The 57,671-nt window shown below is 37.0% G+C and carries 49 protein-coding genes and 1 rRNA gene (1 of these 50 running past the window's edge); 33 read left to right on the top strand and 17 right to left on the bottom strand.

Annotated elements, in window-relative coordinates:
• Both M030_RS0107315 and M030_RS0107310 read right to left on the bottom strand, forming a co-directional pair.
• Positions 1–2,376 carry the 5' portion of a hypothetical protein gene (locus M030_RS0107315; RefSeq protein ID WP_027372903.1) on the bottom strand. It extends 276 nt beyond the left edge of the window, so 2,376 of the gene's 2,652 nt are visible here — the first part of the coding sequence; its start codon is at positions 2,374–2,376; the stop codon falls past the left edge of the window.
• A gap of 30 nt (positions 2,377–2,406) precedes the next feature.
• Positions 2,407–3,204, bottom strand: a complete 798-nt coding sequence (locus M030_RS0107310; RefSeq protein WP_027372902.1) for a DUF2797 domain-containing protein — start codon at positions 3,202–3,204, stop codon at positions 2,407–2,409.
• 90 nt (positions 3,205–3,294) lie between these two features.
• Here M030_RS0107310 and M030_RS0107305 point away from each other — a divergent pair, with 90 nt between their 5' ends.
• The 10 genes from M030_RS0107305 (at position 3,295) to msrA (ending at position 18,877) form a co-directional block, all read left to right on the top strand.
• Positions 3,295–4,323, top strand: a complete 1,029-nt coding sequence (locus tag M030_RS0107305; RefSeq protein ID WP_027372901.1) for a GDP-mannose 4,6-dehydratase — start codon at positions 3,295–3,297, stop codon at positions 4,321–4,323.
• Between the two features lie 135 nt (positions 4,324–4,458).
• Entirely contained in the window at positions 4,459–4,680 is a 222-nt protein-coding gene (locus tag M030_RS0107300) for a DUF2795 domain-containing protein (protein ID WP_002662059.1), read from the top strand.
• A gap of 125 nt (positions 4,681–4,805) precedes the next feature.
• Entirely contained in the window at positions 4,806–7,880 is a 3,075-nt protein-coding gene (gene secA / locus M030_RS0107295) for a preprotein translocase subunit SecA (RefSeq protein WP_027372900.1), read from the top strand.
• A 151-nt stretch (positions 7,881–8,031) separates the two neighbouring features.
• Positions 8,032–10,221, top strand: coding sequence for a TonB-dependent siderophore receptor (locus tag M030_RS0107290; protein ID WP_027372899.1), 2,190 nt, complete (start codon positions 8,032–8,034; stop codon positions 10,219–10,221).
• Positions 10,222–10,263: 42 nt separating this feature from the next.
• Positions 10,264–12,426: a TonB-dependent siderophore receptor gene (locus M030_RS23845; RefSeq protein ID WP_051584932.1), complete on the top strand. Its 2,163-nt coding sequence runs from the start codon at positions 10,264–10,266 to the stop codon at positions 12,424–12,426.
• A gap of 43 nt (positions 12,427–12,469) precedes the next feature.
• Positions 12,470–13,672 (top strand): PepSY-associated TM helix domain-containing protein, encoded by a 1,203-nt coding sequence (locus tag M030_RS0107280; RefSeq protein ID WP_027372898.1) that lies wholly within the window; start codon positions 12,470–12,472, stop codon positions 13,670–13,672.
• Positions 13,672–15,786, top strand: a complete 2,115-nt coding sequence (locus tag M030_RS0107275; protein ID WP_027372897.1) for a TonB-dependent receptor — start codon at positions 13,672–13,674, stop codon at positions 15,784–15,786. The genes M030_RS0107280 and M030_RS0107275 overlap by 1 nt, the downstream gene beginning before the upstream one ends.
• 50 nt (positions 15,787–15,836) lie before the next feature.
• On the top strand, positions 15,837–17,048 hold the full coding sequence (locus tag M030_RS0107270) for a PepSY-associated TM helix domain-containing protein (RefSeq protein WP_027372896.1): 1,212 nt from the start codon (positions 15,837–15,839) through the stop codon (positions 17,046–17,048).
• A 79-nt stretch (positions 17,049–17,127) separates the two neighbouring features.
• Positions 17,128–18,096, top strand: a complete 969-nt coding sequence (locus tag M030_RS0107265) for an ROK family protein (protein WP_027372895.1) — start codon at positions 17,128–17,130, stop codon at positions 18,094–18,096.
• A 226-nt stretch (positions 18,097–18,322) separates the two neighbouring features.
• Positions 18,323–18,877: a peptide-methionine (S)-S-oxide reductase MsrA gene (gene msrA, locus M030_RS0107260; RefSeq protein ID WP_027372894.1), complete on the top strand. Its 555-nt coding sequence runs from the start codon at positions 18,323–18,325 to the stop codon at positions 18,875–18,877.
• Between the two features lie 71 nt (positions 18,878–18,948).
• Here the strand turns inward: msrA and M030_RS0107255 are convergent, their stop codons facing one another.
• Positions 18,949–19,800: a hypothetical protein gene (locus M030_RS0107255; protein ID WP_027372893.1), complete on the bottom strand. Its 852-nt coding sequence runs from the start codon at positions 19,798–19,800 to the stop codon at positions 18,949–18,951.
• A gap of 381 nt (positions 19,801–20,181) precedes the next feature.
• Between M030_RS0107255 and M030_RS0107245 the strand changes: the two genes are divergently transcribed.
• The 6 genes from M030_RS0107245 to M030_RS0107220 all read left to right on the top strand — a co-directional run bounded on the left by M030_RS0107245 (position 20,182) and on the right by M030_RS0107220 (position 24,858).
• The gene (locus M030_RS0107245; protein ID WP_155857893.1) at positions 20,182–20,343 is read left to right on the top strand and encodes a hypothetical protein; all 162 of its coding nucleotides are present in this window, start codon (positions 20,182–20,184) and stop codon (positions 20,341–20,343) included.
• 44 nt (positions 20,344–20,387) lie between these two features.
• The gene (locus M030_RS0107240; RefSeq protein WP_027372891.1) at positions 20,388–22,046 is read left to right on the top strand and encodes a hypothetical protein; all 1,659 of its coding nucleotides are present in this window, start codon (positions 20,388–20,390) and stop codon (positions 22,044–22,046) included.
• A 4-nt stretch (positions 22,047–22,050) separates the two neighbouring features.
• A complete protein-coding gene (locus M030_RS0107235) occupies positions 22,051–22,716 on the top strand; it encodes a response regulator (RefSeq protein WP_027372890.1) in 666 nt (221 codons plus the stop codon).
• 116 nt (positions 22,717–22,832) lie between these two features.
• Positions 22,833–23,900 carry a type I restriction endonuclease gene (locus tag M030_RS0107230; RefSeq protein WP_027372889.1) on the top strand — a complete coding sequence of 356 codons (1,068 nt, stop codon included), beginning with the start codon at positions 22,833–22,835 and terminating at the stop codon, positions 23,898–23,900.
• A gap of 3 nt (positions 23,901–23,903) precedes the next feature.
• A complete protein-coding gene (locus M030_RS25865; protein ID WP_228375192.1) occupies positions 23,904–24,512 on the top strand; it encodes a TM2 domain-containing protein in 609 nt (202 codons plus the stop codon).
• Positions 24,513–24,555: 43 nt separating this feature from the next.
• Complete coding sequence (locus M030_RS0107220; RefSeq protein WP_027372887.1) at positions 24,556–24,858, top strand: hypothetical protein; 303 nt, start codon at positions 24,556–24,558, stop codon at positions 24,856–24,858.
• Positions 24,859–24,912: 54 nt separating this feature from the next.
• Here the strand turns inward: M030_RS0107220 and M030_RS0107215 are convergent, their stop codons facing one another.
• The 3 genes from M030_RS0107215 to M030_RS0107205 form a co-directional block, all read right to left on the bottom strand.
• The gene (locus tag M030_RS0107215; RefSeq protein ID WP_027372886.1) at positions 24,913–25,362 is read right to left on the bottom strand and encodes a GNAT family N-acetyltransferase; all 450 of its coding nucleotides are present in this window, start codon (positions 25,360–25,362) and stop codon (positions 24,913–24,915) included.
• Positions 25,355–25,978 (bottom strand): ribosome biogenesis GTP-binding protein YihA/YsxC, encoded by a 624-nt coding sequence (yihA, locus tag M030_RS0107210; protein WP_027372885.1) that lies wholly within the window; start codon positions 25,976–25,978, stop codon positions 25,355–25,357. The genes M030_RS0107215 and yihA overlap by 8 nt, the downstream gene beginning before the upstream one ends.
• Positions 25,979–26,041: 63 nt before the next feature.
• On the bottom strand, positions 26,042–26,803 hold the full coding sequence (locus M030_RS0107205) for an alpha/beta fold hydrolase (RefSeq protein ID WP_027372884.1): 762 nt from the start codon (positions 26,801–26,803) through the stop codon (positions 26,042–26,044).
• A gap of 272 nt (positions 26,804–27,075) precedes the next feature.
• On the opposite strand from M030_RS0107205, the gene mraZ reads away from it, so the two are divergent.
• From mraZ to M030_RS0107125, 16 genes are all read left to right on the top strand, one after another.
• Complete coding sequence (gene mraZ / locus M030_RS0107200) at positions 27,076–27,534, top strand: division/cell wall cluster transcriptional repressor MraZ (RefSeq protein WP_034722283.1); 459 nt, start codon at positions 27,076–27,078, stop codon at positions 27,532–27,534.
• A gap of 51 nt (positions 27,535–27,585) precedes the next feature.
• Complete coding sequence (gene rsmH, locus M030_RS0107195; protein WP_027372882.1) at positions 27,586–28,479, top strand: 16S rRNA (cytosine(1402)-N(4))-methyltransferase RsmH; 894 nt, start codon at positions 27,586–27,588, stop codon at positions 28,477–28,479.
• 84 nt (positions 28,480–28,563) lie between these two features.
• Positions 28,564–28,929 (top strand): FtsL-like putative cell division protein, encoded by a 366-nt coding sequence (locus tag M030_RS0107190; protein WP_027372881.1) that lies wholly within the window; start codon positions 28,564–28,566, stop codon positions 28,927–28,929.
• The gene (locus tag M030_RS0107185; protein WP_027372880.1) at positions 28,913–30,904 is read left to right on the top strand and encodes a penicillin-binding transpeptidase domain-containing protein; all 1,992 of its coding nucleotides are present in this window, start codon (positions 28,913–28,915) and stop codon (positions 30,902–30,904) included. Before M030_RS0107190 ends, M030_RS0107185 begins: the two co-directional genes overlap by 17 nt.
• Before the next feature lie 58 nt (positions 30,905–30,962).
• Entirely contained in the window at positions 30,963–32,423 is a 1,461-nt protein-coding gene (locus tag M030_RS0107180; protein ID WP_027372879.1) for a UDP-N-acetylmuramoyl-L-alanyl-D-glutamate--2,6-diaminopimelate ligase, read from the top strand.
• 33 nt (positions 32,424–32,456) lie between these two features.
• Positions 32,457–33,698 carry a phospho-N-acetylmuramoyl-pentapeptide-transferase gene (mraY, locus tag M030_RS0107175; RefSeq protein ID WP_027372878.1) on the top strand — a complete coding sequence of 414 codons (1,242 nt, stop codon included), beginning with the start codon at positions 32,457–32,459 and terminating at the stop codon, positions 33,696–33,698.
• Between the two features lie 84 nt (positions 33,699–33,782).
• A complete protein-coding gene (murD, locus tag M030_RS0107170) occupies positions 33,783–35,108 on the top strand; it encodes a UDP-N-acetylmuramoyl-L-alanine--D-glutamate ligase (protein ID WP_027372877.1) in 1,326 nt (441 codons plus the stop codon).
• Between the two features lie 67 nt (positions 35,109–35,175).
• Entirely contained in the window at positions 35,176–36,429 is a 1,254-nt protein-coding gene (locus M030_RS0107165; RefSeq protein ID WP_227533210.1) for an FtsW/RodA/SpoVE family cell cycle protein, read from the top strand.
• Between the two features lie 58 nt (positions 36,430–36,487).
• Positions 36,488–37,585, top strand: a complete 1,098-nt coding sequence (gene murG / locus M030_RS0107160) for an undecaprenyldiphospho-muramoylpentapeptide beta-N-acetylglucosaminyltransferase (protein WP_027372875.1) — start codon at positions 36,488–36,490, stop codon at positions 37,583–37,585.
• Positions 37,586–37,660: 75 nt separating this feature from the next.
• Positions 37,661–39,019: a UDP-N-acetylmuramate--L-alanine ligase gene (murC, locus tag M030_RS0107155; protein ID WP_027372874.1), complete on the top strand. Its 1,359-nt coding sequence runs from the start codon at positions 37,661–37,663 to the stop codon at positions 39,017–39,019.
• A gap of 218 nt (positions 39,020–39,237) precedes the next feature.
• The gene (locus tag M030_RS0107150) at positions 39,238–40,209 is read left to right on the top strand and encodes a cell division protein FtsQ/DivIB (RefSeq protein ID WP_027372873.1); all 972 of its coding nucleotides are present in this window, start codon (positions 39,238–39,240) and stop codon (positions 40,207–40,209) included.
• A gap of 86 nt (positions 40,210–40,295) precedes the next feature.
• The gene (gene ftsA / locus M030_RS0107145) at positions 40,296–41,678 is read left to right on the top strand and encodes a cell division protein FtsA (protein ID WP_027372872.1); all 1,383 of its coding nucleotides are present in this window, start codon (positions 40,296–40,298) and stop codon (positions 41,676–41,678) included.
• 91 nt (positions 41,679–41,769) lie between these two features.
• Complete coding sequence (gene ftsZ / locus M030_RS0107140; RefSeq protein ID WP_027372871.1) at positions 41,770–43,683, top strand: cell division protein FtsZ; 1,914 nt, start codon at positions 41,770–41,772, stop codon at positions 43,681–43,683.
• 94 nt (positions 43,684–43,777) lie between these two features.
• Positions 43,778–44,224: a GatB/YqeY domain-containing protein gene (locus M030_RS0107135; protein WP_027372870.1), complete on the top strand. Its 447-nt coding sequence runs from the start codon at positions 43,778–43,780 to the stop codon at positions 44,222–44,224.
• Positions 44,225–44,679: 455 nt separating this feature from the next.
• Positions 44,680–45,090: a BrxA/BrxB family bacilliredoxin gene (locus M030_RS0107130; protein ID WP_027372869.1), complete on the top strand. Its 411-nt coding sequence runs from the start codon at positions 44,680–44,682 to the stop codon at positions 45,088–45,090.
• A 104-nt stretch (positions 45,091–45,194) separates the two neighbouring features.
• Entirely contained in the window at positions 45,195–46,709 is a 1,515-nt protein-coding gene (locus M030_RS0107125) for a GH3 auxin-responsive promoter family protein (protein ID WP_027372868.1), read from the top strand.
• A 90-nt stretch (positions 46,710–46,799) separates the two neighbouring features.
• Here the strand turns inward: M030_RS0107125 and M030_RS0107120 are convergent, their stop codons facing one another.
• The 10 genes from M030_RS0107120 to M030_RS0107075 all read right to left on the bottom strand — a co-directional run bounded on the left by M030_RS0107120 (position 46,800) and on the right by M030_RS0107075 (position 56,288).
• A complete protein-coding gene (locus M030_RS0107120) occupies positions 46,800–47,246 on the bottom strand; it encodes a hypothetical protein (protein WP_027372867.1) in 447 nt (148 codons plus the stop codon).
• A 27-nt stretch (positions 47,247–47,273) separates the two neighbouring features.
• On the bottom strand, positions 47,274–47,633 hold the full coding sequence (locus M030_RS0107115) for a hypothetical protein (RefSeq protein WP_027372866.1): 360 nt from the start codon (positions 47,631–47,633) through the stop codon (positions 47,274–47,276).
• A 4-nt stretch (positions 47,634–47,637) separates the two neighbouring features.
• Positions 47,638–48,609: an endonuclease/exonuclease/phosphatase family protein gene (locus tag M030_RS0107110; RefSeq protein WP_027372865.1), complete on the bottom strand. Its 972-nt coding sequence runs from the start codon at positions 48,607–48,609 to the stop codon at positions 47,638–47,640.
• Between the two features lie 74 nt (positions 48,610–48,683).
• Positions 48,684–49,673, bottom strand: a complete 990-nt coding sequence (locus M030_RS0107105) for an endonuclease/exonuclease/phosphatase family protein (RefSeq protein ID WP_027372864.1) — start codon at positions 49,671–49,673, stop codon at positions 48,684–48,686.
• A gap of 9 nt (positions 49,674–49,682) precedes the next feature.
• A complete protein-coding gene (locus tag M030_RS0107100) occupies positions 49,683–50,411 on the bottom strand; it encodes a rhomboid family intramembrane serine protease (protein ID WP_027372863.1) in 729 nt (242 codons plus the stop codon).
• Between the two features lie 5 nt (positions 50,412–50,416).
• A complete protein-coding gene (mutL, locus tag M030_RS0107095) occupies positions 50,417–52,204 on the bottom strand; it encodes a DNA mismatch repair endonuclease MutL (RefSeq protein ID WP_027372862.1) in 1,788 nt (595 codons plus the stop codon).
• A 310-nt stretch (positions 52,205–52,514) separates the two neighbouring features.
• Positions 52,515–53,342, bottom strand: a complete 828-nt coding sequence (locus M030_RS0107090; RefSeq protein ID WP_027372861.1) for a YoaK family protein — start codon at positions 53,340–53,342, stop codon at positions 52,515–52,517.
• A 33-nt stretch (positions 53,343–53,375) separates the two neighbouring features.
• Entirely contained in the window at positions 53,376–53,870 is a 495-nt protein-coding gene (locus tag M030_RS0107085) for a hypothetical protein (RefSeq protein WP_027372860.1), read from the bottom strand.
• A gap of 300 nt (positions 53,871–54,170) precedes the next feature.
• Positions 54,171–55,574: a sensor histidine kinase gene (locus M030_RS0107080; RefSeq protein WP_027372859.1), complete on the bottom strand. Its 1,404-nt coding sequence runs from the start codon at positions 55,572–55,574 to the stop codon at positions 54,171–54,173.
• Positions 55,575–55,577: 3 nt separating this feature from the next.
• A complete protein-coding gene (locus M030_RS0107075) occupies positions 55,578–56,288 on the bottom strand; it encodes a response regulator transcription factor (protein ID WP_027372858.1) in 711 nt (236 codons plus the stop codon).
• 241 nt (positions 56,289–56,529) lie between these two features.
• Here M030_RS0107075 and M030_RS0107070 point away from each other — a divergent pair, with 241 nt between their 5' ends.
• Positions 56,530–57,099 (top strand): helix-turn-helix domain-containing protein, encoded by a 570-nt coding sequence (locus M030_RS0107070; RefSeq protein ID WP_027372857.1) that lies wholly within the window; start codon positions 56,530–56,532, stop codon positions 57,097–57,099.
• A 442-nt stretch (positions 57,100–57,541) separates the two neighbouring features.
• On the opposite strand, the gene rrf is transcribed toward M030_RS0107070, so the two are convergent.
• A 5S ribosomal RNA gene (rrf, locus tag M030_RS0107065) occupies positions 57,542–57,649 on the bottom strand.
• Between the last annotated feature and the right edge of the window lie 22 nt (positions 57,650–57,671).

Raw genomic sequence — 57,671 nt, 5'->3', positions numbered from 1 at the left:
CTCCACGGTAACCGATTCCGGGAAACGCCCCGAATCTGATTTCAGGAAAATATTGGCAACGGCGGTCAAAAATCCTTTCTTCTCATGATTTTCTTTATTTAAAACCGCAATTTTTAAATCTTTATGCTTCAAATTAAATGTTCCATTCAATCCTGCAGGATTTCCTTTAAAATTGAAAAGCATCTCCTGAATGGTTCCCGCTGTAGCAGTAACATGAAGATAAGGCCTGATAAACGGATTGATGCCACTGGCAGGAAGATTCTGTGTTTTTCCGGAAATACTAAAAGCATCCCTATGATCTGCCACATCAAAATTCCAGTTCACGGATAATGGAGCCAAATTCATAAATGAGCAGTTGATTTTAATATCAACCTTTGTTGGTTTTCCTTTTTCTTTCGCAGAATTCAGATTTTGTACATTCATATTGAAATTACTGAATATCAGCTTCCCGGGACCCATACTTTCCGGGGTATCTTCTTCGTAAACCAACACCGAATTTTTAATATCCATATTCGATACAGTCATCGGAATTTTAATGGACCGCAGCATCTTTGAGTACAAAGCTTTTATTTTTGGATCATCTTTAGGGATTTTACTTCTGAAAATATTGGCGTCCGCAGATTGGATGGTGACATGGGATGCATTCACAGACTTATTTTTAGAAAAAAGATCCCACACTCCCTCCGCTGTTATCTGACCAGCCTTCAGATCATACAGATCCCTTTCAACAGGTATCATTTTGATAAACTGAGCTCTCGAAACGAGAGGTTTCATGGCAAAATTATTAATCTGAATTTTATTTTTATTCAGCTTTAAAAGACCAAGGCTAAGATTATAAAATTGAGTCTTATAGGCAAAGTTTCTGGTGGTCAGGAAATAATCCTTCACCTCAAAGGATAATCCCTGGTTATGAGGATCAGGCGCCAGTTTAATGTCATTTACAGTGGCATTCAGGTCACGAAAAGATAAAGGCTGCTTTCCTTTATCATAGGTAATATTGGCATTTTTCAAAGAAACTTTCCGGATAATCATTGAATGGATGAATCCCGGAACCTTTTTTTTAGTGGATTTATGATCCCCGGCTTTTACCGTTCCATTAATATTTTCAACAAGAACATCCTTGACGTCCAGCACAAGTTTTTTATCGACAAAAGCAAGTTTATTGATATGAAAAGCAATATGACTGGTTTTCATATCCATTATGGTTTTTCCTTCAGAAATAACACCGGGTGAGAATGAAATATCGTTGATCTCTCCGCTGGCAGGCTGTAAGGCAATACTTCTTATATGTACATTCTGATGGTCAGAATACTCGATATTCTTCCCTGAAAAAGTAAAATCTTTATATCCGACCGGAATCATCTGCTCCGAAGTTTCTTTATTAAACAATAAAGTATTGATATTCAAATTCAGATTTCCGGCAGACAAAAGTTTGTTCCCATCCGGTTTATTAATCTGAATGACCGCATTATTAAGTTTAATTTTTTCTAAATTAACTTCAAAGTTGGATTTTTTATCGCTTTTTTTAGCCTTTACTCCTGTCTTATAAACGGTAAGGACAGGATTTTGAAAATCAGCGTTAGCCAGAGAAACTTTATTTTTATGAAGAACCACATCTTTGAAATCCATTTTGGGAATGGTGAATTCAAATAATTGAGTTTTCTTCGGATAATATTTTTTAAACTGAGCAAAGGACAAAAGCGGAATCAACCTGAACTGATTCACAGACATTTGCCCGTTGGCTGTATTCATTGAGTTAATCGTAATGGCATACACATTGTCCGGACGAAAAAAGAAGTGTTGCCCTTTGATGCTGTAGCGATCAAAAACCACCGGCAGTTTGTCTTCAACAGATTCTTCCGTCATTTGCAGATTTTCTACAAATAAATCCAGTTGTCTTACGGATAAAAACTTTTGTTTGGTATGCCTGAAAATCGTAACAGATCCATCATTAATCCTTATATTATCAAATAAAACAGGATTTCTTTTCCTACCTGTTTTCTGGTCAATCGGTTTGGCCAGAATTACATTAAGGTTAGGTTTTGACAACAGCAGATCTGAAGAACTTATCGTCTTGTTAAAGATCGCGTCATAAATACCAAATCGACTTATTTTTAAGGTATCAATAGTTCCTTGCAGGCCAATAACATTGGTATTTTGCGGATCCTTATTATTCACAGAAATGCCTGTAGCAAGGATATTTCCTGTGCCAAGATCCACATCCAGTGTTTTATAAGAAACCTTATAATCGGTTTTGTTTTTGATGTAATCAGGAAGTTGGGTTTTAAGCCAGATATTCAGTCCGAAATTTACAACCAGAACAAGCCCAGCCATAACGCCGAAACCAATTAACAGTCTTTTTACCCATTTTTTCATATTGTGATTTGGTTTACTACAGGTGAAGGATTAATTTTTTATTCCCAATTCAATTACATATCCCTCATGCCCTCTGACATTAATAAAATTTCCTCCTTCAAATCCCAGGTACTGCCCTTTAATCCCCGTAAGTCTTCCTGTAAACTCCGGCTTTTTATCTAAAGTAAATGATGAAACTTTTTCCGGTTTTTCAAAAGGATAATCAAACATCCATAGTTCTTCTCCTTCACTGTAGAACTTTTGAAAGTCTTCCGGAAAGTATTCTTTAATTTTCTGTCTGAAATCAGCAAGATCAATTTCTCCTTCAAAATCATCCTGAAGCATTTTTCTCCAATTGGTTTTGTCGGGAAGATGATCTTTTAAGGCAACTTCTATCATTCCGGCTTCGTAACGATTTTCTGTTCTGGCAATAGGCAAGGCAAACGTAGCGCCCTGATCGATCCATCTTGTGGGAATCTGGGTATTTCTTGTAACGCCCACTTTCACATCTCCTGTATAGGCAAGATAAACCGTGTGAGGCTGAAGCTGAATTTCTTTTTCTACTTCAAGGTCACGTTCCGCTACTCCCAGATGCGCTGTAGAGAGTTCAGGACGAATAATTGTATCACTTGCATAAGGACTTTCAAAAAAACAATTCTTACAAAAACCCATTCTGTAAACAGGCTTATCTTCCCCACAGTTTACACATTGAAACCCTACATGTTTTATGCTTAATTCCTTTCCAAACAGCTCATTCAAATGGATCAGGTCCCCTGAAAGATTGAGATAGTATTGAACCGGTTTTGCATCATAACTTGTCATTTTTAAAATTTGCCCTTGAAACTGCATATTATATTTATATTACTTTTTTAAGTAAATTTAATGATTATATTTTTCAAATAGTAAAATTTATATTTTTGTATTCATAAAAAACCACAGATGATTTATCTTGTAACAGGCGGCAGCGGTTTTATCGGTTCCCATTTGATTGAACAATTATTAAGAAATGGACATTCTGTCATAAACATTGACAATTTTGATAATTTCTACGGGTATCAGATAAAAATTAAAAATACTTTAGAGTCAATTGATAAAAATTCGGATTTTGAGTTTTCTGATAAAGTGGCTGATATCCAGCGTTTAATTTCCCTCACTCAATCTGCTCAATATTCTCTTTATTATCAGGATATCAGGGATAAAAAAGGACTTGAGAACATTTTTAAGCACCACTCCATTGATATGATCATCCACCTTGCTGCATTGGCAGGTGTACGTCCGTCTATTGAAAGACCCCTGGAATACGAAGAAGTAAATGTTCGTGGTACGATGAATCTTTGGGAACTGTGCAAAGAATATGGTATTAAAAAATTCATTTGTGCCTCTTCGTCAAGCGTTTACGGAAATAATGAAAAAACTCCTTTTGCAGAGACTGACAATGTAGACAATCCTATTTCGCCTTATGCCGCTACTAAAAAATGTGGAGAAATTTTAGGACACGTCTACCATCAACTCTATGGTATTGATATGATTCAGCTTAGATTTTTTACCGTTTACGGACCCAGACAGCGCCCGGACCTTGCCATACACAAGTTTACGAAACTGATCTCAGACCGACAGGAAATTCCTTTTTATGGTGACGGAAATACTGCCAGAGATTACACTTATATTGATGACATCATTGACGGAATTCTAAAATCTGTTACCTATCTGGAGAATCACACTCAGGTCTATGAAATCCTTAATTTAGGAGAAAATGAGGTCGTTACTTTATCTGAGATGGTCGCCACCATCGAAAATGCATTACAAATAACTGCCACCAAAAAAATTCTGCCAATGCAACCGGGTGATGTCACAAAAACCAATGCCGATATCACAAAAGCAAAGACATTAATAGGGTACAAACCAGACACAGACTTCCAAAATGGCATAAAAAAATTTGTGGAATGGTTTTTGAGAAAACGACAATAAGTAAATACTGACAGCGCTGCCATGCAGTTGATGACAGACATTTACAAGAAAAAATTATAAAAAGAATTGAAAATCAAGTATAAAAAAGTTTATTATACAACCTATTTTTATACTTTTGCAAAAAATTAGAAAATTATGTACTGGACATTAGAATTAGCATCCTATCTAAGTGACGCACCTTGGCCAATGACAAAAGCAGAGCTTATTGACTACGCAATCAGAACTGGTGCACCTATGGAAGTAGTAGAAAACCTTCAGGCAATTGAAGATGAAGGAGAGATTTATGAATCGATTGAGGAAGTTTGGAGTGACTACCCGACAGACGAAGATTTCCTTTGGAACGAGGACGAATATTAATAAAGCGATAAGCTTTAGGCCGCACGCTTAGAGCTTTTTTGCCCTTTTTATATATTAACTTACACGATAAGCGTGTCATTTAAAACGCTTAAAGCATCTTGCATTAAGCATAAAGCAAAAAATTTATGAGTTTTTTAAACAAAGTTCTTAAAGGGTTTTTGGGAGACAAAAAAGCGCAGGACCTAAAAGAAGTAAAAAAAGTTGTAACAAAAATCAAAGCTGTAGAACCAAACATCCAACAATTGTCGGATGATGGTTTGAGACAAAAAACTGCTGAGTTTAAAGAGAATATAAAATCTGCAACCAGCAAGATCACAGCTCAAATAGAACAGATTAAAGAGCAGATAAAAAATTCAACAAACGTTGACGAGAAAGAGGCTCTTTTCTCAAAAATTGAGTCTTTAAAGAAGGAATCATACGAAATTGAAGAAAAAGTGCTCCTTCAGGTTCTTCCGGAAGCCTTTGCATTGATCAAGGAAACCGCAAGAAGATGGGCACAGAATGGAGAAATCCGTGTAACAGCAAGTGACTGGGATAGAGAACTGGCTGCTGCCGGGAAAGATTTCGTTGAAATTCAGGGAGACCAAGCTGTTTGGAAAAACTCATGGGATGCTGCCGGAACTCCAGTAGTTTGGGATATGGTCCACTATGATGTTCAGTTTATCGGAGGTATTATTCTTCACAGCGGTAAAATTGCCGAAATGGCAACGGGTGAAGGTAAAACTTTGGTAGGAACATTACCTATTTACTTAAATTCACTTCCGGAAAGAGGAGTTCACGTTGTAACCGTGAATGACTATCTTGCTAAAAGAGACTCGGCTTGGATGGGACCATTGTATCAGTTCCACGGGATGTCAATCGATTGTATTGATAACCACCAGCCTAACTCAGACGGAAGAAGAAAAGCATACAACTCAGATATTACCTACGGAACAAACAACGAATTCGGTTTCGATTATCTGAGAGACAACATGGTCACTTCACCTTCAGAACTGGTACAAAGAGAATTGAACTTTGCGATCGTGGATGAGGTAGACTCCGTATTGGTAGATGATGCAAGAACACCATTGATTATTTCCGGTCCGGTTCCTCAGGGAGACAGACAGGAGTTTGATGTTCTGAAGCCGTCTATCGACAGGATTGTCGATGTTCAGAAAAAGACAGTTTCTGCCATCTTCAATGAAGCTAAAAAATTAATTGCTGCCGGAAATACTAAAGAAGGCGGTTTCAAATTACTTCAGGCCTACAGAGGTCTTCCTAAAAACAGACAATTAATCAAATTCTTATCGGAAAGCGGAAACAGAGCATTGCTTCAGAAAGTTGAAGCGCAATATATGCAGGACAACAACCGTGATATGCCGATCGTAGATAAAGATCTTTATTTCGTTATCGAGGAGAAAAACAACCAGGTTGACCTTACCGATAAAGGAGTTGAATATATGTCTCAGGGTAACTCTGACCCGAACTTCTTCGTTCTTCCGGATATCGGAACTGAAATCGCTGAAGTAGAGGCTAAAAACCTTTCTAAAGAAGAAGAATTCGAAGCAAAAGAAAGACTTTTCAGTGATTTTGCTGAAAAATCAGAACGTGTTCATACGATGAGCCAGCTATTGAAAGCCTACACATTATTTGAAAAAGATGATGAATATGTAGTAATTGATGGTGAAGTAAAAATCGTTGATGAGCAGACAGGTCGTATCATGGAGGGACGTCGTTATTCTGACGGTCTTCACCAGGCGATCGAAGCGAAAGAAAATGTGAAAATTGAGGCCGCTACCCAGACTTTTGCAACAATTACGCTTCAGAATTACTTCCGTATGTACAACAAGCTTGCGGGAATGACCGGTACTGCTGAGACAGAGGCTGGTGAACTTTGGGAGATCTACAAATTAGATGTTGTAGTGATTCCGACCAACCGTCCTATCTTAAGACATGACAAACAAGATTTGGTTTATAAGACCAACAGAGAAAAATATAACGCCGTAATTGAAGAGGTTGAAAAATTAACTGCCGCAGGAAGACCTGTATTGGTAGGAACAACGTCAGTTGAAATTTCTCAGTTGCTTTCAAAGGCGCTTCAATTAAGAAAAATTCCACACCAGGTACTGAACGCGAAACTTCACAAAAAAGAAGCGGAAATCGTGGCTGGTGCAGGACAGCCGGGAGTTGTAACAATTGCAACGAACATGGCTGGTCGTGGTACCGACATTAAGCTTTCAAAAGAAGTAAAAGATGCAGGAGGTCTAGCCATCATCGGTACTGAAAGACACGACTCAAGACGTGTTGACAGACAGTTAAGAGGTAGAGCCGGTCGTCAGGGAGATCCGGGAAGTTCTCAGTTCTATGTATCTCTTGAAGATAACCTGATGCGTTTGTTCGGTTCGGAAAGAATCGCTAAAATGATGGACAGAATGGGTCACAAAGAAGGTGAGGTTATTCAGCACTCTATGATCAGCAAATCTATTGAAAGAGCTCAGAAAAAAGTAGAAGAGAACAACTTCGGAACAAGAAAGAGACTTCTTGAATATGATGACGTAATGAACAAACAGCGTGACGTTATCTATAAGAGAAGAAAGAACGCCCTTTTCGGAGATCACCTGAAATATGACATCACAAATATGATTTTTGATGTGGCTAATTCTATCGTTGCGAAAGGAAAGGCAAGCGGAAATTATAAAGATTTTGAATACGAAATCATTAAAACATTTACAATGGAATCTCCGGTTTCTCAAAATGATTTTAATAATAAAAACATTCAGGATTTAACGAATATCTTATTCAAAGCTGCTCAGGAAGATTATCAGATGAAACTGAACTTACTGAAAGAGAAATCATTCCCAATCATTGAGAATGTCTATCAGAATCAGGGTTCAATGTTCAAAATGATCCAGGTTCCTTTCACCGACGGACACAAGACCATGACCATCGTAGCTGACCTTAAAGAAGCTTATGAAACTCAGTGTGAAAGCCTGGTAAATGACTTTGAAAAGAATATCACGCTATCGATTATCGATGAGAACTGGAAACTTCATCTTCGTGAAATGGATGACTTAAGAAGATCATCTCAGGGTGCAGTGTACGAGCAGAAAGATCCGTTGGTAATTTACAAACAGGAATCTTTCCACTTATTCAGTGAAATGATCGATAAATTGAATAAAGAAATTATTTCTTTCTTATACAAAGGAGAAATTCCTGCATAAGAAATAATTAACAATATGATACGAAAACCGTTCTGGCATTAGCCGGAACGGTTTTTTATTATGTATTGTATCATAATTTTATGATAAATGTCAATATTATTATTTATTTAGAATATTTAAAAATAATATATTTGCATAAAATTTGACTTTCATGAAAAATGTACTGATCTGTGCCTCAATGTTAGGTTCTATGGTAACTTTTGCCCAGAAAAATGATTCAGCCAACACCAAAAGCATTGATGAAGTAGTACTGATTAATACCTATATCAAAAAAGATAGTGAATATTCAAACAAGATGCCACTAAAGGCTATTGAAAATCCGCAAGTATATTCAAGTATTGATAAAGTCATTTTAGAAAATCAGGGACTTTATACCGTAGATGATGCTCTAAAAAACATCCCGGGATTACAACCGATGTGGACTTCAAATGGAAGAGCAGGTGATGGAGGAGCCTATGTAAGTTTAAGAGGTTTTGTATCAGCAAATTCTTTGCGAAACGGAGTACTGGGCGCTGTAACTGGAACTATTGATGCCATAAACCTTGAAAAAGTAGAGGTGCTGAAAGGTCCGTCAGGAACATTATTCGGAAGTTTATTGTCAAGTTACGGAGGAGTAATCAATAGAGTTACTAAAAAACCTTACGAAAAATTTGGAGGAAATATCAGCCTTGCCGGTGGCAGCTATAATACATACAGAGCCACAGTGGATATCAACACTCCCCTTACCCAGGACAAAAAGCTCTTATTCCGTTTAAACTCAGCTTATACGAATGAAGGTACTTTCCAATCAGAAGGATTCAGAAGAAATCTTGCCATTGCTCCAAGCTTAAGTTATAAACCTAATGACAGATTAAATATTAATCTGGATATGGAATTATTTCAGATGAAGAATATGACTGACCAGACCTTTTTCTTCTACTCAGGTAAATACCTCCAAAAAGTAAATAGCATCAAAGATCTTAACCTCGATTATAGAAATTCATATCTGGGAAAAGACCTTACCAATACAGGAAGAAGTATTAACTTCTTTGGACAGGTAAATTATAAAATTTCAAATTCAATAACTTCAAATACGAATTTCAGTACATCGTCCAGTTATTCTAACGGATTTATGCCTTATTTATATTTTATGGGCGATAGTGCAGACAATATGTATAGAAGTGACCAATCTACGAGAGATAGTAGAAAAAGATCTCTCAATTTTCAACAAAACTTTAATGGCGATTTCAAAATCGGAAATTTAAGAAACAGAGTTGTTTTAGGTTTCGATTATTTGAGGGTAAATAACAATCAGAACTTCTACGATGTGAATGGCTTTGATAAGGATGAAAAAGGAAACTCAATCCCTGTTCCTTTACATCAGCCTGGTTTTGATTATACAAATTTTAATGGGACAAGTCTTCAGTCTCAATACAATGCTTTAGCCGGAAAGGAATCTCCCTATTTAATAAAAGGAATTCAGGAAAACTACGCTGTATACCTTTCAAACGTGCTCAATATTACCGACAATCTTAATGTACTCATGGCCTTAAGAGTGGATAATTTCACCAATAAACCGGAGAGTTCAGGGGAAAATAAAAAACTTGACCAGACATTTTTTTCTCCAAAACTAGGTATTGTTTATGAGCTTATAAAGGATAAAGTTTCAGTTTTTGGAAATTATCAAAACAGTTTTAAGAACCTTAATTATTATCTGAACGCTTCAGGAGCCACTGTAACGCCTGTTCCGGAACAGGCCAACCAAATGGAAGGAGGAATCAAAACCAACCTATTTAATGGTAAAGTATCTTCTACATTCAGCTATTACAATATCAAAGTAAAAGATGTTTTAAGAAATGCGATTGGCGCTGCAGATCCACGAGCGCAGGTACAGGACGGAACTATTATAAGCCGTGGTGTCGAGTTGGAAATCAATGCTTACTTACTAAAAGGCTTCACAGCAATTGCCGGATTCAGCTACAATGATTCAAAATACACTCAATCTGATGAGTCTGTGCTCAATAGAAGACCGAACACTGCAGGTTCACCCTACCTTGCAAATCTGTATGCCAGCTATCAGTTTTTAGACGGCAAACTGAAAGGTTTAGGATTCGGAATTGGAGGAAATTATGCCAGTGAAAATAAGATTGTCAATAACTTCAATACAGCAGACCAAACAAACGAAGTATTTACTTTGCCTTCTTACGTTGTCCTTAATGCCAGTGCTTATTATGATGCTAAAAAATTCAGAATTGGGGTAAAAGTAGACAACTTTACCAATCAACATTACTGGATCGGATATACCACAGCCAATCCACAAAGGTTAATTAACGCCGTAGGAACTTTCACTTATAAATTCTAAACTGTTACAATAAAATAAATTACTTCTCACCCTTATAAAACAATGAAAAAACTGACGATTGGAGCAGCAGTATTAACTTCGATGTTAACGCTCGCACAGGAAAAAGACACCATTAAATCTAATAATATTGAAGAAGTTGTTGTCAACGGAAGATATTATAAAAAATATGTTGAAAAAGAGGGTTCATCATCTCTTCGACTGGATGAGGCACTGATCAAAATACCTCAGAACATTTCGATCATTACCAATAAGGCTCTGGAAGACCAGCAGGTTACTACTTTAAGTGACGGCGTTCTTAGAAACGTAGCAGGAGCACAAAGGCTTGAACACTGGGGTGACATGTATACGAGAGTAAATATGAGAGGATCCAGAGCAGCCGCTTTTATGAATGGAGTTAATGTAACCTCTAACTGGGGACCCTTAAGCGAAGATATGAGTTACGTAGATCATATCGAATTTATCAAAGGACCATCCGGATTTTTAATGTCAAATGGAGAACCTAGCGGAATCTATAATATTGTTACAAAAAAACCTACCGGAAAGGCACTAAACGGAACAGCAAGAGTAACTCTTGGAAGTTTCAATATGTATAGAGGAGAAACCGATATTGATACCAAAATTACAGACAAGGTTGCTTTCAGATTAAATATGATGGCTCAGAACAAAAAAAGCTTCAGGGATTATGAGTTTAACGACCGGTATATAATCAACCCATCATTAAAAGTAAATCTTACTGACAAAACCACTGTAATAGCTGAATACATCTATCAAAAAGCTAAAATGTCTGAAGTAGGATCTGCTTATGTTTATAGTTTCGAAGGTTATGGTAAAAAACCTGTTGAATATACCGTGTCTGATCCCGGAATTGATCCTACAAGAATTACAAATCATACAGTTAATTTAAATTTACAACATAAATTTAATGATAACTGGAAATTGACAACCCAACTTTCATACGTAAATGAATACACGATGGGAAGTGATATCTGGCCAGGTAAATTTATTTCTGATACAAAGTTCATAAGAACTCTTAATTTCTGGGAAGCAAGTAACGTAATGAAATTTGGACAAGTATTCCTGAATGGATACCTGAAAACAGGCCCGGTTTCACATAAAATATTGACAGGTCTTGATCTCGGTTCTAAAAAATATCTGGCTGATTGGTCTAAAAGCGGTCCTCTGGATACCGAAGAAAAACCTTTTGACCTGAATGCAGGAACTTATACTCCACCAAGTGCAGGTTATCCTAAATTTGACAATCAAGGAAAATCATTGTTAGAAAGAGCAACTCCTTATGGTACTATTGAGCAGGAATATACCGGATTATATTTACAGGATGAATTAGGCTTTCTCGATGATGCACTTAGATTAACTGTAGCTGCACGTTATACTAATGTAAAAGAAAACAGCTACGGAACGAAAACAGAAGCCAACAGAATTACTCCTCGTATCGGTTTAAGCTATTCAATTGATACCAACACTTCTGCTTATGCATTATATGATCAAGCATTTACCCCACAGTCAGGACTATTCAGAGATGGAACTACAGCAAAACCAATTACAGGAAATAGCATGGAGATTGGATTCAAAAGAGATTGGTTTAATGGAAAATGGAATACAACATTATCCCTTTATAATATCAATAAGAACAATGCTATTTCTGGTGACCCTACAGATATTACAGGTGTTTTTTCTATTCTTTTGGGTAAAACACGTGTTCAGGGATTGGAGTTTGATTTGAAAGGAGAAATTACAAAGGGGTTTAATGCCATTCTTAACTATGCATTTACCGAGAATAAGTTCACAGAAACAACAGCCAAAGCAACGAAAGGAGATCTTGTTCCAGGATATGCAAAACACACAATTAATGGTTGGTTAAACTATACATTTACTCAGGGAGATCTTGAAGGTTTTGGATTAAGTTTTGGAGGTACTTTTCTAGGAGGAAGAAGTACATGGAACTGGGGAAGCACAAATGCTCCTTTACAAATGAATGATTATCTGAAGTTTGATGCCGGACTATCATGGGAAAATCCTCAATTCAGAGTAGGCTTAAATGTTTTCAATGTTTTCAACAGATATCTGTATAGTGGAAGCAGTATTAACTTTACAATGGCTGACGCTAACAACACTCAAAGAGGAGGATACTATTATCAGGCAGAAGCACCACGAAACTTTAGAATTTCATTAGCATACAAATTTTAATACTATATAAAGGTTAACCCCCAATTGGGGTTAACTTTTTGCTATGAGAAAAAAGCATCACCATAAAAAGAAAGTTTCTGCGACAAAGAAATGGTCTGCCAAACTGCATTTGTGGTTTGGTTTATCGGTTGGTATCATTATTTTCATTATCTCTCTTTCAGGGACTTTGTACATTTTTAAGGATGAAGTACAAAATAGTCTTCGGAGGGAAGTAATCTATGTAAAGCAAAATGAGGTCAACTCAAAACCTTTATCGATCAATCTTCTTCGTGAGAAAGTAAGTCTGGAACTTAATGAACAATATCCGATAAGCTCAGTTGAGATCTCTCTGGATAAAAATAAATCTTACCGTTTCCTTTACTATGAAAAAAGCAAAAAAGGATGGAATTACTTCCAGCAGGTTCTCATCAACAAGCAGGTGTATGTCAATCAGTATACCGGAGAAATTCTTGCCGTTTACAATGAAAAATATGATGTATTTAATATCCTTAAATATATCCACTGGGGACTTTTATTCAATTCTGAGTGGGGACCGTACATCACAGGAATTCCTACCGTATTGTTTATCATCATGCTGATTACAGGAATCATTTTATGGTGGCCTAAAAACAAAAACGCCCGCAAAGGAAGATTCTGGTTCAACTGGGAAAATGTAAAAAACTGGAAGCGTAAAAACTATGACCTTCACAATATCTTAGGATTTTATGCCTCTTTTATTGCGTTAATCATGTGTGTTACTGGAATTTACTTCGCTTATCCCTATGTAAAGAACACTTTTAACCTCGCACTTTCAGGTTCCTGGGAACTTCCAAAAGATAAGGAAATCAAATCTCCTGACTCATTGATCGTAAAAAATGATGCTGTTTTTGATATGGCTGCACTTCAGGCACAAAAATTATATTCTGGGTCATCGAGTTTCAGAATAACTTTAAACGGCAAAAATAAAAAAGGAAAGGAGCTCAAAAACCTTCCCGTTACCGTGTATGGAAAGGATGGAAGGTTTAGTGAAAGAAACCTGCTTACCTTCGATAAATATTCGGGAAAACTACTCAACAATAAACCTCATCACAAACTCAATACTGCAGAGAAGTACTCAAATGCCAATTACGACATCCATACCGGATCTTATTTCGGACTGTTTGGAAAAATCATTTGGTTTATCGCAGGCCTCATCTGCACCTCACTCCCCGTTACCGGATTTCTGGTCTGGTGGGGGAAAAGAAAAAAACAAGGAAAGAAAATATAATGAAAAAAGCGATTTTATCAGCTGCCTGTTTAGGAACAACAATGGCTTTTGCGCAAGTCAAGGATTCTTTACAGACAAACAATGTGGATGAGGTGGTGATGACTGCATCCAGAAAAAAAGAGAACATTAAAGAAGTTCCCAGCTCCATCACCGTGGTTGGAGAAAAGCAGATTCAGTCTCAGCTGACGGTCAATTCAGATATTACAAGCATCCTGCAGTATACCGTTCCCAGTTTAGGAACGAATTCCGGGCAAACTTCAAATACCGGACAGACCTTAAGAGGTCGCCAGGTACTGGTCTTGATTGACGGGATTCCGCAGTCTACGCCACTAAGAAACGGAGCCAGAGATTTAAGATCCATTGACCCTTCTGCAATTGAAAGAGTTGAAGTGATTAAAGGAGCTTCTTCTATCTACGGAAACGGAGCAGATGGTGGAATTATCAATTACATTACAAAAAGAAATAAAACAGACAGGAAGATTTCCGGAATATCACAGATCGGCTTTACAGGACAGCCTTACGGAGGTACTCTCGGAATAAGAGCCAGCCAGCTTCTCTCCGGAAAAGTCAACAAATTTGACTATACCCTTTCATTGGCCTATGAACGAACAGGGTATATGAAAGATGCCGACGGTGTTTATCTGAGTCCTACTTACAGCACTGCTAAAATGGACAATTACAACGGCCTTTTGAAATTGGGATATACCATTAATGATAACCAGAGAATTGAAGCTTCCTATATCGGCTATTCTTCAAGATCTGATCTTAATTTAGGTCTAAGTACCGGAAAATACGGAAGCAAGCCTACAATTGGTGAAGGGTTGGGAAAAGGACTGGAAACAACACCACAGGGAACCCCGAAAAACCATAATATCAGACTGAGCTATGACAATAAAAACCTGTTTGCAGGAACGTCATTGAATATTAATCTTTATTATCAGGATTTTAAAACCGTTTACGGATACAGCGACACGTTTTTCAATGGTGGCCAATCGAATGTGATCTCTAAAAAAGCCGGCGCGAGATTCAATTTTGACACCCAGCTATGGAATTCTGCCAACTCTCAGGGAGAGATTATCTACGGTGCCGATATTCTGAATGATGAAACCGTACAAAAACTGGAAGACGGAAGATTCTGGACCCCTAATATGAGCATGACGAATATTGCTCCGTTCCTGTTAGCTAAAATTGATCTGTTCAAAAAACTAACGATTAAAGCAGGAGTTCGTTATGAAAACATTAAAGTTAATGTAGATGACTTCAACACCCTTTCTGTCCTTAAAACTGATGGAACTTTTACCAAAAGTATTCCTGTAGCAGGAGGAAAACTTAACTACAATGCTTTGGTAGGAAACATCGGATTGCGTTACAATATTGAGCCTTCTATCAATCTTTTTGCAAGCTTCTCACAGGCCTATTCTATCAATGAACTCGGAAGAATTTTAAGAACCTCAACTTCGGAAACGATAAAAAACCTTGAAACCAAACCTATCATTGTCAATAATTACGAATTGGGAGCAACAGGACAGCTTTCCAGCTGGCTTACTTATGAGTTGACTTCTTATGTAAGTACATCAAAATTAGGAGCTTCATTTGTACAAAGCCCGGACAGAGCCCTGATGATCCAGAGATCTCCGGAAATAGTATACGGTGTGGAAGGTTTCCTACACTTTAGTCCTGTAAAATGGGTCCAGTTCGGAGGAAGCTACAGCTGGATGGAAGGAATTACATCTGTAAAAGATGACGGAGACTATTCCACGAAGATTAATAACAGCAGGATTTCTGCGCCAAAAGTGCTGGCTTATGTTCAGGCAAAGCCCATTCCGGCTTTATCTGTAGGAGTAGATATGCTTCATTCATTCACTCAAAACAGGTTTGATCCAAACTCCAAAACAGGGCTATATGCCTATGGTGAAGGATATGTCCCTGAATATACCGTCTTCAATTTCAAATCAAGTTACGAAGTAACTACCAACTGGAGATTGTCTCTGGGAGTTGAGAATGTATTCAATAAAAAATACCAGCCTGCTATTGCATGGTGGACTGCCAGAGACAATGAATTCGTCAATTCATTGGGTATGAGAGGAACCTTTATGATTGAATATAAATTTTAATTAATCTAAATAAAAAGTAAAGTTTATCTTTGCAGTACTTTACGACTGACATGAGGAAAAAGCATCATCATAAAAATAAGCCGGGATTTTTTAAGAAATGGTCTGCCAAACTACATTTATGGTTTGGGTTGGGAATCGGTTTTTTAATCTTTATCATTTCCATTACCGGTGCGCTGTATGTCTTTAAAGATGAGGTAGAAAACTTTACCCGCAAAGATGTCATTTACCACAACGAGCAAAATATTGAACAAAAGCAGATCCTTCCTATCCGTGTGATGGAAAAAGCTGTTGCAGAGCAGGTCAAAGAAAAATATCCTATTCACTGGGTCAATATTCCTATTGACAAGAAAATGTCGTATATGTTCTTCTGGTATGAGCATAATACCAAAGGATGGAACTACTTTGAGGAGTTTCCGGTCTATAAACAAGCTTATGTAAACCCCTATACAGGAAAAGTACTGAGAGTCTACGATGAGAAAAACGGATTCTTTAATATCGTAAAAATGATCCACTGGAGCTTCCTTCTGAAGCAGGACTGGGGAACTTATGTGGTAGGAATTCCTGTTATTATTTTCATCATTATGCTGATCAGCGGAATTATCTTATGGTGGCCTAAAAATAAGGCAGCAAGGAAACAGCGTTTTGCCTTCAAATGGAAAAATATCAAAAGCTGGAAAAGAAAAAACTACGATCTTCATAATGTATTAGGCTTTTACGCCTCTGTTTTCGCTTTAATCTTCTCTATCACCGGGCTGTTTTATGCTTTCTTTGTAGTACAGGCAATGATCTACGTGATTTTTTCGGGTGGAGAAACAAAATACCCGGATTTCTCTCACATTAAGACCAAAGCTCCTATCGAACTGAGAACAGAAGGGACGTTAGACAAAATTATTAATACGGTAAAAGAAAAATATCCGGATTCATACGGCTTTGCAATAGATCTTGGACATGAGCATATGGATGATCACGAACATCCGAACTTTGAGGTCTATGTAAAACATTTGTCTTACTCTTATCATAAAAGCAGCAGCCTTATTTTTGATGAAAATTCAGGTGAGCTTCTCCACACTCACGATCCTAAAGACAAAAACTTTGGTGAAAAAGTAGTAAATGCCAATTATGATATTCACGTGGGAGCTATTTTAGGCCTTCCGACAAAGATCATTGCTTTTATTGTGAGTCTTATCTGCGCTTCACTTCCGGTAACAGGATTTATGATTTGGTGGGGCAGAAAAAAGAAAAAAGTGATAAAAACTGCTTAAAATATTAAATTATATTGGGTTGAGCATCTATTAATACAATCTTTTTTATAATTTTAGAGCCTAGAATTTAATCATAGAAATGTCGTTAATAGATTTATCAAAACAAGTTGCCCTGGGAGTTGACATCGGTGGTACCAATACCAAATTCGGAATCGTAAACCATCGCGGAGAAGTTCTGGATAAGGGAAACCTGAAAACCGATGCATACGAAAAAATTGAAGATTTCATCGATGCTTTATATGAACATGTGTCTCCTTTAATGGAAAAACACGGTACTGAAAAACACTTCGACGGAATCGGAGTAGGTGCTCCCAATGCCAACTATTACAAGGGAACAATAGAGCTGGCTCCTAATCTGCCCTGGAAAGGTGTTATTCCTTTTGCAGAGCTGATGAAAGCTAAATTCAATTTACCTTGTACGGTAACCAATGATGCCAACGCGGCTGCTCTAGGAGAAATGCTTTTCGGTGCAGCAAGAGGAATGAAAGATTTTATCATGATTACCTTGGGAACAGGCGTGGGAAGCGGAATTATTGCCAATGGAAACTTAATCTACGGACATGACGGTTTTGCAGGAGAACTGGGACACACGATTGTAAAGCCCGGTGGAAGAAAACACTGGAGTACCGGCTCTGAAGGGAGTCTTGAAGCGTACGCCTCTGCAACAGGAATTACAATTACGGCAAAAAAAATGAGAGCCGAGTTCCCGGAATCTATGCTGAATCAGTATCCTGAAGACGCCATAAATTCTAAAACGGTCTATGAATGCGCTATGAAAGAAGATCCTATCGCCATTGAAGTCTTCAGATATACCGGACAAAAACTTGGAGAGGCATTAGCGAATTTTGTCATGTTCTCTTCACCGGAAGCAATCCTTTTATTCGGAGGAGTGATCAAAGCCGGAGACTTTATTTTAAAGCCTGCAAAACTTCATATGGAAAGAAATCTACTTCCTATATTCAGAAACAAAGTAAAACTGGTATTCAGTGAGCTTAACGAAGCCGATGCTGCTATTTTAGGAGCAAGTGCCTTAGTTTGGGAAAAATAACTGAATATCTCTGTAAATAATATGAAGCATCCTTTGAGGGTGCTTTTTTATTTCCCGCAGATTCGCAGAATTTCTACTGAGAAATCATTCGTCCCATCTATCAGAGCAATTGAAGCTAAGCTTTTAAAATTATGCTGAAATGAAAACTTTTTTCATATTTTTGATAGGCTTTTCCGAAACATCTTTAGGTGGAAGAAAAGATCATTAAATAGAATAATTACTAAAAATGGATAACAATAATTTAGAGCAAATCACTTTCGGAGGCGGTTGTTTCTGGTGCGTAGAAAGCTGTTTCAATATGTTGAAAGGTGTACAATCAGCCATCTCGGGATATTCCGGAGGGCATAAGGATAATCCCACCTATCAGGAAGTATGCACCGGTGAAACCGGCCATGCAGAAGTAGTACAGATCACTTATGATCCGGCAGTTATTTCTTATGAACAGCTGATGGATGTGTTTTTCTTTCTTCACGATCCTACTCAGCTCAACAGACAGGGGAATGATATCGGAACCCAATACCGTTCCGTTATTTATTATAAAGACGATGCAGAAAAGGTAAAGGCCGAAGAAGCGATTAAAGTCTCTCAGGAATCAGGAAGATGGCCAGGAACTTATGTGACAGAATTAACAAAGTTCGACAAATTCTGGCCTGCAGAACAATATCATCAGGGATACTATAATGAAAATCCTACACAACCTTATTGCAGCGCTGTCGTGGGACCAAAAATTCAGAAATTCAAAAAGCATTACGGAGAAATGGGAATGCTGAATGCAGAATAATACGGAGCGGAGAGAAATCTTCGCTTTTTTTATGGGCTGAAGGTTTGAAAAAAAAGTAATGAGCGAAAACATCATTCAAGCTCTATCGTGTCTTTCTGTTTGCCAGCATATTTAAAGATAATAAGAGAGGTTGATTTTCTCAATTCTCTTCCATTATCAGGATCTATTCCATCGTCTGTAAAAAATTCTACTTCATTATTATACTTTGAATACCATGTTTTTCCCACTGCATTTAAATCAGTCAAGGTATCTTTTCTCATAATCTTTTTAAAATATTGAAATTTATGTTCATTCATGGCTACAATATCAATCCCCGGATTAATGTAGCTACTATCTGTAGCAATATATCTCTCGCCATTCCAATACATATATTTCTTTTCAATATGAGGTTTCACCTCAGACATAAAGCTTAAAGCAGAATACTGATTATGATTAACCTTTTTATTATTGGAAAAAAGAACATTCCCTGTGACAAGGCATATAAGAAAAGTAATTTCCATAATACCCAAGCCATTTTGTTTAATAAATTCGGGCATTTTAAAATGTTGTTCATTCGTAATATTAATAATCAACTTTGAAAACTTTTCTGATATAGACTCCTCATCTTCATCAACAGTTATTTTAACCGTTGTTTTATTACTATCATCTTCCTTCTTGACAAAAGTTCGTGAAAATTCGGCAAAGTCTTTATAACCAAGATAACGACTCATTACATTCAGCCTATCAGGTTGAATATTAATATCCCCTTGATCTTTAATAAAAGCGTCATAATATCTCCCAAAACTCTTATCGTTGATATCAAAGCCTAAATCTTCTTTAAAATAAAGCCATAAATAAGACGAAAGGCCATTCTTAGTATCCCTTTGAGAATCCTCCCTTGCCTTATTGAACACCTCATGAATTAGTAGTTTTTTCTTGGACATATATCGTTTTTTGAGTATTTACAAAATAGATGATTCTCACTCATACCACATTACGGATTACCGTAATACAATCCCTGTCCATTTTCTGTCTATCGATGTCTATCCTTTGTCTAACTAATGCGTCACATCTTGTCGCATCTTTGTCATAAGAAAATCAGTGATAAACAAAACATTACAAAAACAAATTTACAAAACTGATTTTATAATCACCTGATAAAACGGAGGAAAACTCCGGGTTGGGAAGCAGATGTTTCTCCTCCGTTTTTGAAGGTTCACTTCCCAAAAATTTAGAAGCGCTTCAAATTTTTTACTCGTGTAGCTCTACCTGTGATCGGTTTCACTGGCAACTACAGAAATGCTCAAATTTTAAATTGTAAGGAAATGATCCAGTTTATATTAATGCTATTAGGTTTAGCATTCCCAAATAATAACGCGAATACAACAACAGATAACAATCCGGCTCCGGTAACAGTACATGCATCTGTTGAATTAGGAGAAGATACTGGAGGTGAGACCGCACCCACTCTTCCACCTAAAAAGTAAAGACAAACCACTCTTCATGAGTGGTTTTTTTATATTTTAGTACCATGATGAAATATTTACCTTTTTTGTTGTTATTCCTTTTTTCATGTCAGAAAAAAATTGTCGAAGATCAAAGTAGTATTGAGGGAAATAACCTCTATGATCAAGGCATTGGATTATTGCTTAAAGATGATGTTACAGCGTACTCAAAGTTTCAACAAGCAATAAATTATTTTGCTAAGCAAAAAGACTCATCTAATATATCGAAAAGCTTAATTTGCCAAGCCATTGCACAAAAAAGCAGCGGAGATATATTAGGTGCAGAAGCAACATTAGTGGAGGCATTAAAAATGATGAAAGAAAATGATGAAAGTTTTTTTTCCGTTTATGATACGATGGCCAATCTAAAATTAGATCAAAAAGAATATAATGATGCTATCAATTGGTATAATAAAGCACTCTCTGAAAAAATTCCAACCGAAGAAAGCAGGATTAATATTTTATGCAACAAATCAGTCGCTGAATTTAAAACAGGAAAACACTACGAAGCCTTAAAAATATTATATTCTATCAATCTATCAAAAATTAATAATCAGAATTTGGTTAACAGAATTAAAGACCTTATTGAATATGTAAAATGGTTGGACAACAAAACCTATCCAGCAACAGAAAAAATAGAACTTATATTAAAAGATAAATTAAAAAATGAGGATTTTTGGGGAGCTAATTCTTGCTACTCTCATTTAGCAGAAATAAATCAAAATCTAGAGCCAACGAAGTCTCTGCACTATGCACAGCAAATGTATGATAATGCTATTAAAATAAAAAGTCCGGATGATAGGCTACAAGCTATAGAGCGAATAATTCTAGTGGATGATCCGTCCCATTCCAAACAAAACTTTAAAGAATATAAAATTCTTTCAGATAGCATTGAAGCCAGCAGAAATAATTATCGAAAACGTTTTGCTTTCATTAAATACGACAGTGAAAAGAAAGAAACAGAAAACCAAAGATTAAAAGCAAAAGATGCAGAGAACAAAATTGAAATCTTACAGAGAAATATCGGAATAACTACCCTACTCGTTCTGTTAACAGTGGGATATTTCTGGTATAGAAGGAGAAAAAAACGTCTTCAACAGGAAAAAGAACTCGAGGTAAAGAACACTGAACTCAAATATTCTAAAAAAGTACATGACAAAGTGGCCAATAAAGTCTACCATGTCATGTCCGAAGTAGAAAATATTCCTGTTATTGACAAAAACGAATTGCTGGATAAGTTGGAAAGTATTTATCATATTTCCCGTGATATTTCCTATGATGACAAAGATCTGGTTCTGGAAAAAGATTTTTCAAAGCAACTATCAAAAATGTTGAAATCGTATTCTTCGGATACCATTAAAGTTCCTATTATTGGCAATGAAGAGGATATTTGGAGTGGAGTCTCAGATACTGCTAAAAGCGAAATCTTCTATATTATGCAGGAATTGATGACCAATATGAGAAAACACAGTAAAGCAGATCGTGTGATGATTGATTTTGAAAGAGAAAATAACCTTATTATCATTTTATATTCAGATAACGGAGTGGGAATTCAAGAACACATTCCCAGAAATGGCTTGAAAAATACGGAATCCCGTATAAATTCTATAAACGGAACAATTAATTTTGAAACGCAAACAGAAAAGGGATTAAAAATAAACCTTTCATTTCCAGTCAAAAAATAAAATTATGTTTAAAAAAGTACTAATAGCCGAAGATTTTGAAAGTTTTAATATTTCCGTCCAAAAAGCCGTTGAAGAACTGAAAATTGAAACTGTAGATAATGTACATTATTGTGATGATGCATGGATGAAGGTAAAAAAAAGTATACGGGAGAAAAGCCCTTATGATTTATTAATTACTGATTTATCCTTTGATACAGACCATAGAGAGCAAACTTTAAAAAACGGGAAAGAACTTGTGGATGCCATTAAAGAAGAGGCACCCCCTATTAAAATCATTGTTTTTTCTATTGAAAACAGGCCGGAAATAGTCGAAAATCTTTTTACGACCCATCATATCAATGGATTTGTTTCCAAGGGACGGGAAGATATCAAAGAATTGAAACGGGCCATAAAAGCCGTTCACAATAATGAAAAATACATTTCTTCGAATGTAAAAGACTCTATCAAGAATAAGAATTCCTACGATTTTACAAAGTTTGATAAAATCCTCGTCAAACTCCTTTCTGAAGGAATGATTCAAAAAAATATACCCGATTATTTAAAAGAAAATAATATCAGACCATCCAGTCTAAGCAGTGTTGAAAAATCACTCAACAACCTTAAAGAATCCCTGGGAGTACTTAATAATGAGCAACTCATCGCACTTTGCAAAGATTGGGGTATTATCTAACCCAGCTATCAAAATACAAACCTTTCACTTTCTGAAAGGTTTTTTTGTTTTTACGGTTAACCGTAAGGATTGGCTGTTGAAGAGTTATATTTTTGGATCATAAATAAAACAAAACAATGGACCTTAAAATCAAACTTGAGCAATTACAGCAAAAAGTATCAGGATTAAAAGATCAGATCAGTACTGAAGAAGCAACGAAAAATGCTTTTGTAATGCCCTTTATACAAATTCTGGGTTATGACATCTTTAATCCTACAGAAGTAGTTCCTGAACATGTTTGTGATATCGGAACAAAGAAAGGAGAAAAAGTAGATTACGTAATCAAAAATAATGACGAGCCCATTTTCATAATTGAATGCAAACACTGGAAAGAAAATGCAGATGCTCATAACTCTCAACTTCATAGGTATTATCATGTATCAAAGACAAGGTTTGGTGTTCTCACAAATGGGATCATATATAACTTTTATACAGACCTTGAAAAGCCAAATATTATGGATGAAAAACCATTTTTCACTATCAATATCGAGGACTTAAAAGATAGCTCAATTAAAATATTGGAAAGTTTTACCAAAAAAGATTATAATCTGGAAAGTATATTAGATTCTGCCGAAGCCCTAAAATATATTAAGGCAATAAGAAAAGAATTTGAAAAAGAAATCGAAACCCCATCTGATGAAATGGTAAAGCTTCTGGTCAGCAGATTCTTTGAAAAGCCTATTACCGCAAACAGAATGATTTCTTTTAAAGAATATACCAAAAAGGCATTAACAACATCCATCAACGAATCTATTAGTTTCAGACTCAAATCAGCATTAAATATTAATGAGCAAATTGAAAAACAAGATGATGAGGTAAAATCTGCTCAGCCAATAGATGAAAATAATGAATCTAAAATTGTCACAACGGAAGAAGAGCTGGAAGGATTCCAGATTGTAAAAGCGATCATGCGCGAAAAAATTCCTGCAACCCGAATTGCATATAGAGATACCCTATCCTATTTTGGAATTCTCCTAGATGACAACAACAGAAAACCATTGTGTAGACTCCACTTCAATACGGCAAATAAATATATTGAAACATTTCACAATGGTAAAGATTCGGGTGAGAAAGTATTGCTCAATAATCTGGAGGAGATCTATACATTTAGAGAAGAACTTCACAGAACACTAGAAAATTATTAAACAATGGCTGTATTTGCAATTCCTAATCCAAAAAAAACTTTGCATGTAGATTTTTCTCTTGACAGAATTAAAGAATGTGCAAAAAATATAACCCTGATTAATTCAAAATATCGTTTATTCTCTAGTAATGAGATTTTTAATCAATTTACCTATGAGTCCTTTGAATTTTTGAGTTTAGGAGTTTATATTGATATTAATTTAAATTCTGTCTCAGATAATAAAACTGAAATCAGTATTGAAATCAGACGAAAAATAGGAACCTTTAATGAATCTCATGAAGTTAACCATGCCAATGATCACATTGTAAATATTGTACATTATCTTTCCCAATTAACCTTTATGTCACCTGAACAAATCAGTCTACTAAAAGCAAAAGAACAGAAAGCGGTTCCGGTCATAATTAAAAGCAAGAAAGATAAGAATACAGCCACTATATTAGCTTTTTTCCTTGGCGGGATAGGTATACACAGATTCTACCTGGGACAAACCGTAATGGGAATTGCTTACATATTATTTTGCTGGACTTTTATTCCTGCATGCATTGCCTTTATAGATTTCTTTGTATTCATCTTTACTTCACAAGATAAGTTTGATTTAAAATATAATCGCTAAAACCACCATGAAACCATTATATAAATAATAAAAAACTACTACTATGAAAAAACTACTTTTCACCAGCCTTTTAGGCCTTGGATTATTGTTACCGGCTAATTTTTCTGCCACCACAAACACCGTTACCTCCGCTAAGGAATTAACCGCTAAAAAACCAAAAAAGAGCAAAAGCAACAAAAAAAGTAAATATACAACCTCAAGATCATCACGATCTTACTCAAAAAACAGTGGAGGATGTACCTACAATGGAAATCAACTCTATGTAGGATCAAGAGGCGGATGCTATTACTACTCGGGGAGCAGTAAACAATATGTAGACAGATCTTATTGCTCCGGATGCAATTAAAATACAGGACTAATAACCATGAAAAAAGGTATCCTTGCGGGGATACCTTTTATTTTATTTCCTGATCATTTCCGTATGCGGAATATCATCTTCCAGGTATTTGTTTCCCGTGTCTACAAAACCGAAATCACTGTAAAATTTCAACAGATAATCCTGTGCTGAAATTTTAATTTCAGAAGTATGAAAACGATTTTCTATAGTTTCCACGGCATAATTGATTAATAGTTTTCCCAAGCTCTTTCCTCTGGCCTGCGCTGTAGTCAACACTCTGCCGAATGAAGTTTCATCATATTTTATCCCTTTGTCAAAAACCCTGCAATAAGCAAGCACCTGCCCATCCTCCTCGGCCCAGATATGAACCGCTTTCTGATCATAATCATCCAGATCGGGATAAGGACAGTTCTGCTCAATGACAAAGACATCTATACGCGCTTTCAATACTGCATAAAGCTCCGGAACGGTAAATTCGTCAAATGTTTTAATTTTCCAGATCATATTACTCATCGAAACTTACATTATTGTTCTTTAAGAAATCATTGGTCTTTTCTATAAACTTCAAAATCTCGTCTCCTCCTTCTTTCTTTTCAGCTGAAGTAACATATAACTCGGGAAGGTCTTCCCAGGTTTTATGAAGCTCGGTTTTATAATCTTCAACATTTTTAATGACAGCATTAGGCTTGAGCTTGTCAGATTTCGTAAAGACGATTGAAAAAGGAACACCACTTTCACCACACCATTGGATGAATTCCAGGTCAATTTTCTGAGGATTATGTCTGGAATCTACCAATACAAACAAATTGACAAGGTTCCTTCTGTTCAGAATATAATTGGTGATCAGCTTTTCAAAATCTTTTCGCTGAACTTTTGAAACCTTTGCATATCCGTACCCCGGCAAATCGGTAAGATACCAGTTTTCATTTACCAAAAAATGATTGATCAGCTGTGTCTTTCCGGGTGTTTGCGAAGTTTTAGCTAAATCTTTATGATTCATCATCGCATTGATCAATGACGATTTTCCTACATTAGATCTTCCGATAAAAGCATACTCAGGAATATTAGGTTCAGGACACTCCTGCCATTTTCCACTACTCTTTACAAACTCTGCTGTCTTAATAACCATTTTTGAATGTATTTTAGAAAAATAAACCACTAAGAAAAGCTCTTAATGGTTATAATATTTATTTTAAACTTTATCTTTTATCCAGTTGAACAGGATCTCATTGAATTCATCTGGTTTTTCCATCATCGCTGCGTGGCCACAATGGTCTATCCAGAATAAATCCGAATTCGGAATAAATTTATGCATATCTTCCGCAACTTCCGGAGGAGTTACATTATCCTGTTTTCCCCAGATTAAACAAGTTGGGGTTGTAATCTTAGGAAGATCATTCAACATATTGTGTTTGATGGCACTTCTGGCCAGCATCACCGTTTTTATTCCTTTCATACGGTCATTTACCACTCCGAAAACTTCATCTACAAGATCTTCTGTAGCTACCTTAGGATCATAAAACACTTCTTCCGTCTTCTTTCTGATGTAAGATCTGTCGTTCTTTCTCGGAAAACTATCCCCGAAAGTTCTTTCGTATAATCCTGAGCTTCCCGTTAAAACAAGAGTTTTTACAAGATCCGGTCTTGCCAAGGTTAATATAAGCCCTATATGCCCTCCCATTGAGTTTCCTACAATAGAAACAGGTCCGGAAATATGACTTTCTATAAACTTGATAATATATTTTGCTAAAGTGGTAAGATTCGTATTGAGTACCGGCAGATCGTAAATAGGCAGCTGAGGAACATATACCTTATATCCTCTTTCCGAAAAAAAATCTACCATTTTATCGAAATTACTCAAACCACCCATTAACCCGTGCAACAGCACTAATGGATGTCCTTCTCCCGCTTCTACATAGGAATATTTCTTTTCTTTTTTTGTACTAAATATCATAAGTCGCCTTAATAAAGCCCTGCAAAAATACAAATTAAACCTCAAAAATATTTTGATTATCCTAATTTAAGATAAAAATAATACAATATTCTCCTTTTTAACTTTTTTTTTGAAAACCTCTTTACTATGGCTTAAATAACACTTTTAGCAACTGACAACATATCAGTATTTTACGTTCTTGAAATTAAATCTTTGATAAAACTTATTAACATTGAGTCAAAAAGTGGGAAAAAGTGGGAAATTTTGGAAATTATTATATAAATTTGTCCCAAATGAAAAATTTCATTGGGACATATGAGTGTAAAATTGACGACAAAGGCCGCTTAAAAGTTCCTTCATCTTTAATCAAACAGATGGAAAACTTCGACGATAAGGCGTTTGTAGTCAAAAGATCTGTGTTCCAACCTTGTCTGGAAGTTTATCCTATGAATGCATGGGACAAACTGATGGGCAAAATTAATAAACTGAACAGGTTCATAAAAAAGAATGCTGATTTCATACGAATGTTTACCGCAGGAGTAAAAACAGTAGAATTGGACAATGCCGGAAGACTGCAGATTTCCAAAGACCTGACGCTTTTTGCAAATCTTCAGAAAGATATTGTGATCACCAGCGCAGGAGAACTCTTTGAAATTTGGGATAAAGAAGCCTACGAAAAGGTAATTGCCACCAATGAAACCGATTTTGCAAGCCTTGCTGAAGATGTGATGGGCTCTTTTGATGAAGATTAACTGTTTATAGCTATTAATAAAATATTTATTTAATAAAAAACACAACTAAGCATGTACCATAACCCCGTTTTGTTGAAACAGAGTGTTGATGATTTGGTGACGAATCCTGACGGAATATACGTGGATTGCACCTTTGGTGGCGGTGGTCACTCAAGGGAAATTCTGAGCAGACTTTCCGAAAAAGGGAAATTGTTCAGTTTTGACCAGGACCTGGATGCGCTTAAAAATACAATTGATGACCCGAGATTTACACTAGTTAACCAGAATTTCAGATTTCTTGAAAATGCGTTGTTAATGTACGGGATTTCTCAGGTTGATGGGATTTTGGCAGACTTAGGAGTGTCTTCACACCAGTTTGATGAAGCAGACAGAGGTTTTTCTACCAGAAGCAATGCTCCGTTAGACATGAGAATGAATGTGATGCAGGGACTTGATGCCAAAAGAGTCATCAATGATTATGAAGAGGAGCAGCTTGCAGATATTTTTTATTATTACGGTGAATTAAGAGAGGCAAGAAAGCTGGCAAGGGAAATTGTTCATCAAAGAAAGACCAAAAGTATAGAAACGACAGAGGATTTGAAAAAGCTGTTCAGCTACATTCCTCCTCATAAAGTCAATAAATTCTATGCTCAGCTGTTTCAGGCCATTAGAATAGAAGTAAACCAGGAACTTGAAGTATTAAAAGAAATGCTCGTTCAGGCGTACAACATTTTAAAACAGGAAGGAAGATTAGTCGTTATTTCTTACCACTCTTTAGAAGACCGTTTGGTAAAGAGATTCCTGAAAAACGGAATGTTTGAAGGAGAACCGGAAAGAGATATCTACGGAAACTATAAAAAAGCATTTGACCTGCTGAAGAGCAAAGCGATCGTTCCTGATGACAAGGAAATCGAAGAAAACTCTAGAGCAAGAAGTGCAAAAATGAGAACAGGAATTAAAATATAAAGGTGAATCACCGAATGGTCAATCTTAAATTTTGAAACTAAGACCGACAAGGAAATTCACCGCGAAGCAAATTGACATTATAAATTGGCAAAAAGAACAACAAATCGCCCACAGAAGAGACTCACTTTTATAGACATTATAAAAGGGAATTTCCTCAACCGCGATGAGATCAAAATACATTACAAGTATTTCCTCCTGTTGTTTATCCTGATGATGGCTATGATTTACAGTAACCATCTCGTCAACAAGAAAATTAAAATTGTCAATGCTCTAAAAGAAGAAACTGAAGAATATAAATCGAGAAACGCTTACGCACAAAGTAAGCTGATCAAAGTAAAAATGGAATCAGAGTTGGGGAAAGAAGTAGCACGGGACTCATTAATGACCCTTGAAAACCATCCTCATAAATTGCTAATAAAACTGGACAGTACAGATGCAAAAGCAAAATGAATACGACAATAAACGTAAAAAAACGTTAAGATGGGGCTACCTCTTCGCAGTGGTGGCTTTGTGCGTGTTTGTAATGTTCTTGGCAAGGATCGTAATCCTTCAAAATACTAATGTTCAGGAAATTAAAGACGATTACATTAATAAAAACTATCGTGAAGCCACTCTGAAAGCTGCCCGCGGAAACCTCTTCGCTTCCGACGGATCTATTCTCGCAACTACTGTAATGCGCTATGACATCTATCTTGACTTTAAAACAATGAAAGATACGGTCTATAGCAACAATATCGGAGCGTTGACGGATTCTTTAAGTAAAATGTTCGGAAAGTCAAGAGGAGAATTCAGACAAAAATTTGACGAACAAAAAAAGAAGAAAAACCAGTATTATACTTTGGTAAAAGGGCTTGATTTTGACGAATATGACAGAATCAGACAATTCCCGATCTTTAAAAGAGGTAAAAATAAAGGAGGTTTCATCGTTGACAGAAACTATAAAAGAGAATTGGCAACTTCAGAAATCGGAGCCGGAACTATCGGTATGGATAACGGTGAGCTAAAATCCGGACTTGAAGGGGCTTTCTCAAAGTACCTGACAGGAACCGACGGTAAGAGACTGGAACAAAGAATCAATTCTTCACAATGGAAACCGATTGACTTCTGGAAGGTTCAGGAACCCATTGACGGAGAAGATGTTTATACTACTTTAGACCTTAGAATTCAGGACATTGCGCACTCCGCACTGGAGAAGCAATTGATCCATTATGAGGCAAAACACGGCACCGTGATCGTGATGGAAGTTGAAACCGGAAAAGTTCGTGCATTGGTAAACCTGAGAAGAACAGAATCAGGAGATTACGAAGATTCTTACAACTATGCACTGAAAGATAATATCGAACCCGGATCTACCTTTAAAACCATTTCTCTTTTAGCAGCAATGGATGACGGATTCATCGATGAAAATACAACGGTAAACGTTGGAAACGGTGTCTGGACCTACGCAAAACAAAGAATATCAGATGGTCACGGCGGAGGAACTTATGACATCAGTGACGTATTAGCAAAATCCAGTAATGTTGGAACGGCAAAACTGATCACAAAATATTATGCCGAAAAACCCCAGATCTTCCTTGATCACCTGAAACGTTGGAAGCTTTTTGATAAAATGGACATCGAACTTCCGGGAATCACAAAACCGAAGATCCTAACACCACAAAACAAAAGATGGAACGCTGCCACACTGGCTTCTATTTCATTCGGATACTCATCCAATGTCAATCTGCTTCAGCTGGCCACCTTCTATAACGGGGTAGCCAATGGTGGTAAAATGCTTAAGCCCCTGTTCATCGATAAGATCATGAAAGACGGAAAAGTAATGTACAATTCCAAACCGGAAGTAATGGTTAATAAAATGGCTTCAGAAAAGGCCATAAAAATGATGACCAATGCCCTGACAAAGGCTGTTGAAAAAGGAACCGGACGAAGTATTTTCACGCCCAATCTTAAAATGGCAGGAAAAACAGGGACTGCAAGATTTGAATACTGGCTTCCCGGCCCGATGAAATACCGCGCATCATTTGCAGGCTTTTATCCGGCAGATGCCCCAAAATATACCTGCTATGTCATGGTAAGTGAGCCTAATACAGCTATAGGATTCTACGGAGGTCCGGTTGCTGCACCGGTGTTTAAGGAAATTGCAGGAAAAACATTCCTGAAAACACCTCAGAATATCGAAAAAGAAATGCTGGTAGACAAGAAAGTAAACCTGAGCAAAATGGTGGAGCCGAATGTCAAAGTAGCAGTCAATGATAAGCAAATGCCTAATGTTGTAGGATTAATCGGTAAAAATGTAATCCCACAATTAGAAAACTTAGGATACCGTGTCGACTACAAAGGTGTTGGAAGAATTAAAGAACAATTCCCTTTAGAAGGGACGACGATCAGTAAGAACCAGAGAATTTATTTGTCTCTGCAAAATTAGAAAACAGAGTCCAAAGGGACGATTTAACAAAAAATAGGATAGAGTCCTGTTGATAAAAATGACAGTAACAGAATTAGTAAACAGAATTCCGGTAGTAGAAATTCACGGTGATAGCAACCGTGAGGTATCTGAACTGGTGATCGACAGCAGAAAGGTTACAGCGAACTCTCTTTACATTGCAATGAGAGGTACAGTGGTGGACGCACATTCGTTCATTGCTTCCGCTATTGAAAAAGGAGCAACAACGATCGTTTGCGAACAACTACCTGAAGGACCGGATGAAAATATCACTTATGTGGTGGTAAAAGATTCTTCAAAGACTTTAGGACACCTTGCATCCAATTTCTTTGGAAACCCGTCTCAAAAGCTGAAACTGATCGGCGTTACCGGAACCAATGGTAAAACCTCAGTTTCTACCCTTCTTTTTGATGTGTTCAGAAATTTAGGATATGATTCTGCTTTACTATCCACTGTTGAGATCAGAATTGGTGCAGAAGTCATTCCGGCAACCCATACCACTCCGGATGTGATTACCATCAATAGGATTTTAGCAGAAGCTGTTGAAAAAGGATGTGAGTATGCTTTCATGGAAGTAAGTTCCCACGGAATTGCCCAAAACAGAATTGAAGGATTACACTTCAAAGTGGCAGGATTTACAAACCTTACCCATGATCATTTAGATTATCATAAAACGTTTGAAGAATACCTGAAAACAAAGAAAAGATTCTTCGACGGACTTGAAGATACCGCTATTGCCATCACCAATGCAGATGACAAAAACGGAAAGGTAATGCTTCAGAACACAAAGGCAAAAAAGAAGTCCTATGCGCTGAAAACAATGGCAGATTACCACGGAAAATTGCTGGAGGTTGATTTCAACGGGATGCTGTTGAACTTCAACGGAAAAGAATTCTGGACGACACTGACCGGTAAATTCAATGTGTACAATTTATTACTTGTATTCGGAATTGCAGAAGAACTCGGTTTTGAACAGGATGAAATCCTGCAGGCCATCAGCAAATTAAAAAGAGTTTCCGGAAGATTTGAAACGTTCAAATCCGATGGAGGAATATTCTTTATCGTAGATTATGCCCACACTCCGGATGCCCTGGAGAATATTCTGGACAGCATCAATGATATCAGAACTAAGAATGAAAGATTAATCACTGTTTTCGGTTGCGGAGGCGACAGAGACCACTCCAAAAGACCTGAAATGGGAAATATTGCCACCAAAAAATCAACACTGGCAATCATCACTTCAGACAACCCGAGAACAGAAGATCCTGCACAGATCATCAAGGAAATTGAAGCAGGCGTTGAACCTCAGAACTTCAGCAAATACACTTCAATTCCGGACAGAAAAGAAGCCATCAAAATGGCTATAAAGTTTGCAGAACCTAAAGATATTGTTTTGGTAGCCGGAAAAGGACACGAAAACTATCAGGAGATAAATGGTGTCAAACATCATTTTGATGACAAAGAAGTAATCAATGAGCTTTGGAAATTAATGAGTAAATAATATTGAAAGATTAATTTAAATTAAAAAAGAAACATGCTATACTATCTATACGAATATTTAACCAACCATGGAATCCATGTTCCGGGATTAGGAATGTTGAAATACATTTCCTTCCGTGCCGGGATGGCGGTATTGCTCTCTCTGATCATTGCTCTTGTCTACGGAAAAAGAGTCATCAACTATCTGAGATCAAAACAAATGGGAGAACTGGTGCGTGACCTTGGTCTGGACGGGCAAAAACAGAAAGAAGGAACCCCTACCATGGGAGGACTGATCATCATTTTGGCCACCATTATTCCTGTACTGTTATTTACAAGAATCACCAATGTTTATATTGTATTATTGCTGGTTTCAATGTTGTGGATGGGGGCTATTGGTTTCGTAGATGATTATTTGAAGAAAATCAAAAAAAACAAAGATGGTCTTAGTGGCAAATTTAAAGTAGTAGGCCAGGTCGGATTAGGGTTAATTGTCGGAGTTACAATGTATTTCCACCCCGATATTACCGTTAAAAGAAAATATGCCGATGCAAAAGTGGTGAACAGAAACAACGTAGAGCAGAACTTTATGCCTACCGAAAAAATCACCGTTTCTACCGTGCCTTTTGCAAAAAACAACGAGTTCGACTACAGCGGAATTTTGTTTTGGATGAATGATAAAGATGCCCACGAATGGGCATGGGTTGTCTTTATCCCTATCGTTATATTCATCGTAACGGCTGTTTCAAACGGTGCCAACATCACCGATGGGATTGATGGTCTCGCAGCAGGTACAAGCGCCATTATTCTACTTACACTAGCTCTTTTCGCCTATCTTTCAGGGAACATCATCTTTGCAGACTACCTCAATATCATGTTCCTTCCCAATATGGGAGAAACGACCATTTTTGCCGTAGCAATGGTAGGTGCTGTGATCGGATTCTTTTGGTACAATACCTATCCGGCCCAGGTTTTCATGGGAGACACAGGAAGTTTGATGCTGGGAGGAGTAATTGCTGTTTTAGCCATTATTTTAAGAAAAGAATTACTGATCCCTGTATTATGCGGAATCTTCTTAATTGAAAACCTTTCCGTAATGCTTCAGGTCATCGTTTTCAAATACAGAAAAAGAAAATATGGGTTAGAATATGCCCAAAACAATAGATTGTTTAAAATGTCACCGGTACACCACCACTATCAGAAGGTAGGATTCCACGAAAGTAAAATCGTGAACAGGATGATCATCATCGGTGTTGTATTGGCTATCATATGTTTAATCACATTAAAAATGAGATAGATGTACGGCCACGTAGAAAGTCTTGATTAGAAATCCAAATTACACAAGTACTTTTTACCAGTTACATCTTATAAAGAAAAGAATATGAAAATAGTTGTTTTAGGAGGAGGAGAAAGCGGATGCGGAGCTGCATATTTGGCAAAAAAGAAAGGCCTGGAAGTATTTCTTTCAGACAAGGGAGCCATTAAAGATAATTACAAGCAGTTTCTTACCGAAAATGAGATTGAATTTGAAGAAGGAAACCACGATGAAGAAAGAATCTTAAATGCAGATTGGATTGTAAAGAGCCCGGGAATTCCGAAAAAGGCAGAGATGATCACTAAAATTCACGAGAAAGGAATAAGATTATCTTCAGAAATTGAATTCGCCTCTGAATTTACCGATGCAAAAATCATTGCCATCACCGGAAGCAACGGAAAAACAACCACCACTTCCCTGATTTATTATATCCTGAAAAATGACGGATTAAATGTGGGATTAGGAGGAAATATAGGCTACAGTTTTGCAAAACAGGTAGCTGATGAAAACCACGAATATTATGTGCTGGAGGTAAGCTCTTTCCAACTTGATGATATTCAGAATTTCAGACCCTATATCTCATTATTGTTGAATTTATCAAAAGATCACCTGGACCAGTACAATTACAATTACGAAGAATATGCACTGGCAAAATTCAGGATCACTGAAAATCAGGAAAACGACAATTTCTTTATCTATAATAAAGATGACGAAATGAGCAAAAATCTCCTTGAAAAACTGGAGATCAAAGCTAAAATGATTCCTTTCTCAACAAATGAAAAGCTGTCTGAAGGAGGATTTATTGAAAATGATAAAATGGTGGTAAAAATGAAAGACGAATTCTCAATGAAACTTGATGAATTATCTCTCCTTGGAAACCACAATGTTGCCAACAGCCTTGCCGCTTCCATAGCAGGTAAAATACTGGCAATCAATAACGAAAGCATCAGGCATTCATTGATGACCTTTCAGGCTGTAGAACACAGACTGGAGTTTGTAACTGAGATTGAAGGCGTTAAGTACATCAACGACAGTAAAGCAACCAATGTAAATGCTACCTATTATGCCCTGGAAAGCATGAAAACCCCAACCGTTTGGATTGTTGGTGGTCTTGATAAAGGAAATGACTATACTGAAATTGAAGATTTAGTCAAAAGAAAAGTAAAAGCAATTGTCTGCTTAGGCATTGATAATCAGAAGATCATAGATTTCTTTAAAGATAAAAAAGAATTCATTTATGATACTTCCAGCATGGAAGAAGCAGTGAAAATATCAAAATCACTCGCTAAAAACGGAGATACCGTTCTGCTTTCCCCTTGTTGCGCAAGCTTTGACTTATTCAAAAGCTATGAAGACAGAGGAAGACAGTTTAAGGAGCAGGTATTAAAGTAAATGTAAAAAGTATAATGTATTACGTATTAATGACCGTAAAACTCATCAATACATTTTACAGACATACATGAATACAATCAATATGGACGAACAGAACACAGAAAGCAGATTTGAATTTCTAAAGGGCGATAAAGTACTTTGGATGGTCATTCTTGTGATCTCCATTTTCTCTATTTTCCCTGTTTATTCTGCAAGTTCAAATCTCGAATATATCGTTAATAACGGGACTACTACAGGTCACGTTATCAAACATATGTTCTTTGTAGTTTTAGGCTTGGCCATTATGAGACTGGTGGGAACGATAAAATATGAATACATCGGAAAGCTCAGCAGCATATTGCTGGGTCTCATGATTGTCTTATTGATCGTCACCATGTTTACAGGACAGACTATTGATGGAGCCAGTGCTTCCAGATGGTTGAAAATCCCGGGGACCCCGATCTCATTCCAGCCGTCATCCTTTGCTTTCTTAATGCTGATCATCTATCTGTGCAGATATCTAACCAAAAAAATCACGAGAGAAAGGCTTCCGATAGAAAATATCATGTATATCTTCGGGCCTATCCTTCTTGTTTTTGTGCTGGTTGCCAAAGATAACGGGTCCACAGCGTTGATGATTCTAATGGTATCCGTAGTCGTTCTGGTGATAGGGCAGCTTCACTGGAAGTACATTGCAGGCTTTATCTCAGCATCATTTGTAGCCATCGTGTTCTTCCTGCTAATTGCGTTAAATACCAATATGATCGGAGGAAACCGTGTTCACACATGGATGAGCCGTATTGAAACATTTACATCAAGCAAGGCCAAAACAGCTGATACCGATGATGAAAGTGTAAAAGCAAAAAATTATCAGGTAATGCAGGCCAAAGCAGCCATCGTACACGGTGGTATTACAGGAATGGGACCAGGGAAAAGTGCATTGAAACAGATGCTACCACAGTCTGCGTCCGACTTTATTTTTGCCGTCATTGTAGAAGAGTACGGAGTAATCGGAGCAGCCTTTCTGATCAGTCTCTATCTGATAATGATGATCAGGATTGTCATGATTGCCAGTAAAATGCCGGCATTCTTCGGATCTTTACTGGTACTCAGCCTCGGAGTGATGATTTTTATACAACTTGCTGTAAATATTGCAGTTGCCATCAATCTCATCCCGGTAACAGGACAGCCACTGCCCCTCATAAGTTACGGAGGTACTTCCATGTTGGTCACCTACCTACAGTTGGGAATTATCTTAAATATAAGCTCAAGAATCCAGATCTATGATGAAGAGGGAATGGGCAAAAAACAAAGCATAGCAGAAATAAACGATATAGCTTAAGTCATTGCAAGGAATGAATGACGAAGCAACTTAAAACAAAATTGGACAGTCCTATTATATGAACAAAAAACTAAAAATAATACTATCAGGCGGAGGAACAGGAGGACACATCTTCCCTGCCATCGCCATCGCTGACGAAATCAAAAAAAGATTTCCGGATGCAGAATTTTTGTTCATCGGAGCCAATGGAAAAATGGAAATGGAAAAAGTTCCGCAGGCCGGCTATAAAATTGAAGGAATTGATATTGCGGGAATTGACAGAGGAAACATGCTATCCAATTTAGGCCTGCCTTTCAAAATTCTGAAAAGCTTATCCAGATCTAAAAAGATCATTAAAAACTTTGCTCCGGATTTCGCTGTAGGAACAGGTGGCTTTGCAAGCGGACCGGCTTTGTATGAAGCCAGCAAACTGGGAATTCCGATTTTCATTCAGGAACAAAATGCCCACGCAGGAGTTACCAACAAAATCCTGAGTAAGAAGGCCCGGGCAGTATTTACAGCCTACCCTCAGGTAGAAGGTTTTCCAGCTGAAAAAATAAAATTCCTGGGTAATCCGATCCGCTCCACAATTGTTTCAGGAATGCAGGAAACAGCAGCAGCGAAAGAAAAAATGGGATTAAATAAAGATAAGCTTACCATCTTATCGGTAGGAGGATCTTTAGGGTCCAGAACATTAAATAATGCCTGGAAATCCCACTTAAACGAAATTGTAAATAAAGATTATCAGCTGATCTGGCAAACCGGAAAGCTCGATTACAAAGATATTTTAGAAGAAACAAAGGGAGTTGACACGAAAAACATTCAGATCCTTGAATTTATCAAAGATATGGAACTGGCATATTCTGCAGCAGATGTTATTGTTTCAAGAGCCGGAGCCATTGCCATTTCAGAGCTGGCAGTAGCACAGAAACCGGTGCTTCTGGTGCCTTTCCCTTTTGCAGCGGAAGATCATCAGACCAAAAATGCCATGAATCTGGTTGACAAAAATGCGGCAAGAATGGTAAAAGACTCTGAAACGCAGGAAAAATTCTGGAATACATTATCAGAAATCTGCGAAAATGAAAATATAAGAAAAGAAATGTCTGCCAATCTCAGATATTTTGCCAAGCCGGACGCTGCAAAAGAGATTGTAGATGAGATATTTAAATTAATGTAAAAAGTACCAGTGTAAAATGCATCAACGAAAATCATTGCGACATTTTACATGAATACAATAATACAAAATAAAGAAATGAACAATTTAGAAACATATCAAACTTTTTACTTCGTTGGAATCGGAGGTATCGGAATGAGTGCTTTGGCTCGCTATTTCAATGCTTCCGGGAAAAAAGTATTGGGTTATGACAAAACCAATACAAAACTGACACAAAACCTGATGAACGAAGGAATTGATATCGTTTTTGAAGATATTATTGATGAAAGGATTACTTCCCTTCACAAAGAGAATACCCTGGTCATTTATACGCCGGCAATCAAAACGCTTGGAATACTGGATTATTTCAACCAAAATCAGTTTGAAGTCTTAAAACGTGCAAAAGTTTTAGGGCTGATTACCGAAAATACAGATTGTATCGCCGTAGCAGGAACTCACGGAAAAACCACAACCTCTACCCTGGTTTCTCACTTATGCAAAGAAGCAGACTTACCTTTCTCATGCTTTTTGGGAGGTATCTCTGAAAACTTTAAATCCAACTTCCTGTACAACGGCTCAACGTACTCTGTAGTGGAAGCAGATGAATACGATAGAAGTTTCCTTAATCTTTCCCCGGATTGGGCAGTGATCACATCTACAGATGCTGATCACCTGGACATTTACGGGGATAAAAGCCATATAGAAGAAGGTTTCAGACAATTTGCTGCCCTGGTACCTGAAGACAAAAAGTTGTTTGTCAGAAAAGGAATTGAAATAGGCAGAGAACATCAGACGTATGCGGTCAATGAACCCGCAGATTACTATTCAGACAATCTGCGCATGAATCATGATAAGATTTATTTTGATTTCCATACTCCAACGGAGACCATAAAAGATTTCGTCTGGGAAATCCCGGGAATCCATAATGTGGAAAATGCAACGGTAGCACTGGCCATTCTTCACAATTTAGGCGTAGATTTTGATACGCTGAAAAAAGCAATAGCAAATTTTAAAGGAATTAAAAGAAGATATACCAAGCATATTTATCAAAACGGTAAAATATATATCGATGACTATGCCCACCACCCTACAGAGATTAATGCTGTAATGGGTTCTATCAGAACATTTTATCCCGATAAAAAATTGTTGGTGGTTTTTCAGCCACACCTTTTCAGCAGAACAAGAGATTTTGCTGAAGGATTTGCTGAAAGCTTAAGCAATGCTGATGATTTAATCTTACTGGATATTTATCCGGCAAGAGAACTTCAGGAAAATTTTGAAGGAATTACTTCAAAGTGGCTGGCAGAAAAAGTGACATTAGATAAAAAAGAAGTATCCACATTATCGGATGCTTTTGAAAAAATAAAAGAAAAAGATTTTGACATCCTTCTTACCGTAGGTGCAGGAAATATAGATACCCTATACGACCCGATATGTGAGTGGATTGCAAAAATTTAATACAAACGCAGTGTACGCAAAGAAAGATTAAAAAATAAATATTTTTTCGAACGCAGAGGCGTTTCACTTAGCAAAGAAAATGAATTAACAGAGATTTCTGTAAAGAAGATATAGTAAAAATAAAATTATAAAAATAACAGCCTTCGCTGAGTGAAACGCCCTCGCGAACGGAAAAAAGAATAAGGATCCTTTGCGATCATAGCGTTTAAAGAAAAAATATGAAAAATAAATACAGAATATTAAAAATTGCTGTCACTGTAATCATCCTTGGATTGTTACTGAGTTTCTCATTGAAGAGATTCAGCGGCCAGAAGATTACGGACAATAAAATTTCTGTAAAAATGAACGAAAAAACGCCGGTTTACTTCGTTGATGAAAAAGATATCAGGGAAATTGTAAATAAAGAAAACCCTTCAGGTAAAGTGGGAGATCTTAATATTCCTGCTCTTGAAAAAAAGATCAATAATCTTCCGGCTGTAGACAGTGCTAATGTCTATCTGAACTTAAACGGAAAACTTAATCTCGATATCAAGCAGAGAGTTCCCGTGTTCAGACTGAATAAAGATGGAAAAGATTTCTACGTCGATGAAAAAGGGGTGGAATTTCCCATTTCCAGAACCTACTCACATCCTTGCATGCTGGTGACGGGGAATGTACAACCGGATGAGTATGAGAAACTGGCAGAACTCGTGGGGAAAATTGATAAAGACGACTTCAGCAAGAAGTTTTTCATCGGAATATCAAAAACCAAAGACAGCTATAATCTTCTCACAAGCGAAGGAAATTACAGAGTAGAAATAGGAGACTTAGATAATATTGATTTTAAGGTAAAAGGATTTAAAACTTTTGTTGAAAAATACCTGGTATATCAGGACCCTCAAAAATACAGTATGGTTTCTGTAAAATATCAGAACCAGATTGTCACCACCCTGAATCCTTATTTCAAGGAAAACGACAGCCTCCTGAAAGCAGGGAAAATGGAATTGGCAAAAGTTCCGGCCACAATGGTAAAAAAGGTGGAAACAAAATCTAAACCTGCAGAAGTAAAAAAGACCAGCTCAATATCAGTAAAACCGAAGGAGAGCTCTAAACCAAAAACACAATCAAAAGAAATCAAAAAAACAGAAAAAAAATCCCCGGCACCGGCACAGTCCAAGCCAAAGCCGAAACCCAAGGTGAAAATAGAATAAAAAGAAAGTCTTAAGTGACATTATAACACAAAACAGGATCAGTTCCTGTTTATGAAAAAAGTAGAAAAAATCAAATCGATATAAAAATGGAAAATCAAGAGTATTCAGTAGGTCTGGACATCGGGACAACAAAGATAGTCGCGATTGTCGGAAGAAGGAATGCACACGGGAAAATAGAAGTTCTCGGTGTAGGAAAAGCTAAAAGTCTTGGTGTTCATAAAGGTATTGTGAATAATATTTCACAGACTATTAATTCAATCAAGGCTGCAGTATCCGAAGCACAATCCAGTGCCGGAGTTCCTATCCGCAAAGTTACGGTAGGTATTGCAGGAAAACACATCCGTTCTCTGCAGCACTCCGATTATATTATGCGTGAACATCCTGATAAGTTTATTACAGATGACGACATTGAAGCCTTAAAAGATCAGGTGAAAAAGCTGGTCATGCTTCCGGGAGAAGAAATTATCCATGTACTTCCTCAAGAATATAAAGTGGATTCCGAAGGTGAAATTCAGGAGCCTGTCGGAATGCACGGCAAACGTCTTGAGGCCAACTTTCACGTGGTAGTCGGGCAAATGGGAAGCATCAGAAATATTGCAAGATGTGTTCGCGAAGCCGGATTAGAAATGGAAGCCCTTACTTTAGAACCTCTAGCCTCTTCAGAAGCCGTTCTTACCAAAGAAGAAAAAGAAGCCGGAGTTGCTATTGTGGATATTGGTGGTGGTACCACTGATATTGCTATTTTCAAAGATAACATTATCCGACATACCTGTGTAATCCCTTACGGAGGTGGAATAATAACCGAAGACATCAAAGAAGGCTGTTCAATTATTGAAAAACATGCAGAACAACTGAAGGTAAAATTCGGATCGGCTGTCCCCGAATTAGAAAAAGATAGTACTTTTGTAACTATTCCGGGGCTTCACGGAAGACCAGACAAGGAAATCTCTCTAAAAACTCTGGCTCAAATTATTAATGCAAGAGTAGAAGAAGTGCTGGAAATGGTTAATACTGAGCTCAAAGCGTATGGCGCTTTTGAACAAAAGAAAAAACTCATTGCCGGAATTGTTCTGACAGGTGGGGGTTCAAACTTAAAGCATCTTCGTCAGCTGGCCAACTATACTACAGGTTTTGACAGCAGAATAGGTTTTGCGAATGAATATATCGCCAATGACAAAAATCAATATCTGAAAGGCCCTGAATTTGCTACATCTATCGGATTGCTGATGGAAAGTTTAAAAATCAGGGATAAAAAGCAGAACGTTGATGAAGTGACAGAAGTTGTTGCAGAACAACCAAAGTCTGAAGTTACTGCTACACAGACCGAAACCGCTCAACCTGCCCAGCAGGCAATACCGGTTCAGGAACAACCTGTGATGAACCAGCAACAAGAGAACAGAAGAGCGAAATTGACCTTCGGTCAGTCGCTTATGGAAAAAGTAAAAAAATTCTTTGAAGAAGTAGAGTAAATTATAAATGATGAATGATAAGCGATAAACGAAATTTTCCTTATCAACTATCATCAATCAATGATCAATTATAATTATTAAAAGTATAGTAATGGAAAATATAGGTACACAAGGATTTTCATTTGATTTGCCAAAAGGAAATTCATCCATCATAAAAGTAATCGGTGTAGGAGGCGGTGGAAACAACGCCCTGAAACACATGTACGAAAAAGGTATTCACGGGGTAGATTTCGTGATTTGTAATACAGATGCACAGACTTTAGATAATAACCCTGTTGCCAATAAAGTTCAATTGGGAACCTCTATCACAGAAGGTCTTGGTGCTGGGGCAGATCCTGAAGTTGGTGAAAAATCAGCTATTGAAAGTATTGAAGACATCAAAGCCGCTATGGGACAAAATACCAAAATGGTGTTTATCACTGCCGGAATGGGTGGTGGTACCGGTACCGGAGCTGCTCCTGTCATTGCTAAAGTAGCAAAAGACATGGGTATTCTAACCGTGGGTATTGTTACCGTACCTTTCAGCTTCGAAGGTAAAAGAAGACTGGAACAGGCAGAAAATGGTCTCGACAAATTAAAAAATAACGTTGATTCATTAATTGTGATCAACAACGATAAATTAAGACAGCAATTCGGAAACCTTGGATTCAAGCAGGGATTCTCAAAAGCAGATGAAGTATTAGCCAATGCAGCCAAAGGTATGGCAGAGGTTATTACCGGTTACTTTGATGTAAACATCGACTTTAGAGATGCTAAATCTGTTCTTCAAAACTCAGGAACCGCATTGATGTCTACCGGAACCGCTTCAGGTGAAAATAAAGCTGAAGAAGCCGTTAGAAAAGCCCTTGACTCCCCATTGTTGAATGACAATAAGATTACAGGAGCCAAGAATGTTCTGTTGTTGATCAGAAGTGGTGCCGAAGAGGTAACCATGGATGAAATCGGTATCATCATGGATCATATCCAGAAAGAAGCCGGAAATACAGCAGATATCATTTTCGGGGTGGGTGCTGACGAAGAATTAGGAGACGCGGTAAGTGTACTTGTTATTGCAACAGGTTTCTCCAATGAGAACAAAAAGTTTGCAGGCCCTACTGAGAAAATAAGAATCAGCCTGAACGACAGCTTTGATGCCCCAAAAAACTCTCCATTTAAAACAAGAGAAGAAAGAGAAGCTACCCCCGAGACTCCCATTGATTCCAGCAGATCCAATCACTTCAGATTAGATGATGAAGATCATGATACACCCCAGTTCAACACGGTATCTGTTGAAAAAAAAATGATTATTGAAGAGGAAGAGATCAAAACAGAAATCAAATTCTTTGATAAAGAGGATGATACTTCAAATGCCCCTGAACAGGCATGGAGAAATGAAGAAGAAACTGAACAGGAATACAGCCTTTTCTCTATTGATGAAGAAGGTGAAGATCCTAATGATCTTGAGATCCAGTCTTTCTCATTTGATTTTGAAAATAAAAAAGAAGAACCTCAGTCGGGAACTCCTGTTAGCAAGTCTTTCTCAGAAGAAAAACCGGTTGAATTCAACTTCTTTGTGAATGAACCCACAAGAAATGAATCCAAATCGGATTTTGGCCAGCCAAAAGCAGAGTTCAATGCTCCGGCAAGTGCTGTAGCTGAACCTGCTCAAAAGATGGAGACCTTCTACCAAAAGCAGGAAGAACCGAAAGCGGAAGTAAAACCTGCTTTTGAAACTAAAAAAGAAATTGAAACACCTAAAACTGAAGAATCTGAATTCACGTTTGTGAACAAAACAGTAGATCAGGACAGAGTAGTAGAAAGAAGAAATAAATTAAAAGAATTCAACTCCCGTTATCAGAGCTTTGACAGCATGAGTGAATTTGAATCTATTCCGGCTTTCAAAAGAAAAAATATCTCAATCGACGGAACCAATGCCTCAGACCAGAATATCAATACCTACCTGTCTGACAACAACGGATCTATGCAGATCAGAGAAAACAGATTCTTGAATAAAGATGTAGACTAATTAATATAACAATGTAGAAATGTACCAATGTAACAATATGTACTAATCAGTCATTGGTAACCTGTTACATTGATACATTGTTAAATTTGAAACCATGAGTTTAGAAAATACTATAAGCGAAGCTATAAAAACAGCGATGAGAGAAAAGGACAGAGTTGCTTTAGACTCTCTTCGTGCCGTAAAATCTCAGATTCTTCTTCTACAAACAGAAGCAAGAGGAGCTGAAGTTTCTGTAGAACAGGAAATTGCCATTCTTCAAAGAATGATCAAACAGAGAAAGGATTCTTTTGAACAGTTTTCCGCCCAAGGCAGACAGGATCTTGCTGAAGTGGAAGAGGCACAAATGAAAGTGATCGAAAAATTCTTACCCAAGCAACTTTCTGCTGAAGAACTGGAAACAGAAATAAAAAATATTATTTCAGAAACCGGAGCTGAATCCATTAAAGATTTAGGTAAGGTAATGGGAGCAGCCTCAAAAGCATTAGCCGGAAAATCAGATGGAAAAAGTATCTCTGATATGGCTAAAAAGCTGCTTTCTTAATGGAGTATATGTTTTTGATTTCGGATTGATTCCGTATCTCATCAACATGCATTTCATTATAACTTAAGGATATTCAACCTTTGCATATCGATTTGATTAAAGAAGCCCGGAACTTTTCAGTTCCGGGCTTCATTTTTTAAATATTCAAATTTGTCGGTCAGTTTATTCAAAACTGAAAAAAAAGAGTCAATTTGCTGTCATATTTCATACAGAATTAAGTGGGTTGATTGCCTGAGGGAAAGCAGTAAATGTTTTTTTCATGGTCTTTTGTTTTTCAGAATCATTTCAAATTTAATAAATATATATCATTATTCCTAATTTAAATTCACTATTTTTTGAATATAATTACAATATTAACATTTACTTAATTTTATCTGGCTAAACGATTGATAGTTATTATATATTGAACAAACGTAAAGAATTACGTAACTTTGTCGTGATAAAAAACAAAATATATGTATCCAACAGATTTAGTAATGCCTATGAAGGCTGAACTTACAGATAAAGGTTTCCAGGATTTAACAACTCCTGCTCAGGTAGAAGATGCCTTAAAGCAGTCAGGAACTACATTGTTAGTGATCAACTCCGTTTGCGGATGTGCTGCAGGAGCAGCAAGACCAGGCGTTGTATACTCGTTAACCGGAGACAAAAAGCCTGATCATTTAACAACTGTTTTTGCAGGATTTGATACAGAGGCTGTGGTAGAGGCTAGAAAACACCTTGCTCCATTCCCTCCAAGTTCCCCTTGTGTAGCTCTTTTTAAAGACGGAGAATTGGTTCACATGCTGGAAAGACACCACATTGAAGGAAATCCTGCCGGTGCTATCGCTGCAAACCTTCAGGCTGCCTACGACGAATATTGCTAGAAACAATACATCACATACTCAACCGTTACATAATTTGTAACGGTTTTTTTATTTAAGCCCATAAAAAATTCTCTGAAAATTCAAATATTATTATATTTGTTGAAATGGCAACCAAAGCACTTTTTAATACCGTAGTCAATTGGTTTATCCGTCAAAGGATAGATCAGATACAAAATTTCATGAATCATCCGATTGAAACACAGAAGGGTATTTTATTTTCCCAACTATTTCATGCTGAAGATACAGAATATGGTAAGCAATACGGATTCAATTCGATCTCAAGTTATCAGGATTTTAAAAATAAGGTCCCGATAGTGACTTATGAAGACTTCGAACCTTATATTGAAAAGGCAAGACAGGGACAAAAAGATGTAAGCTGGCCAGGATACATCAAGCATTTTGCAAAGTCTTCGGGAACCACCAATGCTAAAAGCAAGTTTATTCCTATTTCAGCAGAAAGCCTGGAATATTGCCATATGAAAGCCGGCAAAGATATGGTTTCCATTTATGCCAATAATCACCCGGAAAACCAGCTCTTCAATTATAAAAACCTGAGGTTAGGCGGAAGCTCTGAACTGTATGCAGATTTTAACACCAAATTCGGCGATTTATCTGCTATCTTAATAGACAACCTTCCTTTTTGGGTAGAGATCACGACGACTCCCAGTAAAAAGGTTTCATTGATGGGGGAATGGGAAAGCAAGCTTAAAGCAATCACTTCTGAAGTAAAGAACGAAGATGTGGGAAGTATTTTAGGAGTTCCGAGCTGGATGATGGTCCTTCTGCAAAGAGTATTGCAGGAAACCAATGTAGGAAGCATATCGGAACTATGGCCTAATTTAGAGGTATTTTTCCACGGTGGAATCAGTTTTAAGCCCTACAGGGAACAATACAGGCAGATCATCGGAAAAAACATCAATTACTACGAAATTTACAACGCTTCCGAGGGCTTCTTCGGAATACAGGACAGATCAAACAGTGATGAGATGCTTCTGATGCTTGATTATGGAATATTCTATGAGTTTATTCCCATGGATCAGTTTCATTATTCAAATCCTAAAGTGGTAAGTCTGGAAGATGTAGAAATCGGAAAGAATTACGCTATGGTCATTACTACCAATGGCGGTTTGTGGAGATATCTGATTGGTGATACCGTTGTATTCACCTCGATCAATCCGTTCAGGATAAAAATAACAGGCAGAACGAAGCATTATATCAATGCGTTTGGGGAAGAGCTGATGATCACCAATGTAGAATCTGCCCTTGCTAAGGCTTGTGAAGCTACAGGTGCCAGCATTACAGATTTTACCGGAGCACCGGTCTTTATGAAAGAAAACGAAGGAGGTGCCCATGAGTGGATCTTTGAGTTCAGCCAATATCCTGATAACCTGGACAGCTTTATCGATGTCTTTGATCAGCATTTGAAAACCATCAATTCTGATTATGAGGCAAAAAGGTACAACAATATGACACTGAGAAGACCGATTGTTCATATTGCGAAAGACAATTTATTTTATCATTGGCTTGAATCTAAAGGAAAACTTGGAGGCCAGAATAAGGTACCAAGGCTGAGCAATGACAGAGAATATATTGATCCTTTATTAGAATTGAACAGATAAAAAAGAAGGCAAGGCTGGAAAACAGCGGACGTCTCGCAATTTATTCTTTTTAGAAAAATAAAACCCGCAGCTTTCAGCTGCGGGTTTCTTTTATTTACTTAAATCTTCTTTTAATTTTTTGGCTGCATCTTCTACTTTTGCAGCGCTTTTCCTTGCCGCTTCTTTTGCATCTTTACCTGCTTCCTGGGCTCCGCTTTTAATATCTTTTCCTACTTTATTAGCTTCCGTTTTGATATCCTGACCGGCTTTATTAAGGTCCTGTTTTGTCTTATCTGCCGTGGCATCAATTTTATCCTTAGCTTTTTGAGCTGCATTATCAATTTTATCCCCTGCCTGGTCTAATTTTGCATTGACATTTTCTTTAGCTTCATTCACTTTGGCTGAATCAACAAGATGAGGAGAAGACTCCGTAACAGTTGTTGTTGTAGTTGTCACGGTACCATCCGCATTTTCTACCTGTTCTGATTTTGTTGTTGATTTGGTACATGCTACAGCGAATACGGAGATCGCCAAAGCGGTTAAAATTTGCTTTTTCATATTGTATATTTTTAAAATGTTTTTAAATTATTCTGTTTTAGATTCGGCGGTTGGTTTTTCAGAAACCTTTTGTTTTTTTTCAGATTCTGCTTTTTTCTTTTCTTCTTCCAGTTTTTTCTTGTTCTCCTTGTCCAGCTCGTCTTTCAGCTTCTTTTCTTCTTCCTGAGCCTTCTTGGCCTGCTTTACAGAATCGAGATACTTTGGGGAAGACATTCTGATCTTTCGTGCAATATCCACGGAAACCGCCCCGTTAGAAAACGAATCAATGGCTGTAGTATCATAATGGGTTTTTACTTCCGGTTCCGCAGCAAATCCTGATGACTCTTTCTTGGAGCACGCTGTGAAAAGAACGGAAAAAATAAAGACCGCAAACAATAAATTTTTCATGGAACTAATTTAACAGAAATTCTGCAATTACAGGATAGTGATCCGATAATTCTACAGACTGATCTACTTTATAGCTCAAAGGTATAATGGATTTTGAGGTGAAAATGTAGTCTATTCTCAATGGAACTTTATAATCATGGAAACTGCTTGCACTTCCTTTACCAGCCACCATAAAAGCATCCTGAAGGTTTTTACCCAGATTATAATATTCATAGGAATTGGGAACAGAATTGAAATCACCCGCCAGAATCACAGGATACGGAGACATATCAATCACTTTTCTGATCTTTTTCACCTGATCTTCGTGAGCCTGAAAAGTAGGAATCATATGAGAAAGAAGTTGCGAAACATTTCCTATTCCAAAAGCATCCAGTTTTGTAAACATGGTCTTATGAAGTCTGAAAGGCTCCAGATAAACATTCACGATTCTAATAATTTTACCGTTGATATCCACATCTGCAAAGAAAGAGTTTCCTCTTGCATTGTCTTCAATAATTTCCGACTGTCTGATAATTTTATGCTTGGTTTTAAGAATCACCGAAGGGTATTTTACCAGGTCATGTTTTATCGCCCTGTTGGTATCTTTTTCCTGAACCAAAATAATATCAGGATCCTGCTCTTTAATGTAGTTTTTTATTTTGTCCCATCCATAATCGCCGTATTTTACATTAAAGGTCAGTACTTTAATATCACGAATGGTTTTAAGATTTTCTGTTTTAGGGGAAAAATTAACCCATCTTCTTATCGGATTGTAAAAAATAAGAGTACCTAATGCAAAAGCAATGGCAACTTTCTTCTTTTTAAAAATCCATATCATCGTAAGAATAAGGTGAGCCACTATCAGATAGGGAAAACCCAGAGAAAGCAGATTAAGATTCCCTAAAAGATTAGGCGGAATCCATGCATTCCCCAATGTGCATAGTAATAAAACAGCAACGACAATATGTATAAACAGTAGTATCTGATTCGACTTCATGAAAAAACGGTCTTGGTACGCGTTTTTTTAAGCAAAAACCCTACCAAGAACAAAATTTTTAACTCTTTTTATGATTATTTTGAATCGACAGCAAATTCTGCAATAACAGGATAATGATCTGAAAGACTGATAGAACGGTCTACAACGTAAGAAACGGCACGAACGGATTTGGAAGAAAAAAGATAATCTATCCTGATTGGAAATTTGTAATCGTGAAAACTTGTTCCGCTTCCTTTTCCTGCATTCAGGAAAGCATCCTGCAACCCCTCCGATACGTGATAGTATTCGTAAGAGTTGGGAACAGAATTAAAATCACCACCTAAAATAACGGGATAAGGAGAATTTTCAACAGCTTCGCGCAGAAATGCAACCTGCTCCTGATGTTTTTTAAAAGTAGGAATAAGTCTTTTGATAACATCTTTTACTTTCTGTTCATTGGTATCGGAGTTTCCGCTAAGCTTTACCATTTCTTTTTCAAAACGAAACGGATGCAGATACACATCAATAAACCTGTATATTCTGCCATTGATTTCTATATCAACTTGTACGCCCGGAATTCTCAGTTCTTCATCCTGCGGGTTTATCACCTTCTGGCTGATAATTTTATGCCGGGTGAGCACTGTAAAACCACCGAAAGGATTTACTTTTTGATATCCTTCTATTTCATAACCTTTCCCTTCTTCCTGCAAAAGGATAACATCGGCATTTTGAGACTTCAGATAAGCTCCAACTTGCTCCCTTCCCATACTTCCTGCTTTGGTATTAAAAGAAACAACCTTTAGTTCAGGAGATTCTTTTTTACCGGAAGTGTAAGTAACCCACCGTTTTACGGGGCCTAAAAAAGCCAGACCTGCCAGGATAAATACAAAAGCTCTTTTTTTCCAGCTGATAAGCCAGAAAAGCGTCAGTAAAACGTAGGAAATAATAAGCACAGGAAAGCCCAGCGAAAGCAGATTAAACCACGGAAATATTTTCGGCGGAATGTAAGCATTCAACAAGGTAGCCAGTAATAAAAAAAGAATTCCGAGATGTAGAACGAATAGTATTAGCCTGAAAATTTTCACAAAATTGTTTTAATTGAATCTGTACAAATGCTTTTTCCAATTTCGTGCCAACAGCCACCCCACGAGTGCTCCACCAACGTGGGCCAGGTGAGCAATTCCTCCTCCATTGCCTGAAACTCCCAGATATACAGAAATAACAATCACAATCGGTAATAAATATTTTACTTTCATCGGAACCGGAATAAACATAATTCCGATTTTTGAATCCGGATATAACGTTGCAAATGCTGCCACCACTCCGAAAATAGCTCCGGACGCTCCTACCATTGGAGTTGCTACAATACCTTTTAGACTTTCTACGAGTTCTTTTTGTCTGAGAACGGAATCTGCACTCCCTGAAAAATTCACTCCGGCTCCTGATAAATAAGCACTTACATTGAATCCCAATTGCTGTAATTCATTGGTAATCTGCTGAGCTTCCACAAAATTCCATAGGTTAAAGAGAAAAAAAGCACCGAGACCACTCGCAAAGTAGAGTATTAAATATTTTTTATCTCCCAATGTTTGTTCCAGAATAGGACCGAAACTGAATAAGGTCAGCATATTAAACAAAATATGCATGATACTTCCATGCATAAACATGTGGGTGATGATCTGCCATGAATGAAAAAAAGGAGAAAACGGATAGAATCCGGCCAGATAACCAATTATCTGATTACCCATTAATGAGGTAACAATAAAAACGATGACGTTAATAATGATAATATTTCTTGTAATGGGTGGTATATTATTAAACATATTTTTTAAAATTTGTTTTTAAAATCATTAAACGGAACTTCATAGAAGCATCTTTTCCCATCCGGTAAAAATTCAGGGAATCCTAATGCTGTAAAGTCTTTGATCACTTGCTCCGCATCTTTTTTATACAGAAAATCAAACCTGGATTTGGATTGCATTTTGTTCCATTGGTTATGATAATACTGCATAAATTCTTCTTCCGTCTTATATTCCAGAATTTCGAATAAGTTTTCCAGGAACTTCATTGCCTGCGTTTCTTTTAATCCTTCGGGAAGTGAATCTATCCTCAACACGCTTTCATGAGCAATTTTCATGTCAAACCCGAGTTCCGGAAGATATTTTTTGATTGAATTGTATTTATTTTTTTCAATCTCATTCATATGATACTCGAGCGAAAAGAGCAAAGCGTGGCTGTTTGTATTTGTTTTCCTGGTAGATTTATTACTTTCAGACACCAATAGTCTGTGCATTCTTCCAAGATCCAGCATCAGGGTTACATCTCCTTTATTGAAAAGCCAGTACCCGTTTGGAAGCCTCATAAGGTCTTCATCGAAATCTTCATCTTCAAACAAATTAATTTTCGAAGGTTCCGCGGTAATATTCTGATGGTACATTTCCGTAAGATTCTGGATTTCTTCCGGACGTACATTTTTTTCTTCTAAAAACGGGTTATAATCTTTATCTACAATAATTTCGGGCATCTTTATGACTCCGCCTCCGCCGCCATTTCCTTTACTGGGAACGGGTTTATTCATCATATGATCCAATTCAGGATCTCTGTCAAAATCCAGACTTGGCGAAACATTATAAATCCCCAGGGATCTTTTAATGGTAGAACGAAGTAAAGCAAAAATAAGGTGTTCATCTTCGAATTTCACCTCTGTCTTCTGCGGATGGATATTGACGTCAATCTTTTCCGGATCAAGTTCCAGAAAAAGAAAAAATGAAGGAACATAACCCGGCTGAAGCAATCCTTCAAAAGCTTCCTGAACTGCTTTGTTAAAATAAGGGCTTTTGAAATATCTTCCGTTGACAAAAAGAAACTGCTCGCCTCTGGATTTCTTGGCTCCTTCCGGTTTTGCTACAAATCCGTGAAGCTTGCACCAGATAATATCTTCTTTAATGGGAATCAGAAGCGGCTGAAGTTTTCTTCCAAAAACATCAACAATACGCTGCATCTGGCTTCCCTTTCTCAACCTGAAAACGGCTTCATCATCATGGAAAAGCGAAAATTCAAGATTTTCATGTGCAAGGGCTACACGTTGAAATTCATCGATTACATGTCTGAATTCGATATTATTATTTTTCAGAAATTTCCTTCTTGCAGGAACATTATAGAAAAGATTCTTCACTAAAAAGTTAGATCCTTCTGCTGTCTGCACAGGATCCTGAAACTGGAAAACTCCGCCTTCTATATAAATATTGGTTCCGATAGAAGTATCTTTCTGTTTTGTTCTCAATTCAACCTGGGAAACAGCTGCAATAGAAGCCAAAGCTTCACCTCTGAATCCTTTCGTGGCAATTTTAAAGATATCTTCAGTTCCTTTGATTTTTGAGGTAGCATGTCTTTCAAATGCCATTCTCGCATCGGTTTCAGACATTCCCTTACCGTCATCCACCACCTGAATAAGGTTCTTCCCGGCATCTCTGATAATCAATTCAATTTTTGTAGCATCGGCATCAATAGCATTCTCCAAAAGTTCCTTCACAATGGATGCAGGTCTCTGCACCACTTCTCCTGCCGCAATTTGGTTGGCTACATGATCCGGTAAAAGCTGAATAATATCTGACATAAAAACGTAAATCAACTTACAAAAATAGTCAATGGAAACGGGAATTAAAATACTAAAATCGTGATTTAAGATTTAATTATCAACATTTTTGCTGTATTTATCCCCATCCTGTTTTTTTAATCTTTGTAATGAAGGCCGTTATCAACTCGTTGTGTTTAATCTGAAGGTAACTATATCTGTAACATTCATAAAACATTCATAAAAACGGTGGATCGGCTGACCATTTTTTCAAAAAACGCCCCTATTCCATAAGGAAATAAGGGCGTACAGCTAGTTTATACAAAAAATTAATAGTGATGATCTCTTTATTTTAGTCTTCAAAGACCCATTTTCTCTTTTCTTCCTTTTTAGGAACTCCGTGGATCTTTTCATAGAGATAGGCCAGGAGATTAGGTTTTTTATAAATTCTGTTATACCTGTATTTTGTATTAAAGTGACGTACATGAATTTTATAAGCATCATATCCGATGACAATCAAAAGACATATACTGATTACGTAAAACACCCTGAATTCGAGATAATAATAGGTTAATCCTGAAAATACAGCTCCCAAAACATAAGCCAGCATGATACTGGACAGGAGTTTTGCCCTTCCAATCAGTTCTCCGTTCTTTCGGTATTTCTTCTGGGTAAACATGGATACCAGGATCCCAAGGTCAGTTGTTGTTCCGGTAAGGTGTGTTGTTTTTACGGAGAAGTTGGAAATACTTGCCGTCAAACCGTTCTGAAGACCCGTTGCAAAAAGCATCAGTGCTACCAGATATTCTGTTTCCTCCAATGTTTTCTGGTAATACAGCTGCCCGTATACTCCTACAAAAAGGAGACAGATTATTTCCAGTACAATCGGCATCGCATGGGCAAAATATTTACTTTTTTTATTGAAATTAATGACAATAAAGTTGGAAAGAAAACTTCCGAAGAAGAATAAAAATATCCATGCTCCCACGACGGCAACCTGTGTCCAGTTTGCTTTACTTATTTCTGCAGCCAAAATAGCATAGTGGCCTGTTACATTGGATGTAAAAGAAAGGAAGATTAACAGGGATGCAATATTTATAGTACCTGCTGTAAATGCAGTCAGCGTCCCCAATCTGATATTATCCCCCAGTGTCCTGCTGTTACTATAATTCCTTAACATTTTTTAGTTTTTAATTGGTTGATATGTGTTTTTTTAAACTTCTACAAAGATTTCTGCCAGCCTTCCTCTTTCAGGAACCCGCTCCTTGATTTCAACTTTTACTTCTGTGGAAGGCAGATCTTTGCATTTTTTGATGTAAGGAACCAGATCAAATTTTCCTTTTCCTTTGCTTTTAATGGATGAAGAGTAATAGGCTTCTTCAATATTTTCTGCCTTTACGTATTGGTTGAATGTTCTTTGAAAACTTCCCGTAAAAATGTCACAGATAATTTTATTGACCAGGTGAGGGTATTTGTTCTTGATAATTCCATAGGCATCACAGAACTCTGCGGGTCTTATTTTATTAAAAACCGATGTCTTTGTATTAAATAAAAGGTCTCTGATAGAATCTCCCGAATCATATCCTGATGTTAAAAGGATATTATACTGATTCTGGTCTTCCTTTGCTTCTTTTTCTTTTAATACTTTCTTTAATATGTTTAATGACTCTAGAGAGTAATCCGTTGCAATTAAAATTGTTTTAGTCATGTTCTATTATTTTGTTTTGTTGGATCTTTTTGATAATACAAAACTAGAACGACCAGATTAGAAGATCTTTGGAACAGAATTAAAATGTCATTAAAGAGATTAAAATGAGATTAGAAAATTATTAACAGGAATTAATACTGGCAAAAAAATGTATCGTAAAACGTAAAAACAGGTGGAAAAGCAGATCATAAAATAACAAAGCCTTCTATTATCAAATAACAGTAAGCATACTTTTGAGATTCAATACGGTTTGTTAAGTATGGGAAATGAGATGAAATTTTCGAAAATTATAACGCTGGATTACACACTTTCCTGTTGCATACTATAAAAATTAGGGAAACGCATCTGTACCGTAGTTCCCTGATTTTCATGTGAACTTACAACCAATTCACCATGGTGCATTCTGACAATGTTTCTGGCCAATGGAAGCCCTATTCCATAGCCTTCATAGTTTTTGGTATTGGAAGCTCTGAAGAACGGATCATAGATTTTGTTCATTTCCACTTCAGGGATCCCGATTCCGGTATCTTTAACGATAATATAGACATCTGTATCTGTGGCGCCCAGTGAAACCTTTACCTGCTGGAAATTAGAGTATTTACAGCCGTTACTGATAATATTGGCTACTGCAAGATGTAATAATTGCTCGTTACCCTGTACCTTAAGCTTTTTAGGATTATCCGGAAGCATGCTGATATCCAGGTAAATATTATTCCTTGAATCTATTCTTCTTAATGTTTCGATAACATCCCAAAGCAACTGATCGATCCTCACTTTATCCATTTTCTGGATTTTTCCGTCAAATCCCGTTTGGGCAATCATCAATAACGCTTTGATTTTTTTATCCAGCTTTTCCGCTTCATTCAGGATGATTTCCAGGGTTTCTCTGTATTCTTCGGGCGTCCTGCTGATGGAAAGAGCTACATCTGCCTCTCCCATAATGGAAGTCAACGGAGTTCTCAATTCATGGGAAACGTTACCAATCAGATGATTTTGGGTTTCAAAAGAAGTCTCAATACGGTTAAGCATCCCATTAAAAGTATCTACCAGCTCATTCAGTTCTTTATTGTCCGGTTGAGCTTCAAGTCTCAAATGCAGATTTTCCGAACTGATTTCCTTCACTTTTCCTGTAATTTTTAAAATCGGCCTAAAGAGTGTCTTCGACAGATAAAAGGAAAAGATCATACTGAAAAACAGCGAAAGTACAATACAGGTAAGGAGTGTTCTTTTCAGAAATCCGAGGTAGTAGACCACATAATGATTCTTTGCAGAAGCGATGGCAATATAATCCTTATGCTCATATCTGAAACTCTGGCCAATATAATAAAACTCTTTATCGTTATAATTAGCTTCTCCTTTTCTGATAATACTTTTAAAAAAAGAATCAGGGATATGAACTTCTTTCGATATTTTTTTAAAATTAGAATCGGCCGGAACAGCAAATACATAATCTTTTTCCATGGGTAACTCTTCGTCGTTCCGGTTGTTGAGAACATAATTCTCTGGAATATCCAGGTGATCTTTACCTTTCTCTATCTGAATAATAGTAGCCGTACGAATCTTCAATAGTTCATAAAATCTCTGGTGTGAAAAATTAACGATTGAAAAATAGACCAAACCACTGAACAGCAGAATAATGGCGGTAAAAACCAGCATTAAAAGGACCATCGTTTTGGTTTGATTTGTAATCACTCTGTTAAACATTCTTTAAGGTTTTTTCAAAACATATCCCATCCCAATCACGGTGTGAATCAATTTATTGTCTTCCTGATTATCCAGTTTTTTTCTTAAATAATTTACGTAAACATCTACTACATTAGTTCCCAATTCGTAATTGACACCCCATACGGCATCCAGTATTTCCGCTCTGGAAATCACCTTTTCCGGATTGTTGAGGAAGTATAATAATAATTTATATTCTGTAGAAGTCAGAGTAATATCTTCGCCGCTGCGGGTTACCTTTTTGGTATAATCATTTACCGTAAGATCTGAAAACTGATATACATGTTCGTTATCCGGCTCCGGTTCAATCGCTTCCGGTGTACCATTGGCAATACTTCTTCTCCGTAACAAAGATTTTACCCTGGCAACCAATTCAATAAATTTAAATGGTTTTACAAGATAGTCATCTCCTCCGCTTTCCAATCCCAGCACAATATTTTCTGAAGTTCCTAAAGCTGTTAAGAATAAAATGGGCACACTTTGATTTGTTTTCCTGATCTCTTTACAGACGTCCAGCCCATTCATTTCCGGCAGCATAATATCCAAAATTACCAGATCAAAGTCATTCGCCTGTACCAGTTGTACGCCCGTACGGCCGTCAAAAGCTACAGAAATCTCATACCCGTTTTCCTGAAGACCTTTTTTTATAAAAGATACTACGCTGGTTTCGTCTTCGATAAGAATAATTTTTTTCATAAATGAAATAAGGAGTTTCACAAAAATAGGGATTTTTTTTGGGGAAGACAGAATCCACTGAATACTACACCTGTTTTCCGAACTCAATTTAACCACTGTTTATCTTTCATCCATTTATTTTTCCAGCACCCACAATAATTTTCAATGAATTGATTCCGGGTACCATACAAACTCTATAGAATAATATTACCTTTGTCTTTCGTCCGATGACGAATAATAATTTTAGGTTAAACGCAACAGCATGAATGATTTTTTGATAGGTATCGGTAAAAGATTAAAAGATATTAGAAAAAAAAACAATCTAACGATTAATGAACTTGCATTCAGAGCCAACGTAAGCAATGGATTGGTCTCCCGTATAGAAAATGGAAGAACAATTCCTTCTCTTCCCGTTTTACTGGATCTTATTCAGTCTCTTGATATTGATGCAAGCTACTTTTTTGAAGGAGTAGAGAAAAAATCCAATGCAAAATTTATCTATGTACCTAAAGAAAGTCAGCAGGTTATTGAAAAAGAAGTGGAAGCTGAAGGCTTTAAATATATGCATATCTTCAGTAAAAGTTTACATTCTTTAGGATTTGAAGCAGTCTTGTTAACTCTTGAGCCCAATTCCAAAAGGGAAAAGGTAATTACTGATGCCTGGGAGTTCAAATTTATCCTGAAGGGACAAGTAAAGTATATTATTGATAATGAAGAAATCATCCTGAAAGAAGGAGATTCTCTATATTTCAACGGAAAATTCCCGCACGTTCCCGTGAGCATCAGCAATGAAAGCTGTATCATGCTCGTTCTCTATTTCTATACCGCCTAAAGAGTATAGATTATTTCTTACAACTTCAGTCAATAAATACCTTCCGTAAGCTATTGCCAGATATCCTGATATAATCTATTATAGTATTCTAATGTATCTGATATCTGACCCTCACAAAGAATATTAAGATCGCTCTCCCCATCAAAATAAGCTCGTTATTTTCGTCCGGAATAATCTTTAAAGGAAATACATCAAAACAAATAAAAAGTTGAAAATTGAGAGCTGAAAACGACCAACCAGGAATAATAAGACAGATTCCTTGGTATACAATACCAAAGAGCGTGATGTAAGATATTTTAGGTATCGGTATCTTTTACCTGATACTTCTATGCTTACTGTCTAGAGCCTGTTAGTTGTTACCTGTAAGCTATAACCTGCTTAGGTATAAAGCAAAAAAAAGTCTCATACATTGCTGTATGAGACTTTTTAAAAATAAAATAAAAACTGGCGGCGGCCTACTCTCCCGCGTTAGCAGTACCATCGGCGCTGGTGGGCTTAACTTCTGTGTTCGGAATGGGAACAGGTGAGCCCCACCGCTAAAACCACCCTAAAGGTTGTATATAAGATGTCAG

Source organism: Chryseobacterium sp. UNC8MFCol, assembly GCF_000482305.1.
Taxonomy (GTDB): domain Bacteria; phylum Bacteroidota; class Bacteroidia; order Flavobacteriales; family Weeksellaceae; genus Chryseobacterium; species Chryseobacterium indologenes.
Note: the sequence above shows the minus strand (reverse complement) of the source record. Positions and strands in the feature narration are given on the sequence as shown.

Coding starts and splice junctions, on each gene's coding strand:
- M030_RS0107310 (WP_027372902.1), bottom strand. CDS start 3,204: ATGCAGTTTCAAGGGCAAATTTTAAAAATGACAAGTTATGATGCAAAA.
- M030_RS0107305 (WP_027372901.1), top strand. CDS start 3,295: ATGATTTATCTTGTAACAGGCGGCAGCGGTTTTATCGGTTCCCATTTG.
- M030_RS0107300 (WP_002662059.1), top strand. CDS start 4,459: ATGTACTGGACATTAGAATTAGCATCCTATCTAAGTGACGCACCTTGG.
- secA (WP_027372900.1), top strand. CDS start 4,806: ATGAGTTTTTTAAACAAAGTTCTTAAAGGGTTTTTGGGAGACAAAAAA.
- M030_RS0107290 (WP_027372899.1), top strand. CDS start 8,032: ATGAAAAATGTACTGATCTGTGCCTCAATGTTAGGTTCTATGGTAACT.
- M030_RS23845 (WP_051584932.1), top strand. CDS start 10,264: ATGAAAAAACTGACGATTGGAGCAGCAGTATTAACTTCGATGTTAACG.
- M030_RS0107280 (WP_027372898.1), top strand. CDS start 12,470: ATGAGAAAAAAGCATCACCATAAAAAGAAAGTTTCTGCGACAAAGAAA.
- M030_RS0107275 (WP_027372897.1), top strand. CDS start 13,672: ATGAAAAAAGCGATTTTATCAGCTGCCTGTTTAGGAACAACAATGGCT.
- M030_RS0107270 (WP_027372896.1), top strand. CDS start 15,837: ATGAGGAAAAAGCATCATCATAAAAATAAGCCGGGATTTTTTAAGAAA.
- M030_RS0107265 (WP_027372895.1), top strand. CDS start 17,128: ATGTCGTTAATAGATTTATCAAAACAAGTTGCCCTGGGAGTTGACATC.
- msrA (WP_027372894.1), top strand. CDS start 18,323: ATGGATAACAATAATTTAGAGCAAATCACTTTCGGAGGCGGTTGTTTC.
- M030_RS0107255 (WP_027372893.1), bottom strand. CDS start 19,800: ATGTCCAAGAAAAAACTACTAATTCATGAGGTGTTCAATAAGGCAAGG.
- M030_RS0107245 (WP_155857893.1), top strand. CDS start 20,182: ATGATCCAGTTTATATTAATGCTATTAGGTTTAGCATTCCCAAATAAT.
- M030_RS0107240 (WP_027372891.1), top strand. CDS start 20,388: ATGATGAAATATTTACCTTTTTTGTTGTTATTCCTTTTTTCATGTCAG.
- M030_RS0107235 (WP_027372890.1), top strand. CDS start 22,051: ATGTTTAAAAAAGTACTAATAGCCGAAGATTTTGAAAGTTTTAATATT.
- M030_RS0107230 (WP_027372889.1), top strand. CDS start 22,833: ATGGACCTTAAAATCAAACTTGAGCAATTACAGCAAAAAGTATCAGGA.
- M030_RS25865 (WP_228375192.1), top strand. CDS start 23,904: ATGGCTGTATTTGCAATTCCTAATCCAAAAAAAACTTTGCATGTAGAT.
- M030_RS0107220 (WP_027372887.1), top strand. CDS start 24,556: ATGAAAAAACTACTTTTCACCAGCCTTTTAGGCCTTGGATTATTGTTA.
- M030_RS0107215 (WP_027372886.1), bottom strand. CDS start 25,362: ATGAGTAATATGATCTGGAAAATTAAAACATTTGACGAATTTACCGTT.
- yihA (WP_027372885.1), bottom strand. CDS start 25,978: ATGGTTATTAAGACAGCAGAGTTTGTAAAGAGTAGTGGAAAATGGCAG.
- M030_RS0107205 (WP_027372884.1), bottom strand. CDS start 26,803: ATGATATTTAGTACAAAAAAAGAAAAGAAATATTCCTATGTAGAAGCG.
- mraZ (WP_034722283.1), top strand. CDS start 27,076: ATGAAAAATTTCATTGGGACATATGAGTGTAAAATTGACGACAAAGGC.
- rsmH (WP_027372882.1), top strand. CDS start 27,586: ATGTACCATAACCCCGTTTTGTTGAAACAGAGTGTTGATGATTTGGTG.
- M030_RS0107185 (WP_027372880.1), top strand. CDS start 28,913: ATGCAAAAGCAAAATGAATACGACAATAAACGTAAAAAAACGTTAAGA.
- M030_RS0107180 (WP_027372879.1), top strand. CDS start 30,963: ATGACAGTAACAGAATTAGTAAACAGAATTCCGGTAGTAGAAATTCAC.
- mraY (WP_027372878.1), top strand. CDS start 32,457: ATGCTATACTATCTATACGAATATTTAACCAACCATGGAATCCATGTT.
- murD (WP_027372877.1), top strand. CDS start 33,783: ATGAAAATAGTTGTTTTAGGAGGAGGAGAAAGCGGATGCGGAGCTGCA.
- M030_RS0107165 (WP_227533210.1), top strand. CDS start 35,176: ATGAATACAATCAATATGGACGAACAGAACACAGAAAGCAGATTTGAA.
- murG (WP_027372875.1), top strand. CDS start 36,488: ATGAACAAAAAACTAAAAATAATACTATCAGGCGGAGGAACAGGAGGA.
- murC (WP_027372874.1), top strand. CDS start 37,661: ATGAACAATTTAGAAACATATCAAACTTTTTACTTCGTTGGAATCGGA.
- M030_RS0107150 (WP_027372873.1), top strand. CDS start 39,238: ATGAAAAATAAATACAGAATATTAAAAATTGCTGTCACTGTAATCATC.
- ftsA (WP_027372872.1), top strand. CDS start 40,296: ATGGAAAATCAAGAGTATTCAGTAGGTCTGGACATCGGGACAACAAAG.
- ftsZ (WP_027372871.1), top strand. CDS start 41,770: ATGGAAAATATAGGTACACAAGGATTTTCATTTGATTTGCCAAAAGGA.
- M030_RS0107135 (WP_027372870.1), top strand. CDS start 43,778: ATGAGTTTAGAAAATACTATAAGCGAAGCTATAAAAACAGCGATGAGA.
- M030_RS0107130 (WP_027372869.1), top strand. CDS start 44,680: ATGTATCCAACAGATTTAGTAATGCCTATGAAGGCTGAACTTACAGAT.
- M030_RS0107125 (WP_027372868.1), top strand. CDS start 45,195: ATGGCAACCAAAGCACTTTTTAATACCGTAGTCAATTGGTTTATCCGT.
- M030_RS0107120 (WP_027372867.1), bottom strand. CDS start 47,246: ATGAAAAAGCAAATTTTAACCGCTTTGGCGATCTCCGTATTCGCTGTA.
- M030_RS0107115 (WP_027372866.1), bottom strand. CDS start 47,633: ATGAAAAATTTATTGTTTGCGGTCTTTATTTTTTCCGTTCTTTTCACA.
- M030_RS0107110 (WP_027372865.1), bottom strand. CDS start 48,609: ATGAAGTCGAATCAGATACTACTGTTTATACATATTGTCGTTGCTGTT.
- M030_RS0107100 (WP_027372863.1), bottom strand. CDS start 50,411: ATGTTTAATAATATACCACCCATTACAAGAAATATTATCATTATTAAC.
- mutL (WP_027372862.1), bottom strand. CDS start 52,204: ATGTCAGATATTATTCAGCTTTTACCGGATCATGTAGCCAACCAAATT.
- M030_RS0107090 (WP_027372861.1), bottom strand. CDS start 53,342: ATGTTAAGGAATTATAGTAACAGCAGGACACTGGGGGATAATATCAGA.
- M030_RS0107085 (WP_027372860.1), bottom strand. CDS start 53,870: ATGACTAAAACAATTTTAATTGCAACGGATTACTCTCTAGAGTCATTA.
- M030_RS0107080 (WP_027372859.1), bottom strand. CDS start 55,574: ATGTTTAACAGAGTGATTACAAATCAAACCAAAACGATGGTCCTTTTA.
- M030_RS0107075 (WP_027372858.1), bottom strand. CDS start 56,288: ATGAAAAAAATTATTCTTATCGAAGACGAAACCAGCGTAGTATCTTTT.
- M030_RS0107070 (WP_027372857.1), top strand. CDS start 56,530: ATGAATGATTTTTTGATAGGTATCGGTAAAAGATTAAAAGATATTAGA.